Source organism: Acinetobacter sp. TAC-1, assembly GCF_029025845.1.
GTDB classification, from domain to species: domain Bacteria; phylum Pseudomonadota; class Gammaproteobacteria; order Pseudomonadales; family Moraxellaceae; genus Acinetobacter; species Acinetobacter guillouiae.
Map to the genome: position 1 here is coordinate 922,743 of NZ_CP118892.1, position 57,671 is coordinate 980,413.

Annotated in this window: 42 protein-coding genes (2 of these 42 cut by a window edge); 31 read left to right on the plus strand and 11 right to left on the minus strand. The window is 39.2% G+C overall.

Annotated features, from left to right (window positions below; genetic code table 11):
- Window positions 1-1,281: the 3' portion of an OprD family outer membrane porin gene (locus PYV58_RS04350; RefSeq protein WP_034614038.1), read on the plus strand. Its footprint begins 3 nt before the window's first position; the window shows 1,281 of its 1,284 coding nt (coding positions 4-1,284); the start codon falls outside the window, past its left edge; its stop codon occupies window positions 1,279-1,281.
- A gap of 224 nt (window positions 1,282-1,505) precedes the next feature.
- On the opposite strand, the gene dsdC (PYV58_RS04355) is transcribed toward PYV58_RS04350, so the two are convergent.
- Complete coding sequence (gene dsdC / locus PYV58_RS04355) at window positions 1,506-2,429, minus strand: DNA-binding transcriptional regulator DsdC (RefSeq protein ID WP_034614105.1); 924 nt, start codon at window positions 2,427-2,429, stop codon at window positions 1,506-1,508.
- Window positions 2,430-2,799: 370 nt separating this feature from the next.
- Between dsdC (PYV58_RS04355) and PYV58_RS04360 the strand changes: the two genes are divergently transcribed.
- From PYV58_RS04360 to PYV58_RS04380, 5 genes are all read left to right on the plus strand, one after another.
- Window positions 2,800-3,729: an OmpA family protein gene (locus PYV58_RS04360; RefSeq protein ID WP_051671016.1), complete on the plus strand. Its 930-nt coding sequence runs from the start codon at window positions 2,800-2,802 to the stop codon at window positions 3,727-3,729.
- A gap of 74 nt (window positions 3,730-3,803) precedes the next feature.
- Window positions 3,804-9,527, plus strand: coding sequence for an Ig-like domain-containing protein (locus PYV58_RS04365; protein WP_275059712.1), 5,724 nt, complete (start codon window positions 3,804-3,806; stop codon window positions 9,525-9,527).
- A gap of 266 nt (window positions 9,528-9,793) precedes the next feature.
- Window positions 9,794-11,002, plus strand: coding sequence for a TolC family protein (locus tag PYV58_RS04370; RefSeq protein ID WP_051671046.1), 1,209 nt, complete (start codon window positions 9,794-9,796; stop codon window positions 11,000-11,002).
- Between the two features lie 46 nt (window positions 11,003-11,048).
- Window positions 11,049-13,232: a type I secretion system permease/ATPase gene (locus tag PYV58_RS04375; protein ID WP_034615450.1), complete on the plus strand. Its 2,184-nt coding sequence runs from the start codon at window positions 11,049-11,051 to the stop codon at window positions 13,230-13,232.
- Window positions 13,233-13,311: 79 nt separating this feature from the next.
- On the plus strand, window positions 13,312-14,544 hold the full coding sequence (locus PYV58_RS04380; protein WP_051671051.1) for an HlyD family type I secretion periplasmic adaptor subunit: 1,233 nt from the start codon (window positions 13,312-13,314) through the stop codon (window positions 14,542-14,544).
- A 237-nt stretch (window positions 14,545-14,781) separates the two neighbouring features.
- Here the strand turns inward: PYV58_RS04380 and PYV58_RS04385 are convergent, their stop codons facing one another.
- Together PYV58_RS04385 and PYV58_RS04390 are read right to left on the minus strand one after the other, a co-directional pair.
- The gene (locus PYV58_RS04385) at window positions 14,782-15,189 is read right to left on the minus strand and encodes a hypothetical protein (RefSeq protein ID WP_034615453.1); all 408 of its coding nucleotides are present in this window, start codon (window positions 15,187-15,189) and stop codon (window positions 14,782-14,784) included.
- Window positions 15,182-16,522 (minus strand): MFS transporter, encoded by a 1,341-nt coding sequence (locus PYV58_RS04390; protein ID WP_034615455.1) that lies wholly within the window; start codon window positions 16,520-16,522, stop codon window positions 15,182-15,184. The genes PYV58_RS04385 and PYV58_RS04390 overlap by 8 nt, the downstream gene beginning before the upstream one ends.
- 100 nt (window positions 16,523-16,622) lie before the next feature.
- Here PYV58_RS04390 and PYV58_RS04395 point away from each other — a divergent pair, with 100 nt between their 5' ends.
- The 5 genes from PYV58_RS04395 (at window position 16,623) to PYV58_RS04415 (ending at window position 21,614) form a co-directional block, all read left to right on the plus strand.
- Window positions 16,623-17,516, plus strand: coding sequence for a LysR family transcriptional regulator (locus PYV58_RS04395; protein WP_034615457.1), 894 nt, complete (start codon window positions 16,623-16,625; stop codon window positions 17,514-17,516).
- Between the two features lie 241 nt (window positions 17,517-17,757).
- Window positions 17,758-18,399 carry a paraquat-inducible protein A gene (locus tag PYV58_RS04400; RefSeq protein ID WP_051671048.1) on the plus strand — a complete coding sequence of 214 codons (642 nt, stop codon included), beginning with the start codon at window positions 17,758-17,760 and terminating at the stop codon, window positions 18,397-18,399.
- A complete protein-coding gene (locus PYV58_RS04405) occupies window positions 18,396-19,202 on the plus strand; it encodes a paraquat-inducible protein A (protein ID WP_034615461.1) in 807 nt (268 codons plus the stop codon). Before PYV58_RS04400 ends, PYV58_RS04405 begins: the two co-directional genes overlap by 4 nt.
- 11 nt (window positions 19,203-19,213) lie before the next feature.
- Window positions 19,214-20,881 (plus strand): MlaD family protein, encoded by a 1,668-nt coding sequence (locus PYV58_RS04410; RefSeq protein ID WP_167468956.1) that lies wholly within the window; start codon window positions 19,214-19,216, stop codon window positions 20,879-20,881.
- Window positions 20,871-21,614, plus strand: coding sequence for an ABC-type transport auxiliary lipoprotein family protein (locus PYV58_RS04415; RefSeq protein WP_034615463.1), 744 nt, complete (start codon window positions 20,871-20,873; stop codon window positions 21,612-21,614). The genes PYV58_RS04410 and PYV58_RS04415 overlap by 11 nt, the downstream gene beginning before the upstream one ends.
- 107 nt (window positions 21,615-21,721) lie before the next feature.
- Here PYV58_RS04415 and PYV58_RS04420 read toward each other — a convergent pair whose 3' ends face one another.
- A complete protein-coding gene (locus tag PYV58_RS04420; protein WP_034615467.1) occupies window positions 21,722-23,950 on the minus strand; it encodes a phospholipase C, phosphocholine-specific in 2,229 nt (742 codons plus the stop codon).
- A gap of 665 nt (window positions 23,951-24,615) precedes the next feature.
- Between PYV58_RS04420 and PYV58_RS04425 the strand changes: the two genes are divergently transcribed.
- The 5 genes from PYV58_RS04425 (at window position 24,616) to PYV58_RS04445 (ending at window position 28,234) form a co-directional block, all read left to right on the plus strand.
- On the plus strand, window positions 24,616-25,482 hold the full coding sequence (locus tag PYV58_RS04425; protein ID WP_034615470.1) for a metal-dependent hydrolase: 867 nt from the start codon (window positions 24,616-24,618) through the stop codon (window positions 25,480-25,482).
- Window positions 25,483-25,512: 30 nt separating this feature from the next.
- Complete coding sequence (locus PYV58_RS04430; protein ID WP_034615473.1) at window positions 25,513-25,950, plus strand: PaaI family thioesterase; 438 nt, start codon at window positions 25,513-25,515, stop codon at window positions 25,948-25,950.
- A gap of 142 nt (window positions 25,951-26,092) precedes the next feature.
- A complete protein-coding gene (locus PYV58_RS04435; RefSeq protein ID WP_034615476.1) occupies window positions 26,093-26,773 on the plus strand; it encodes a glutathione S-transferase family protein in 681 nt (226 codons plus the stop codon).
- The gene (locus PYV58_RS04440) at window positions 26,770-27,543 is read left to right on the plus strand and encodes an SDR family NAD(P)-dependent oxidoreductase (protein WP_004823500.1); all 774 of its coding nucleotides are present in this window, start codon (window positions 26,770-26,772) and stop codon (window positions 27,541-27,543) included. Before PYV58_RS04435 ends, PYV58_RS04440 begins: the two co-directional genes overlap by 4 nt.
- A 1-nt stretch (window position 27,544) precedes the next feature.
- Window positions 27,545-28,234, plus strand: coding sequence for an oxidoreductase (locus PYV58_RS04445; protein WP_034615479.1), 690 nt, complete (start codon window positions 27,545-27,547; stop codon window positions 28,232-28,234).
- A gap of 66 nt (window positions 28,235-28,300) precedes the next feature.
- On the opposite strand, the gene PYV58_RS04450 is transcribed toward PYV58_RS04445, so the two are convergent.
- Window positions 28,301-29,197 carry a LysR family transcriptional regulator gene (locus PYV58_RS04450; RefSeq protein WP_034615481.1) on the minus strand — a complete coding sequence of 299 codons (897 nt, stop codon included), beginning with the start codon at window positions 29,195-29,197 and terminating at the stop codon, window positions 28,301-28,303.
- A gap of 123 nt (window positions 29,198-29,320) precedes the next feature.
- Here PYV58_RS04450 and PYV58_RS04455 point away from each other — a divergent pair, with 123 nt between their 5' ends.
- On the plus strand, window positions 29,321-30,073 hold the full coding sequence (locus PYV58_RS04455; RefSeq protein ID WP_034615483.1) for an SDR family oxidoreductase: 753 nt from the start codon (window positions 29,321-29,323) through the stop codon (window positions 30,071-30,073).
- A gap of 123 nt (window positions 30,074-30,196) precedes the next feature.
- On the opposite strand, the gene PYV58_RS04460 is transcribed toward PYV58_RS04455, so the two are convergent.
- A complete protein-coding gene (locus tag PYV58_RS04460) occupies window positions 30,197-31,537 on the minus strand; it encodes a D-serine ammonia-lyase (protein WP_034615486.1) in 1,341 nt (446 codons plus the stop codon).
- Between the two features lie 17 nt (window positions 31,538-31,554).
- A complete protein-coding gene (dsdX, locus tag PYV58_RS04465; RefSeq protein ID WP_034615490.1) occupies window positions 31,555-32,892 on the minus strand; it encodes a D-serine transporter DsdX in 1,338 nt (445 codons plus the stop codon).
- A gap of 220 nt (window positions 32,893-33,112) precedes the next feature.
- Here dsdX and dsdC (PYV58_RS04470) point away from each other — a divergent pair, with 220 nt between their 5' ends.
- The 7 genes from dsdC (PYV58_RS04470) (at window position 33,113) to PYV58_RS04500 (ending at window position 41,275) form a co-directional block, all read left to right on the plus strand.
- Complete coding sequence (dsdC, locus tag PYV58_RS04470) at window positions 33,113-34,045, plus strand: DNA-binding transcriptional regulator DsdC (RefSeq protein ID WP_034615533.1); 933 nt, start codon at window positions 33,113-33,115, stop codon at window positions 34,043-34,045.
- Between the two features lie 780 nt (window positions 34,046-34,825).
- Window positions 34,826-35,632: a hypothetical protein gene (locus tag PYV58_RS04475; RefSeq protein WP_034615492.1), complete on the plus strand. Its 807-nt coding sequence runs from the start codon at window positions 34,826-34,828 to the stop codon at window positions 35,630-35,632.
- Between the two features lie 269 nt (window positions 35,633-35,901).
- Window positions 35,902-36,387, plus strand: a complete 486-nt coding sequence (locus PYV58_RS04480) for a sigma-70 family RNA polymerase sigma factor (RefSeq protein ID WP_034615494.1) — start codon at window positions 35,902-35,904, stop codon at window positions 36,385-36,387.
- A gap of 7 nt (window positions 36,388-36,394) precedes the next feature.
- A complete protein-coding gene (locus tag PYV58_RS04485; protein ID WP_034615497.1) occupies window positions 36,395-37,375 on the plus strand; it encodes a FecR family protein in 981 nt (326 codons plus the stop codon).
- A gap of 67 nt (window positions 37,376-37,442) precedes the next feature.
- Window positions 37,443-38,027 carry a biliverdin-producing heme oxygenase gene (locus tag PYV58_RS04490; RefSeq protein WP_034615500.1) on the plus strand — a complete coding sequence of 195 codons (585 nt, stop codon included), beginning with the start codon at window positions 37,443-37,445 and terminating at the stop codon, window positions 38,025-38,027.
- A complete protein-coding gene (locus PYV58_RS04495; protein ID WP_034615503.1) occupies window positions 38,024-38,488 on the plus strand; it encodes a YbaN family protein in 465 nt (154 codons plus the stop codon). Before PYV58_RS04490 ends, PYV58_RS04495 begins: the two co-directional genes overlap by 4 nt.
- Window positions 38,489-38,566: 78 nt before the next feature.
- Window positions 38,567-41,275: a TonB-dependent receptor gene (locus tag PYV58_RS04500; protein ID WP_034615505.1), complete on the plus strand. Its 2,709-nt coding sequence runs from the start codon at window positions 38,567-38,569 to the stop codon at window positions 41,273-41,275.
- Between the two features lie 234 nt (window positions 41,276-41,509).
- Here the strand turns inward: PYV58_RS04500 and PYV58_RS04505 are convergent, their stop codons facing one another.
- The 3 genes from PYV58_RS04505 to PYV58_RS04515 are packed head-to-tail and all read right to left on the minus strand — an operon-like array spanning window position 41,510 to window position 46,140.
- Window positions 41,510-44,599, minus strand: a complete 3,090-nt coding sequence (locus PYV58_RS04505; protein WP_034615508.1) for a MexW/MexI family multidrug efflux RND transporter permease subunit — start codon at window positions 44,597-44,599, stop codon at window positions 41,510-41,512.
- 12 nt (window positions 44,600-44,611) lie between these two features.
- Window positions 44,612-45,715 (minus strand): efflux RND transporter periplasmic adaptor subunit, encoded by a 1,104-nt coding sequence (locus tag PYV58_RS04510; protein WP_034615510.1) that lies wholly within the window; start codon window positions 45,713-45,715, stop codon window positions 44,612-44,614.
- Window positions 45,712-46,140: a DoxX family protein gene (locus PYV58_RS04515; protein ID WP_034615519.1), complete on the minus strand. Its 429-nt coding sequence runs from the start codon at window positions 46,138-46,140 to the stop codon at window positions 45,712-45,714. Before PYV58_RS04515 ends, PYV58_RS04510 begins: the two co-directional genes overlap by 4 nt.
- A gap of 290 nt (window positions 46,141-46,430) precedes the next feature.
- Here PYV58_RS04515 and soxR point away from each other — a divergent pair, with 290 nt between their 5' ends.
- The 7 genes from soxR (at window position 46,431) to PYV58_RS22845 (ending at window position 57,336) form a co-directional block, all read left to right on the plus strand.
- The gene (soxR, locus tag PYV58_RS04520) at window positions 46,431-46,892 is read left to right on the plus strand and encodes a redox-sensitive transcriptional activator SoxR (protein ID WP_004823478.1); all 462 of its coding nucleotides are present in this window, start codon (window positions 46,431-46,433) and stop codon (window positions 46,890-46,892) included.
- Between the two features lie 272 nt (window positions 46,893-47,164).
- Window positions 47,165-50,305, plus strand: coding sequence for a type VI secretion system Vgr family protein (locus PYV58_RS04525; protein ID WP_275059713.1), 3,141 nt, complete (start codon window positions 47,165-47,167; stop codon window positions 50,303-50,305).
- Between the two features lie 12 nt (window positions 50,306-50,317).
- Entirely contained in the window at window positions 50,318-55,276 is a 4,959-nt protein-coding gene (locus PYV58_RS04530) for an RHS repeat-associated core domain-containing protein (RefSeq protein ID WP_081407399.1), read from the plus strand.
- Window positions 55,277-55,289: 13 nt separating this feature from the next.
- Window positions 55,290-55,826 (plus strand): hypothetical protein, encoded by a 537-nt coding sequence (locus PYV58_RS04535; RefSeq protein ID WP_034615820.1) that lies wholly within the window; start codon window positions 55,290-55,292, stop codon window positions 55,824-55,826.
- Between the two features lie 311 nt (window positions 55,827-56,137).
- The gene (locus PYV58_RS04540) at window positions 56,138-56,437 is read left to right on the plus strand and encodes a hypothetical protein (RefSeq protein WP_034615817.1); all 300 of its coding nucleotides are present in this window, start codon (window positions 56,138-56,140) and stop codon (window positions 56,435-56,437) included.
- Window positions 56,438-56,464: 27 nt separating this feature from the next.
- The gene (locus PYV58_RS04545; RefSeq protein WP_034615815.1) at window positions 56,465-57,124 is read left to right on the plus strand and encodes a hypothetical protein; all 660 of its coding nucleotides are present in this window, start codon (window positions 56,465-56,467) and stop codon (window positions 57,122-57,124) included.
- Window positions 57,125-57,261: 137 nt separating this feature from the next.
- On the plus strand, window positions 57,262-57,336 hold the full coding sequence (locus PYV58_RS22845; protein ID WP_342760088.1) for a hypothetical protein: 75 nt from the start codon (window positions 57,262-57,264) through the stop codon (window positions 57,334-57,336).
- A 107-nt stretch (window positions 57,337-57,443) separates the two neighbouring features.
- Here PYV58_RS22845 and PYV58_RS04550 read toward each other — a convergent pair whose 3' ends face one another.
- Window positions 57,444-57,671 carry the 3' portion of a helix-turn-helix domain-containing protein gene (locus PYV58_RS04550; protein WP_004717650.1) on the minus strand. 114 nt of this gene lie beyond the right edge of the window, so only the last 228 of its 342 coding nucleotides appear in the window; its start codon lies beyond the right edge, outside the window; it ends in the stop codon at window positions 57,444-57,446.

Below are 57,671 nucleotides of genomic sequence, written 5' to 3' on the forward strand. Positions count from 1 at the left end.
AAAAAAACATCCTTGTGGGTGTGGGTATACTTTTGCCCATTATTCAGTACTCTGGCGCATGCCAATTTAGTAACAGACAGTAGTGCAGAGCTAACGCTTAGAAATTTTTACTTTGACCGAGACTATAAACAAGATCCATATCCTTATACTGCAGCGCGCGATTGGGCACAAGGTATCATCTTTAATGGTCAATCGGGCTATACCGATGGAACAGTTGGTTTTGGTGTTGATGTATTGGCAATGGCTGGATTTAACTTAATTGGAGATCGAGCCGATGACTATGCACGGAGTAACTTATTACCTGTAAATGCAGATAATTCACGAGATGATTATTATGGGAAAATAGGGCTGACTGCCAAAGCAAAATTTAAGAAAAATGAGCTTTTTGTGGGAGATTTGGTTCCACGATTGCCCACGATTTTTTCTTCACCTGCACGTTTGTTCCCTCAAACTTATCGAGGTGCTCGGTTTGTTTCCAATGAAATTCCAAAGTTACAATTGGAAGGTTTTTATGTAGACCAAGTGCGACAGCGTGATTCGATTCATTATAGTGATGTCGGTACAGACAATATCAATCGCCGTTTTGATCAATCAGCAACAACAGATTACTTCTATAGTTTTGGTGGCGCTTATCAACTCAATGATGCGTATCGAATCCGTGCTTATCAGGCTGAACTGCATGATATCTACCAACAGCAATTTTTAGGTTTCAATGGTAAACAGCCTTTAAATGAACAGTTAACTTTTTTAAGCGATGTGCGATTTTTCAATAGTCAGGAGGCAGGTAGACAAAAAATCGGTCATGTAGATAATCAGCATTTAAGTGGATTATTTGGTTTAAATTATCAAAACCATACCCTGTCTTTGGGTTATATGCAGGCCTTTGGTTCGACAGGCTTACCATTTTTATCGGGAACAGAAAGTCCAGTGGTGCTTGATTTTATGAGCTCGGATTATTCCAATAAAGACGAGAAAGTCTATTCACTGCGTTATGAATATGATTTTAAAAATGTAAAATTAGCTGATATTTCTCTCAATGGGCTGCGTTTTATGACCCGCTATGCCAAAGGACAAGATATTGATTTACTTAGTTATGGCGATAAACGTTTTAAAGAAGAATCGATGGAGCTGGATTTAGCTTATAAAATCCCAGAAGGGAAGTTAAAAGGCTTAGGCATGCGAGCACGTTTTTCTCATTACCGAAATGATATGCCAACCAATATGGTCTTTCACTCAGCCAATGAAACTCGTTTAAATATAGATTATAGCTTTAAGTTCTAAGGGTTCTGTATTACGAAACGGTTCTTTGATTTAAAGAACCGTTTTTTAAATCAGTCTAATGGTGAAGAGAATTTTTATAAAAAATCTATGTTTCGTCAGAGTGGATCAAGGATATCTTTCTGACGATTTTTAAGTATGTGAATATAAACCCATTTAAAAGCAGAAGGTAATCGATTTATAAATGAGTACAGTATTGATTTGATTATGGTTTGTTAACAAGTCATTTAGTTCTGACTCATGGTTTGATTTTTGAGCCATAGACTAAAGGCCTCAATTTTTGGCCAGTGGCGATCTTTCAGTGAAGTGATATAGTAATGTTGCTCACAGAGTAAAAACTGATCGGGGAATGGTGCGATTAGTTCGCCATTTTTAATGGCTTTTTCAACCAATCGTTTTCTCCCCATTGTCACTCCAAGGTTATTTTTGGCAGCAATTGAAGCGAGATCTGATCGGTTGAAGTAAAGCGCTGAAGGGGTATCAATATTGATATTAAAATGTGCGGCCCAACTGTCCCATTCCCCCGTTCCAGTCTTATTGCACCATGCATGGCTGTCATGAAGTAAAGTACACTGGTTTAAATTCTGCCAATTGTCTACAAGGTTGAATTTTTCAGCATACTCAGGACTACATACAGGTAAAATATGTTCATCCATTAAGTATTGATAATTCAATTGCGGGCAGGGTTGGTTATCAAAATAAAGTGCTAAATCTATCCCTTCTCGTTGCAAATTAACATTTTCATTGCCAGTCAAAATGGATAATTCAATAAAAGGATAGCGCTGTATAAAGTCAGACAGTTTGGGAACCAACCAATTTTGTGTAATCGATGGCCTAGCATAAATCGTGAGTGGTCCAGATAAAGTTTGATTTTGGATGGCCTTAATTTCAGTATTGAGATGACCTAAAGAAGACTGCAATGCCCAAAAAATGTGCTTGCCTTCAGCCGTGAGTTCAACTTTACGGTGTAAGCGTAAAAATAGTTTTATATTGAGTTCTTTCTCTAATAAATTGATTTGGTGGCTAACAGCACTTGGCGTTAAACATAACTCTTTTGCCGCTAATGAAAAAGACTCATGCCTTGCAGCTACTTCAAATGTATGAAGTTTAGATAATTGAAAACCTGTTAATGACTTATCTAAGTTCATCACTTTATTGCTCGCTGTCATATATTTTATAATTCATGTGAAATATTAAATAAAAATTTTAAAATAGATACTGCTTTCTAAATCAAAATATATTTAAAGATCAATATTTAACCTTATGTTTTTTCAGGTGAATTATTTTAACCTAAAGGCAAATTTTTATCATTTGACGTATGAATCTTAATTCATTATTTTTGCGTACCTTAAATATTAAACCGTGAAATATGTCACGAAAAAACGTGTTTTTAGGTAGCCTTACTGAAATTTAAAGTATTGGTCTCGCTGTCTAAAAGGTTTTTATGTGCAACCTCTACGAAGCTTAAACGTTTTGTTGTAGAGGTTTTTTACTTTTAAATTCTGTAAGGAACAAATTTTAATGATGGTCACAAATAAAGGCTTGTTGGTCACAACACTACTCCTCAGCTCAATCTTGTCTGGATGTGCTGTGAAAGGTGGTAGTAATGGTACGGCTGTTGAAAAGTGGCATAACTTTGAAAATCAAAAAATTAATGAAAAAGTAAATAAAAATAAAGCAAATGTTGTTTTTGTTCGTGATGAGAAAATTGAGGGAAAAGCGGTAAATATTTTTGTAGGTGGAGAATATTTGGCTTCATTGTTACCCAATGCTTATAAAGAGCTTGAAGTTTGTCCTGATAACCAAAAGTTGGTTGCAATTGAAACGGATGTCAAAGATCGCTATGCAACCAAAGAAAAAGGCGGGCAATACTATAATTTACCTCTCGAAAAAACCACCTACTTACGTGTGAGTCTGGATCAGAATGGGCAGACTTATTTCTTAGCAATGAATGAGGATGAAATAAAAAAAGCTCAGCAGCATTTAAAAGAACAAGTCCATACCTTGCCACGTGTTGATCGCGATTTAAAGTGTAAGCCTACTGTTAAAATGTTGAAGAAATTTACATTACAAGCTGGCGCTTTGTTTCAGTTTGATAAATCAGATGAAGCAAATATGTTAACTCAGGGTAAACAAGAAATTAAGGATGTTGCAGATACCATTCGTAATGAAACAGCCGAGATTAGCCATATAGATGTTATTGGTTATACAGATCCAGACGGTACGGAAAGTTATAACCAAGTGTTGTCAGCACATCGTGCGCAAAGTGTAAAAAATATGATGGTAAATTATGGTTTATCTGCTGATTTAATTGCTGCCGAAGGCCGTGGTAAAACAAATTTATTGATCACAGATTGTTCTGAAAAACACACTCAAAATCGTACTGCGCGTTTGGCATGTAATCAGCCCAATCGTCGAGTTGAGATCCTTCTTTATGGTACTCAGCCGTAATTACGCTTCATTTCAAAACTTAGTATTTTGATTCTATTAATTAATGCTTAATTATTGAAATTAAGGAAATAAACGTGACTGTAAAGAATATTGTTCTCAAAATTAATGCTAAAAAATCAACACTCGATACCTTGAATATTGAAGGGGGTGAGTTTGGTCGTGGTTCTCAAGGGAAACCATTAAAAATTGCTGCAAAAGCAAATGTTCATTATGAGTTTACCGATAAAGAGACTTCATTTGGGCCAGAAAATATTGCGACTAAACGCCATGATAAGGATTTGTGGATTAGTTTCGAAGGTGGGGATGTTGATCAGCCAGATCTGATTATTGAAAACTATTATGCTGCAAATGGTGAGTTGGGCTATTCAGAAGGGGAGTCTAACTTACTGATCGGTCAGCATGAAAATGGTAAATATTACCCTTATGTCCCAGAAAGTGCAGAAAAAAGTGATGCAGTAAGTTTGCTTGCGGATCAAGTTGAAGCTGGTCAGGCTTTAGGTGGTGAAGAAGTTGCAGCATTTTGGGCCTTTAATCCATTATGGTTATTGGCTTTGGTTCCGATAGCGGCAGTGGCTATTGGTCAAGGTCATGATAACAATAAAAAATCTCCTGTAATTGAACATCCTCAGCATGTTCCTATCGCAGAAAAAGACAGTGCTGAAACTAAAGAAAATACACCCGTAATTATTGATGTGACTGCAAATGATAGTGACAAAGATGGTGACTTAGATCCAAGCACTGTGGTGATCACGAAACAGCCTCAGAACGGTACGGTCAACGTTGATCCAATCACAGGTGAAGTGACCTATACCCCAAACAAGGGTTATGTCGGTCCAGACCAGTTTGAATATACAGTCAAAGATAAAGCGGGCAATGTCTCTGATCCTGCAACTGTGGTAATTGATATCACCGCCAATCCTGTTGCAGTTGATGATAGTGCTAACACCAAAGAAGACACCCCGATCATTATTGATGTGACTTCAAATGACACTGACAAAGATGGTGATTTAGATCCAAGCACTGTGGTGATCACAAAACAGCCTCAGAACGGTACGGTCAGCGTTGATCCAATCACTGGTGAAGTGACTTATACCCCAAACAAGGGCTATGTCGGTCCAGATGCATTTGAATATACCGTCAAAGACAAGGCTGGCAATGTCTCTGATCCTGCAACTGTGGTAATTGATATCACCGCCAATCCTGTTGCAGTTGATGATAGTGCTAACACCAAAGAAGACACCCCGATCATTATTGATGTGACTGCAAATGATACCGACAAAGATGGTGACTTAGATCCAAGTACGGTGGTGATCAGCAAACAACCACAGCATGGTACGGTCAGCGTTGATCCAATCACTGGTGAAGTAACTTATATCCCAAACAAGGGTTATGTCGGTCCAGATGCATTTGAATATACAGTCAAAGATAAAGCGGGGAATGTCTCTGATCCTGCAACTGTAGTGGTTGAAGTCAGTGCAAATCCAGTTGCGGTTGATGACAGTGCTAGCACCAAAGAAGATACCCCAATCATTATTGATGTGACTGCAAATGATTCCGACAAAGATGGTGATTTAGATCCAAGCACTGTAGTGATCACAAAACAGCCTCAGAACGGTACGGTCAACGTTGATCCAATCACTGGTGAAGTGACTTATACCCCAAACAAGGGCTATGTTGGTCCAGATGCATTTGAATACACAGTGAAAGATAAAGCTGGCAATGTTTCCGATCCTGCAACTGTAGTGGTTGAAGTCAGTGCAAATCCTGTTGCAGTTGATGACAGTGCTAACACCAAAGAAGATACCCCAATCATTATTGATGTCACTTCAAATGATAGTGACAAAGATGGTGACTTAGATCCAAGTTCAGTGGTAATCACGAAACAACCACAGCATGGTACGGTCAGCGTTGATCCAATCACTGGTGAAGTAACTTATACCCCAAACAAGGGTTATGTCGGTCCTGATGCATTTGAATACACAGTCAAAGATAAGGCTGGGAATGTGTCTGATCCTGCAACTGTGGTAATTGATATCACTGCCAATCCAGTTGCAGTTGATGATAGTGCTAACACCAAAGAAGATACTCCAATCATTATTGATGTGACTGCAAATGATACTGATAAAGATGGTGACTTAGATCCAAGCACTGTGGTGATTAGCAAACAACCACAGCATGGTACTGTCAGCGTTGATCCAATCACTGGTGAAGTAACCTATACTCCAAACAAAGGTTATGTTGGTCCAGACCAGTTTGAATATACCGTCAAAGACAAAGCTGGCAATGTTTCTGATCCTGCGACGGTGGTAATTGATATCACAGCCAATCCAGTTGCGGTTGATGACAGTGCTGAAACTAAAGAAGACACCCCAATCATTATTGATGTGACTGCAAATGACACTGATAAAGATGGTGACTTAGATCCAAGTACGGTGGTGATCACGAAACAGCCTCAGAACGGTACTGTTAGTGTTGATCCAATCACAGGCGAAGTGACCTATACCCCAAACAAGGGTTATGTTGGTCCAGATGCATTTGAATACACAGTTAAAGATAAAGCGGGGAATGTTTCTGATCCTGCGACTGTGGTAATCGATATCACCGCTAATCCAGTTGCAGTTGATGATAGTGCTGAAACCAAAGAAGACACGCCTATCATTATTGATGTGACTGCAAATGATACCGACAAAGATGGTGATTTAGATCCAAGCACTGTAGTGATCACGAAACAACCACAGCATGGTACGGTCAGCGTTGATCCAATCACAGGCGAAGTGACCTATACCCCAAACAAGGGGTATGTCGGTCCAGATGAATTTGAATATACAGTCAAAGATAAAGCTGGGAATGTGTCTGATCCTGCGACTGTAGTGGTTGAAGTCAGTGCCAATCCTGTTGCAGTTGATGATAGTGCTGAAACTAAAGAAGACACCCCAATCATTATTGATGTGACTTCAAATGATACCGACAAAGATGGTGACTTAGATCCAAGTTCAGTGGTAATCACGAAACAACCACAACATGGTACTGTCAGTATTGATCCAATCACAGGTGAAGTGACTTATACGCCAAACAAGGGTTATGTTGGTCCAGACCAGTTTGAATATACCGTCAAAGATAAAGCGGGCAATGTGTCTGATCCTGCAACTGTAGTGGTTGAAGTGAGTGCTAATCCAGTTGCGGTTGATGACAGTGCTGAAACCAAAGAAAACACGCCAATCATTATTGATGTGACTTCGAACGATACCGATAAAGATGGTGACTTAGATCCAAGTACGGTGGTGATCACGAAACAGCCTCAGAACGGTACTGTTAGTGTTGATCCAATCACAGGCGAAGTGACCTATACCCCAAACAAGGGTTATGTTGGTCCAGATGCATTTGAATACACAGTTAAAGATAAAGCGGGGAATGTTTCTGATCCTGCGACTGTGGTAATCGATATCACCGCTAATCCAGTTGCAGTTGATGATAGTGCTGAAACCAAAGAAGACACGCCTATCATTATTGATGTGACTGCAAATGATACCGACAAAGATGGTGATTTAGATCCAAGCACTGTAGTGATCACGAAACAACCACAGCATGGTACGGTCAGCGTTGATCCAATCACTGGTGGAGTAACCTATACTCCAAACAAAGGTTATGTTGGTCCTGATGCATTTGAATATACAGTCAAAGACAAAGCGGGGAATGTGTCTGATCCTGCAACTGTAATGGTTGAAGTGAGTGCAAATCCTGTTGCAGTTGATGACAATGCTGAAACTAAAGAAGACACCCCAATCATTATTGATGTGACTTCAAATGATAGTGACAAAGATGGTGACTTAGATCCAAGCACTGTGGTGATCACGAAACAACCACAGCATGGTACGGTCAGCGTTGATCCAATCACTGGTGAAGTAACCTATACTCCAAACAAAGGTTATGTTGGTTCAGATGCATTTGAATATACCGTCAAAGACAAAGCTGGCAATGTATCGGATCCAGCTCACGTAACTTTAGATATAAGCCCTACAGGTACCTTAACCGAGATACTCAAAGAAGCTGATTTAGGAGATGGTTCAACAGCCGCTGTTGTAAATGGTGAATTGAGTTTAGATAACCCTAGTAATGCTGACATTAGCGATATTTTAATGACATTGCCAACAGTGGATGTCACTTCTGGTGGTGAGACAATAAACTGGACTCAAACAGCAAATGGCGGCTTAGTTGGAACCACACCAAGCGGTCAAGAAGTGATGTCGATTACTTTGGGTACACCAGTGACCAGCAATGGGAAAACCACAATTCCTTATGAAATTGGTCTTAAAGCACCAGTGGATCATGTTGGTGAGAACAGTGAACGTTTAGATCTTGATTTTGGTATCAATACCAATATTGGCGATGCTAACCTCATTATTACTGTGGAAGATGATAAATCAGTAGCAGCGCCAATATCTGTAGTTGCAGATGGTGAGACGACTTTTTATGCGAACGTGATCATTAGTCTGGATCTCTCTAGCAGTATGGGTGCAAGAGATAGCGGTATTCCAGATCCAGTAAATGGTGGCGAGAAAATGCGTATGAACGCAGCTGTCGAAGCGATTGAAACGATGCTAGATAAGTATCAGGAGCAACTTGACAGTGTAGCCCCAGGCAATGGAGACGTGAAAGTGAATATCATTGGCTTCTCAAAATTAGCCAAGCATCTTTCGCTACCTGGTCAAACAGATACATGGGTGTCATTAGACGACGCCAAGAAAATTGTGAAAGGATTATATAATTTTGGCACTCGACCAAAAGATATTGGTGTAGATACCAACTACGATGCGGCTTTACAAGAAGTTATTCATAGTTATTTAAATAATCAAGGTGCAGGTCCAGTTGTCGGTGTGGACGGCGCTAAGGTGAACAATAGTTTGCTCTTTGTCAGTGATGGTATTCCAAACTTTGGTAATGGCACTGATGGAGTACGTGGTATCCAACCAACGTCACCATCAAATTATAAACCAGGCAATCAAAATATCGATATCGGTGAAGATAAGTGGACAGCGTTCTTAAAAGAACAAAACATAAAATCTATTGCGATTGGTATTGGTCCTCAAATGGATGAGGGTGCAGATTTCTTAAAACCAATTGCTTTCGATGGCGAAAAAGGCACCAACAAAGATGGTTCGAGTGACATTATTATTTTGAAAGATATGTCTGATCTCGGCGGTATTATGTCTGAGTTGGTTCCAGAAGCTACTGATACTCAGGGGTCTATCCGTACGGATGATGTGGGCAATATTGTTTCATCTTTCGGTGCCGATGGTGCTGGTCAGTTAATCATTCAGATTGATGGGTATGACTATACTTATGACTATGCAACAAACCAAATCACCAGTAGCAATAGCAATGCGAGTATTTGGCAAGATGCTGGTAATGGTGTACTGATGGTGAAAACAGAGATCGGTGGTAGCTTTAAATTAAATATGTCTGCAGATAAGTTTGGTGACTTTAGCTATAACCCAGCTCCGACTCGTCCTGTAGGTAAAACCCAAGAAGAGTTTACATTTACACTTGTCGATAAAGATGGCGATAAATCTAGTGATAAATTGCTCATTGATATTCAATTAATTCCTGAAGCAAGTGCTAGTAAAACAGCACTGAGCATGAGTAATCAGTTGGATCATTTAGAGGTTTTTAATGCAGTTGGTCATACTTTAGATGGCTTTGCCAATACGCCAAATCCAGCCGAAGTTGTGAATACACACCATATCAATGTCTCACAACATTTAGAGCAACTCAGTGTTGAGCAGCCTAACTTAATTTAAGTCTAATTAAGCCGTACAAAAAGCATTTTCTACATCCTGTAGCGAATGCTTTTTGTATATTTATCTGGGTTTTTTAGTGTGGTTTGGCATGCACGTGATGGTGCTATACCACATTTAAATAATACTTCAATGCAAATTTATTGAAAATACAGTTAAAACAAATGGTTATGTTTATAGCCATTGATTGTATTTCTGGTAGCCGATAGAACTCATCAATGCAAATGAATAGAAAACTGACGCGGTCAATATCTCTGTGTTTTATAGGGATGTTGGCAATACATGGTCCATTGGTACATGCAGCGACGTTAAAAGAGATACTCAAACAAGCGCTGGTCAATGATCCTGTGATACAGGAGGCTCAGGCAAATGTGTCTTTTGCACATAGTACGATGCAGACGACTAAGGCTGAACATTATCCGATTGTCAGTGCTATAGGGACTCAAGTACTCGGTCAACAACATAAATATGAAAGTAATGCGCGAGAAACGCATTTTGCTCCTGGTCTACGCGCGACCGTCAATGTTTATGCTTGGGGTGGGATCGAAGCAGCCGTTGATCGAGATAAGAAAAAGGAAGCTTATTATCAATATACTGCTGAACAAACCAGAGAAGACCTTGGTTATAAAATCAGTACATTGTATTTAACCGCATTAAGGACCAAAGAGTCTTTGGTTGTTGCAGAACGAAATTTAAAACGTCACGATAAAATGCTGCATGATTTAAATATTATTGTGCAACATGATTCAGGTCGGCTCAGTGAGTTGGCCCAAGCTCAGGCACGTCGACTAAAAGTAGAAACAGGTATTGCTGAATTACGACGTACTTTAGGTTTAACTGTGAGTCGATTAGAAGTCTATACGCAAGATTTTTTAGCACCAGATACGATTGTTGATCCTTTTCATGGAATGACATCTCAAGATTTTATTACCCAATACCATCGTGCTGAAGTTGATCAAATACCCAGCTATTTAGCACAAAAAGCAGAACATGAAAGTGCACTTGAAGATATTAAAGTGTCTAAAGCGGCTCAAATGCCGAGTATTAATTTAGAAGGGACGGCAAGTCCAGATAATAAAGAAATCTATTTAAGAATGTCATGGGACATCTTTAACCAAGGTTCAAAGCATAAGATCTCACAGAAAAATCAAACCAAGATCGCTGTAGCGTCGCGTATGCAACAAAGCTTACGCGATACCATTGAGCGTAGTCGAACAGCCATGTTCGATATGTCTCAAAATGAACAACGCGTTAAATTAGTGAATCAATATATTGATGTTCAACAAAAAGTCGTTTGGGCTTATGAACAACAGTTCAAAATCTCTCGTCGAACATTAATTGATGTACTCGATGCTTATAACGAGCTTGCAAATATTGAAGCAACAGAAGTGGAAGCTCGTAATGATTTTAGAGCTGCGACTTTAGAGTATTTATTGGCTCAAGCCAAAATCAGTCAGTGGGCTGGTGTCACAAACTAACTTGGTTTCCCGATTATTTTCAAAGTATTTATTTAAGTAGAACAACATGAAATCTATTATTTCACATATCGCATTAACGACTAAATTATTAGGTAGTCCGATTAGTGAAGCTGCTTTATTGGCACGGGTTGGGCGTGATCAAGATTTAAAGATTGATTATGGCACGCTCACAGAAGTTTTACGGAGTTATGGTTTTGATAACCAATTGTCGAAGCGATCTTTACAAGATATTCCAACACTTGCTTTACCTGCCACGATCTTATTAAAAAATGAAGAAGCTGCGGTGATTACCGAAGTTACATATCATGCTGACGAACGAACTTATCATTTATTGCAAACAGATGGGATGACTAAAGTCATCACTGCAATGCAGTTGGAACAATTGTACTTAGGATTTTGTTGGTTTATTAAGCCAAAAGTTCAATCAGACTTACGTTCTGATTTACCTGAATATCATTTGCCTAAAGCTTGGTTTTGGAAGGTGATTTGGCGATTTAGAAAATATTATTATCAAGTTGTATTGGCAACACTGATGATTAATTTTTTAGCTTTATTAAGTTCACTATACGTTATGAATGTATATGACCGTGTTATTCCAAACCAAGCTTTTGAAACATTATGGGTGTTAAGTATTGGTGTGATCATCGCGATTAGTTTTGAGTTTATTTCTAAATTAATTCGTTCTTATTTAACTGATATTGCCGGTAAAAAAGCAGATTTAATTATTAGCTCAGCACTCTTTAGACGCGTTATGCAGTTACGTTTGGTCGATCGTCCAAGTTCGGCTGGGGCCTATGCCAATAATCTACGTGAGTTTGAAGCGATTCGCGAGTTTATGACCAGTGCGAGTTTACTGACCATTGTTGATTTGCCTTTTTTATTTTTATTTATCAGTGTGATTGGATTAGTCGGTGGCAAGCTGGCCTTTGTGCCCTTGGCCTTAATCCCAATTATGATTGCAGTGGGCTTCTTTGTGCAAAGACCATTGGCTCGCTATATCAATGAGTCTATGAAGGAGTCATCTCAAAGACAAGGCTTGGCAGTTGAAGCAATTGATGGAATCGAGACGTTAAAAACCAATAATGCCACAAATTGGGCGCAGCAACGTTGGGATAATTTCACTGCAAAAACTTCTGTATCTTCGATTAAAGTTCGAAATTTAAGTAATTTGGTGGTGAATTTTGCCGCAAGTATGCAGCAGATAAATACTGTCTTCTTGGTGGTATTCGGAACTTATTTAATTCACAGCAGTAATCCCGATTATAAAATTACCATGGGGGCATTGATTGCTTCGGTGATTTTATCTGGTCGAGCACTTGCGCCATTATCCCAAATAGCCAGTTTAGCGATTAAATTTCAGTCAGCTAAATTGGCCTTACAAGGGATTAATAATATTGTTGCAAGACCTATTGAACGCGATCCTAGCCGTCAATATATCAGTTTAGCATCGGTCGAAGGCCAGATCGCTTTTGAGCATATCCAATTTCAATATCAACGAGATGCAGCACCAGCAGTCAAAGACATAACCCTAAATATTAACTCAGGTGAAAAAGTTGCCATTTTGGGACATATTGGCAGTGGAAAAAGTACTTTATTAAAACTCGCAAGTGGTCTTTATGAGGCCAATGCAGGTCATGTTACTTTAGACAATATTGATATACGTCAAATCGACCCAAATGATTTACGAAGCAAAGTCAGTTTGCTTAGCCAAAGTCCTCGCTTATTTTTGGGTACGCTTAGGGACAATCTCGAATTGGCAAGAACTGATCATTTTTCAACTGATCAACAGTTAATGCATGTCTTACATCAGTTTGGTCTCGATAAGGTGATCAATCAGCATCCGCAAGGCTTAGACATGCAACTCGGTGAAAACGGCTTAGGGTTATCTGGCGGGCAAAAGCAACTCATTGCTTTAGCAAGATTAACCTTACGAGATCCACAAGTTGTACTGCTTGATGAACCCACCACTGGACTAGATCAAGAAACAGAATTATCTGCCTTAGATGCGCTTCAAAACTGGGCAAAACAAAGAACATTATTGGTGGTTACCCATCGTCCCCAAGTCCTTGCATTGGTTGACCGTATTATTGTGATGGAAAATGGTGCCATTACGATGGATGGTCCTAAAGCAGAGATTCTTGCCAAATTAGTTCAACAACAGCCGCAAAATATTCCTTCTGTAAAACCCAAAGTTCATCGAGTGAGTGTCAGTGCTCGGATCCGTAAATAACCTGATGTTTTAAACGTCAAAATTTGGTCGGATGAGAAACGATGTTGTTATGATTATGCAGATTAAGTAAGTGAAAGAAATGAAAAAACAAACTAAACAGCCCCCAATCAGCCAATCTGATTTGAAGCTGTTAAATGATTTGAATGGCGCTTTACAGCAAGAAAAACACTATGGCTATTTCGCGGTAATTGTTTTGCTATTCGTGTTAATCGTCGTATTTTTAATTTGGGCGTATAACAGTACCTTAGAAGAGGTGACGCGAGGTCAAGGAAGTATTATCTCTAGTAGTCGTGAGCAAATTATTCAAAGCTTAGACCCTGGGATTATCATGGAAATGAGAGTGAAAGAAGGGGATGTTGTTGAAAAAAATCAAATTCTACTCAAACTGGATGATACTCGCAGTTCTGCTATTTTAAGAGAGAGCGAGGCTAAGGTTGAAAATTTAACCGCAATTGCAGCACGACTGAAAGCGGAAACTACAGAGACGAAGCCTATATTTCCTCAAGAGATTTCAAGTGAATTAAAGCAAAGAGAATATCAGGCTTATACGGTAAGACGACAATCGATGGTCGATGCGATCGAAGCATTAAAAGCCAGTAAAAGTTTCTTGGATCATGAGATTTCGATTACCCAACCGCTGGCACAGCAGGGATTGGTTTCAAATGTGGAAGTATTGCGTATGCAACGACAATCCGCAGATCTGGGTGCGCAAATTTTAGATCGGAAAAATCGCTATTTAACCGATGCGAATAATGAGTTGGTAAAAACAGAAGCTGAATTGGCACAGGCGCGAGAAAATATGGCGATGCGTGCCGATCCTGTTGACCGTTCATTTATTAAAGCACCACTTCGCGGTATTGTGAAAAATATTAAAATTAATACAGTGGGCGGTGTGGTCAATGCAGGACAAGATATTTTAGAAATTGTTCCTTTAGATGACAAACTTTTGGTTGAAGCTTATATACGCCCACAGGATGTGGCTTTTCTTCGTCCCGGATTGCCTGCTGTCGTTAAAATAAGTGCCTATGATTATTCGATTTATGGCGGTTTAGAGGGGGTGGTGACACTGATTAGTCCAGATACCCTGAGTAATGATAAACGTAATAGTGAATTGAAATTAAACCAGAATGAAGTCTACTATCGTATCTTGGTCAAAACCGATGCAAATAGTTTAGTGGATAAACAAGGGAAAAAGCTTCCGATTATTCCCGGCATGGTGACCACTGTTGATGTAAAGACCGGTGAGAAGACCGTATTTCAATACTTGATTAAACCGATTACGCGGATGAAACAAGCTTTACAAGAGAGATAAAGCCACTTACTTAAACGGTTAAGTTAGAGTCATTTCATGTTTTATCTATCCCCCAAATATGACCTTGTCGTTGATAGGTCAAGATTGGGGGAGGTGATTTTTGCTGAAATGAAAACTTCTTTAAACAATAGAATAGTTCATTGTTTAATGCTGAGTTATCGCGTTCAAATAGCCTCAATCTTGTATAAGTTTATTCAATAACATTATTTCGAGCTAAACCAATAGCGGTTAATTCAGCTAACTCGATGAGGCTAAATTGACCAATGTTTCATGTAGATAAACCCAATAACATTGACCAGATTCAACTTTGATACAAGCCGTCGATATGCGTAATGTATCAGGTTCATGGCTTTGTTGATGTTCTTGGTATTGAATCCAGCAGTGGTTGTTTGCTTCAAATAAAGCACGTGTATTCAAGATTTTAATTTTTAACGCAGGTTTATTACCTACATTTTGGCTAAACAAGGCATTTATTTCGGGTAAACCAATGACATTGCCTTGTGTCGTAATCATTTTAAAATTTGGGTCAAAACTGGCTAAGAGTTGATTCAAGCTTTCTTTTGCATTTTGACCTGTAAATACGTTTTCAATCAAAATATGTAAATCGATGACATGTTGTAATGCATTGTCCATAGGATTAGACATGGGTTTTCTCCTTAAAAATGGAAATTAATGATAAGAGGCACAGCACAGCTGCAAGCAAAAAAGTATGCTGATAACGTAGTAAGTCATTTGCAGCAGGCAATAGACTAAAGATTGAAATAAGGACAACTGTACCTAAACTAAAAGCGACTTGTCGATTAATGTTCCACAGCACACTGCCTTGTAATAAGTCTTGGCCGTTAAAATCGATGAGGGCACTGATTTGGGCAGTATTGGCACTTAGACCACCACCCATTCCCATCAGTAGATAAGCAACAATTAAGGTACTTAAATCATTGGCATTTGAAACCCAGAACAACAGTGAAATTCCTAAACTATGTAGCGTAATACCGATTATAAAAAGCTGCTTTTTACTGAGATGACGATAGAGAAGCCCACCACTGGTCATCGATACCAATGCACCCACTGCATAGAGCAGCATAAATAAGCCAGTCTGTTTTGCATTAAACCCAAGGTTACGTTGTAAATTAAAGATATTCAGTAAATTCACACCAGTAAAAATACCGGGTACTGCGTAATAAACGATAAATGCATTGCGTAAATTATAATTTTTTAACAATTGCAAATTAAGGATTGGATGAGCAGATCCTTTCGCGTATTTGAGATAAATCAGAAGCATTGTGACGGAAAGTAGAAAGCTACTGATCGCGAGTACAACACTATGGTAATCATTAAATAATGAGAAAGAGAGTAACAAACACAACAGGCTGACATTGACCATAAACAGTCCTAAAAAGTCAGGTTTCCCAGACGTTTTAGCTTGAGTTTCTTTGATCCATCGCCATGCTAAAAAAGCAGTGATCATGGTAAAGGGGATATTGGCAAAAAACACCCAACGCCAAGATAAAGCATCAATAATTATGCCGCCAATCGTTGGTGAAAAGGCGGGTGCAATTAATGCGATTGCCATGATCATTGTGGAGATACGTTGCCGTTCATGGTTTGGAAACAGTGCAAATACCAATGCTTGACCGACAGGGATTAATAATCCGCCAGCAACACCTTGAACAAATCTCCAAAAAATTAAACTATGGATTGATTCACTCATGCCAATCAACCAAACGCTGACGGAAAAGAGCAGCATTGAATAACACAGCAATTTCCGATCACCCAATACGCTTGCTAACCATAAGCTCATGGGCATGATTAAAACCAAACCTAAAATATAAGCATTGCTTACCCATGCAACCATCGATGGGCTGACTGAGAAAGCTGTTGCTATATCGGGTAAGGCAATTGCTGACATGAAAATATTGATGCAATCAATAAAGAACCCAAGTAAAAACACTGCTGCTATTTTATAGCGATATGACATAGCGACCTCCAAGATGCAGGAGGGTACGATTCAGCCCTTTTATTGTCGATGCATGCGAAGTAAAATCATTGTTTAATAATTTCAAACAATCAGTGTGATTATGCAAAAAAACCTAAAACAGATTATCAGTTTTCTGCAAGTGGTTGATTCAGGATCATTTACCAAGGCAGCGGAGATTTTGGGTTTAAGTCGATCGATGGTGAGTATTGATATCAAGCATTTAGAACAGCATTTAAATGTGAGTTTGTTGATTCGTAATACGCGCAATATCGCACTGACTGAAATAGGTAAAAGCTTTTATGAGGATTTCAAACACATTCAATTGCAAATCGAAGAAGCTTTTGAGCGCAGTCAAAACTTAGCCACAAGTATCACAGGGATATTGCGTTTTTCATCAACCAATGAATTTGGACGAAAATTCATCTTACCTTTGCTGGGTGAGTTTTGCCGCCAATATCCTCAATTACAACTACAATATTCATTTAATTCTTCCTTAGATGATTTAGTCACTGAAAAATTAGATTTGGTCATTCGGTTGGGAAACTTAAAAGACTCATCAATGCGGACACGAAAAATTGCTGAATATCCGATTTATTTGGTTGCCAGCCCTGAATTTTTACAACGTTATCCAATCAATAGCATTGCTGATTTAGCACATGTTCCTTGGATTGGTCATCGCTTATTGAATTGGCAGGATGCGCAATATGTTTTACAAAATGATCAAGGTGAAAAACATACATTGCCTTTTGTTAGAAGTCAGTATGAATCTAATTCGGCAGAAGCGATACATCAGATGACACTTGCTTCATTGGGCGTTGCGATATCGCCAGCTTGGTTGGTCGATGAAGATATTCAGCAAAATCGTTTAATTCGGGTGTTAGCTGATTTTGATTTACCTGTACAAAATGTCCAATTGCTCTATCCGAATACGGGAACCTTGCCAGCAAAAACCCGTGTCTTTATCGATTTTTTGGTGCAACGACTGTGTCTTTAATCATGTCAAAATAGGCATTTGCTATTGCAAACAGATAAAATGCATGGTCAATTGTTAGACTAGATTTCGCCAGATCAATTGTTTATATAAAACCAACAGGATATCATCAAAAAATATCACAACTCATCTGTATACAGCTCAGTAAAATATAGCAAGATGAGCTTCGGTCTAAAAAGAATTTATAAAATGGTGTTGATGTTCTATGCGTGAACCGTCCTCCTGTCCGCCAGTTTCTACCCCTATGAATCAGCAAGCATTGATTCAAAAGGCTGATATTGCAACGCAAACGCTGGTTGCCTGTGAGGAATGTGACACGCTCTATCATCGAATTCAGCTGACCCAAGGTGAGCGTGCTTATTGTCTCTGTTGTGGTGCTGAGCTTTATCGGCAAAGCAAGCCATTTAGTGTCTTACTGGCAATGGTAACAACAGCGCTGATCGTATTTGTGATTGCCAATAGTTTTCCGATTGTTAAGGTGGAATTGCAGGGGAATGATTCCCAGACAACATTACTGGGTGCAGCATGGGCAATGTTTCATGCCGGGCAAGGGCCAGTAGGTGTGTTGATTCTTATCACGACTTTCGTGGTGCCTCTATTGGATTTATTACTGCTGTTCTATGTACTTTCATCAGTTCATTTTTTTAAAGTTCGGCCTCGTTATTTAGTTGCAGCATTTCGTACTCTGTTTTTATTTAGAACATGGGGAATGGTTGAAGTATTTTTGATTGGGGTATTGGTCACCTTGGTTAAACTGGTCGGGATGGTTGTGGTGATTCCAGGTGTTGCATTATGGGGATTCTCCATACTGAGTGTGTTGCTGGTTTATATTGCCTCAGTAAAAGTCAAAGATCTTTGGGATGAGATCGACAGGAGACTCTCATGAAAACTGAACAGTCTCAGGCTAATTTTTCAAAATACTCAGCGCATATCGACAGTAAAAATTCGCTGCAATACCCAAGAGCCAAAGATTTGTCTTTGGTGCTTTGTCATTGCTGTGGAACACTCAATAAACAGCTTTCAGAGGTTGAAGAAAAACATGCTTCACATTGCTTGAAATGTCATAGTGTGCTGCATCAACGTAAACCAAAGAGCTTAGACAGAACCCTTGCTTTGGTGATTGCGGCGAGTATTTTATATATTCCAGCCAATGTACTTCCGATGACCGTCACAGATTCTTTGTTAGGCAGTCAGCAAGATACGATCATGAGTGGTGTGATCTATTTTTGGCAGAATGGGGATTATTTGGTATCTGCTGTTATTTTTATGGCCAGTATCTTTATTCCCATGTTAAAACTTTTAATTCTGTGTTTTCTGTTGATTGCAGTAAAAATGCAGTCTTCTAAACGTTTGCATTTTTCACCTGAGCATTGCTCAATGCTTTATCGGATTGTCGAGTTTATCGGTCGATGGTCGATGATTGATGTTTTTGTGGTGGCTTTATTGACCGCCCTGATTCAGATTCAATCACTGGCAACTATTCTCGCTGGGCCGGGCGCGGTTGCTTTTGGTGCAGTCGTGGTTTTAACCATGTTTGCTTCACTGAGTTTTGACCCGCGTATTATTTGGGATAATTATTCTGCTGCCCAGAATACGCGCAACAAGAACGGGCTTTCCCTGCAAGGCTCAGATGTGATTCACGTGGATCATGCTCCCTTGAATCATGATTTATCCAATTCCAGTCAATAAAACAATGATGGGTGTGTATGTCTGAAAATAAAACCAATAACGAAAGCTCAGATCATCAGGATCCTCATGCTGTAGATGAAACGCAGCAGATTTTGCCTGAACCTGAGAAAAATAAAGGACGCTGGCGACCATCGTTGATCTGGCTGATTCCGTTTATTGCCTTGCTGATAGGACTGTCGTTGGCAGTCAAAGCGGTATTAGATACTGGTCCGACCATTAATGTTGCTTTTAGAACGGCTGAAGGGCTGGTTGCAGGTAAGACGACTGTTCGTTTTAAACAAGTGGATATCGGTCTTGTTCGCCAAATTGATCTTGCCGATGATCATTCACATGTCATTGCCAAAATTGAACTGCGTAAGGATGCCAGTAATTTTGCTGCAAAAGACTCACGCTTCTGGGTGGTTCGCCCACGCATTGGTGCCAGTGGCGTCTCAGGAATTGATACCTTATTGTCGGGTGCTTATATTGAGGTCGATGGTGGTAAGGCAGAACAAAAACAGGATGAGTTCACTGGCTTAGAAGTTCCTCCAGTCATCTCATCAGATGTACCAGGTAAAATCTTTTTCCTCAAAGCCAATAACCTAGGCTCATTGGATATCGGTTCTCCTATTTATTATCGTCAGATCAATGTGGGGCAAATCACGGCTTATCAGTTGGCCAAAGATGGTAAGAGTGTTGAGTTACAGACCTTTATTCAAGCACCTTATGATAAGTTTGTGACCACAGATGCGCGTTTCTGGCAGGCCAGTGGTGTCGATGTCAGCTTAAGTGCATCAGGATTTAAACTAGATACCCAGTCTCTGGTGAGTATTATCGCTGGCGGGATTGCTTTCGGTTATCCTGAGAATTCACATGCTGCTGTTGCTTCGGATCAAAGTCGTTTTAATTTATGGGATTCTCGTACTGAAGCTTTGAAAGAGCCAGATGGAAATCCACATCGTATCATCATGTATTTTGATCAGTCTTTACGTGGCTTGTCAGCAGGTGCACCGATTGACTTTATGGGGATTGAAATTGGTAATATTCAGTCGATTAATGCGGAGTTTGATGCAAATTATACTCAGATTCGGATGCGCGCTGAGGGGGTCATTTATCCATCTCGTTTAGCCAATGGCAAAGAACTTGATCCTGATGGTGTGATTTTTAAACGCTTTATCGAAAGAGGCTGGCGTGCTCAGATGCGCACTGGAAATCTACTGACAGGGCAGAACTATATCGCCTTTGATCTATTCCCTAAAGCAAAACCAGCAAACTTAATCATCAGATCAAATGGTGTGATTGAGGTTCCAACCACACCAACCGAGTTGAAGGGATTACAAGCACAAGTATCGCAAATTGCGGATAAACTGAATAAATTCCCATTGGTGGAAATTGGGCAGGATGTACGTAAAACCCTCAATAATATGAATTCAGCGATTAGCTCTACAGATAAACTGGTGAAGCAGTTAGATGGGAAAGTCGCACCAGGACTACAGGCGACTTTGGATGATGTACGTAAAACCATGCGCTCTACTGAAACCATTCTATCCAGTGATGCGCCAATGCAACAGGATGTACGCCGTGCTTTACAGCAAATGACACGTGCTGCCGCATCTTTACAGTTAATGGCTGACTATATTGAACAACACCCAGAATCACTCATTCGTGGGAAAACGCCTGAGGTTAAGAATGCTAAATAAAAAAAATAGCTCACATTTTCTGTCCTATTTGCCGCAGTCTAGTCGAGCAGGTTGTGGTCTGTTACTGGCCATTGTGGGTTTAGCTGGCTGTTCCAGTTCGCCTACACCAAACTACTATAGTTTGACGCCAACGGTTAAACCGTTGGTGAGTTCAAATGTACGGGTGATTGAAGTCCTGCCAGTGGGATTACCCGACCGTTTAAACAGGGCGCCTTTGGTCTTACAGGACAGCAGTGGTAAATCTAATGTATTGGATAACGAACGCTGGACGTCCACGTTGGGGGCAGAGTTACGTGATGGTTTGTCTGCGGGTTTGCAACAGAAATTAGGTGCTGTGGATCGTTACAGCAGTGGTATGACGGGTGGCAAAGTCTCTTACCGTATTGCAACCGACTTTTCTCGGTTTGATATTATCGAACACTCCAACACACGTTCGTTAATGGGTGCAATGAATCGGGATATTGAGGTGGCAGTTGCTTGGATTATTAAACGTGATGATCCAGCCAGACCCTTAAATCAGCCAACAGGTGTACAAAATGCAGTTTTGCCGAACCGACAACTCAGTTGTCGAATGGCATTTACCGATGCAGTTGGTGCAGATGGCAATAAAATTGTTGATATTGTCAGTGTTTCACGGCAGTCATTGAGTAAGGTGGTTGAAGCGATTGCCGCTTCTGTTGTTGCGACAGAAGCCAATAAAGCTGTAGTGATGGAAGGGGTGACTTGTTCCTAAGCAAGCACTATAAAAAAGCACCCCAGTTTTAAATAAATCTGGGGTGCTGTTAAATTTGATTCAGTGTTAACAATCTAAAAAACTGAATATTTAAAATTCTTTAAATATTAAACCATCGCTGGATCACTGACAGAATCTGCACCTGTTTCAACGCGTCCTGCAAAGCGTCGATAAAACTTAGTATCCTGAGTACAGGTTACGGCAAAATCATACCATTGCCATGTATCTTTCAATTCCCAATGTCGCGTTGATGTTTGACTTGCTTTTACAGTGATTTTTAACGCTGCATCACTACGATAGACGACTGGGCTAATGACCAATTCAACATCTTTTATGCCCATGTTGGTTAGGTCTAAATAAACATTACCATTGGCAATATCATAACACACTCGAATTTCAGGATTGATTTGCAGGCTTTGATTACGATTTAAATCACCTTTGAAATGGCGATGAAAACCATTTGGTCCCATTACCCAAAGATCATACAAACCTTGATTATCCTTTTTCACATTCCAAACATCATCCAGTGTTTTACCCGCTTCTACAATGTAACGACGTGGGACACGGCTGAGATTTAACTTATCATAGACATGAAAAACTGCACCTTGAGTCCCTGTATTCGAGAACAAGAGTTTGACTGTTCCATCATTTTGACAACGTGCACTGGTATGTAATTCATAAGGCAATGCTTTAGATGGGCGAATACCACTGGCTTGAATTGGAAGTTGTAAATTGGTTGGAATCGGAACATTTGGTAATTTCTGCTGAGCTGAACGAAGTTGATCTGCTTGCTCACGGGTTTGTTTACCATTTAATTCTGGCAGTACATCTTCATTTGGGGTTTTAAAATTAAATGCTGAGGTTAAATCACCACAAATCGCACGACGATAAGGACTGATATTCGTTTCTTTTACCCCAAAGCGTTGTTCTAAAAACATTAATACTGACGTATGATCAAACACTTGAGAGTTAACCACACCACCACGACTCCATGGTGAAATTACAAAGAGTGGTACCCGTGGGCCTGGTCCATAAACACCATTGTCTTTTTTAGGCTGGCTGCTGCTGCCTAGTGGCGCGTCATGTAGATAATATTCATGCTGCATATCAGCTTGGCTAAGTGTGGATTTACCTGCATAAGTATTGTCTGCTTGTAAGGTCGGTGCTGATGGAGAAGGAACATGGTCAAAATAACCATCATTTTCATCAAAATTGATCAAGAAAACGGTTTTACTCCAAACCTCTGGCACTGCTGTTAAAGCATCTAAGATTTCTTGAATAAACCAAGAACCTTGTACTGGGCTGGATGGACCTGGATGTTCACAATAGATAGAAGGTGCATTGATCCAAGACACTTGGGGAAGTTTGCCTGTTTTGATATCATTTTTAAAAGCATCTAAAAATTCTTCGGGTTTATTGCCGGGCAGGGTGTTTGCAATACCTTTATACAGTGGATTTTTAGCATTATCGGTTGTGGCATCATAAGCTTTATAAGGTAACGGTTGCGCTGCTTTATTGTATGGACTATTTGGCGCACCACCACTTGAAACTGGATAGCCTGAAGCAATATTGGCTTTTTTAAAGGTACGGAATGCACCGAGCATGTTATCGCCCCATTCATCCGGCATATTTTGATAGCAAATCCAGTTAACACCTGCCTCTTCTAAACGTTCAGCATAGGTTTTCCATGTGTAGCCGATATCTACATTTTGGGGATCGCCATCAATCCAGTCCCATTCATTATTCACAAACGCAGTACTGGTCGGTACTGCGCCATTGGTGCCGGTTAAATGAAATGAACGATTGGCATCTGTACCTGTGTGCATTGAACAGTGATACGCATCGCAAATGGTAAAAGCATTGGCTAAAGCGAACTGATAAGGGATTTCCTGCTCTTTAAAATAACCCATTGCATAATCAGTTTTATGGGTTGGCCAATTTGACATACGGCCGTTGTCCCAAGCTTTTTGGCTATCCACCCAAGTATGATTTGTACCGGGTGCACGTTGTGCATTATTACTCGATCCATCTAAATGAAAAGGGGTTAATAAGGTACCGTTACTTCGTTGTTGTTGCCATACAGTACGATCATTTTGCAAAGGAATGGTTAAGCGGTCGGCAAAACCACGAACGCCTTTTAATGTACCAAAATAATGGTCAAATGAACGGTTTTCCTGCATCAGGATCACCACATGTTCGACATCCTGAATGGTTCCTGTTTTATTATTTGCAGGAATAGCCAATGCTTTTTGAATGCTGGCTGGAAATGTAGATAAGGCAGCAGCACCAAAACTTGTTTTAAGTGTATTTGCTAAAAATTGACGACGATTAATCACAATATTTCCCTTTAGTATTTTTATGTTTATGGTGCACAACGCATTAATGGTTTTTTAGATCCATCAGGCTGTGTGCTGGTCTTATCATCATTTGAATCATTACAAGCTGTGAGTGCCAGTAAAATGGGGAAAATATAAATGTAGGATAGCCATTGTTTTGATTTTCTTAACATGTGTTTCATCCATTATAAAGATGCCCACACATTAGACAGCACTTGTGACAGCAAGGTGTCACCTTTATGACAAATCATTGACATGGCAATAGCGCTAGAAATTGAGACAGAAATCCAGATAGAAATAGAAAATAAAACTGGAAAAGCTTAATCAGTTTTGATGGAGAGATTAGAGGGAGATGTTTAATTTTAATTTGAACTTTTGTTGAGATCTAAGATATTTATTCAGTATTTTCTTTTAAGTAATTAATTTTATTAGTTATATTTTATAGGGTGAATAATCATGCATCAGGTCAAAATACGATGGGTGAAAACAGCTTTTAAGTTTTTGGCTTAGATCGATTGTCTTTATAGGAATGATACTGTCATTTAAGGACAACCTGAAGCTTTAACGTATTCACATCATTGACAAGATCAACGTGGACCATTATTTTAATTTTACAAGTTCTTTTTTGGAACTTATTATTTTAAGATAAATTCTTGAGGTGAACCATGTCTATATCAGCGGTGAAAGAAAAATCAAAGCAAAAAACACCTGCATCATTTCCAGTACGTCGTATGGATTATGAATTTCAGGATATGCCCAAGTATTGGTGTAATGACGAACCAACCTTTACTCATTACTTCACAGGTCTATCGACGCTTTTTCCTGAAGGTGAATCGTACTTTGTCCGTTCAGTACGCGCCTTACGTGGAAAAATTAAAAACAACCCACAATTAGACCGTGATATTGGTGCCTTTATTGGACAAGAAGCCATGCACTCTAAAGAACACCATGCTTTTCATGTCAGTGCACAACAATATGGTTTAGATCCTGAATCTTTAGAAAAAGCCACGGGGATTATATTAAAAGCGGTAGAACGTGCCTTTCCTAAAAAATGGAATCTCTTGGTCACAGTGGGTTTGGAACATTACACCGCAGTGTTGGTGGTGGAGATGATGAAAAATGTCAATGAGTTAATGACCGATACCACCATTCGTAATTTATGGTTATGGCACAGTGTTGAAGAAACCGAACATAAGGCTGTGGCTTATGACATGTATGAATACTTATATGGTAAGGGCTTAGATGCCTACATTCCTCGCGTGGCGATTTTTACATTTAGTCTTGTGCTGATCACGCTATTTTCTAATGTATATCAAGTGGTGTTAATGTCGAGAGATAAACAATTATTAAACCTTAAGTCTTGGACTAAGTTTGCTGGGTTTACAGTGCAAGCCTATCGTAAGCTGGTACCGCAATTTTTCTCTTATTATCAGTTTGATTTTCATCCGAATAATACCGATGAATCCGAAATTGTCGCACAAACTAAAGTAAAAATTGGCTTATCTCCTGAACAATCAACCCTTCTCCAATAAGTATTTTATTTATCAAAATAGGAAATAGTGATGAATCCACTCAATATGACTGGTCTGGAAATTATGCAAGCATTCCAAAAAGGACTGGTGCCAGCGCCTGGTATTGCAAAAACCATGGGGATGGAGGAAGTAGGAGACGTTGAATATGGTCGCATTGTATTTATGGCCATTGCGGATGAACGTCATAGCAATCCATTGGGTGGGGTACATGGTGGTTTTGCCGCAACGATATTGGATTCAGTGACAGGGTGTGCCACACATACCGTCTTGACTGCGGGTGAGGGCTATGGAACTACTGATCTTGCGATAAAAATGTGCCGTCCAATGCCGTTTAATAAAAAGTTAATTGCTGAAGGTAAAGTCATCAACGTAGGGAAAAACTTAGTCATTTCAGAAGGCTATCTTCGAGATGAAGAAGGAAAATTGTATGCACATGCAACAGCAACCAATATGATCATCCGTCGTTGAAAGATTCTATTTCTGCATCATGGTTTTGAACTTGAATTTTTGGATCATGGCTTTAAAAGCAGGCCTTTGAAGTATTAAGTGCTGATCCTGTGATGTAGTTTATCGAATATCAATCGACCCAACGTTAAGCTGAGAATATAAAATGAATTCAGTTGTATTACATCAATGGGAAATCTCACCTTTTTGCCAAAAAGTTGCCAGGATGTTGCAATTTAAAGGGATTGCTTATCAGACTGTGGATTATAACGGTGTACTGGGTGCAAAAGTGCCAATGCTCAGTAAAGCAGGCAAGGTTCCTGTTCTAGATATTGATGGTCAACGTATTCAGGACAGTACCCGTATTGCACGTTATCTTGATGATGCTTACCCAGACTTACCACGATTATATCCTGCTGATCCTTTGCAAAAGGCCTATGTTGAACTTTGGGAAGATTGGTCAGACGAGTTGTTATATTTTTATGAGGTGCACTTTCGTGTCAGTGATGCTGATGCCTTAGATCATGCGGTTGAAATGAGTGCAAAAGGTCGCCCCAAACATGAAATATATCTGTTAAAACCCTTGCTCAAAGCAACATTAAACCTGCAACTTAAAATGCAGGGGACAGGTCGCATGGCCAAGCAGGATATTGAGGCGGAATTTATTCGTCATTTAGAGCGTATCGAATTGGTGTTGGCGCAAACAGGGTGGTTGGTTGGCGAGGGTAAAACACTGGCTGATATTGCGGTTGGTTCGCAGCTTTTAGAGATTGTCCGCACCAGTAAAATTTGGGGCACTAAAATTAAAGCTTATCCTTCTATTGCTCAATGGATAGACTTGCTATGAATACGCAGAATGCAACATCTCAAAATATAGCAACACTTCCATGTGTGGTTGTTATGGGCGTAGGTGCTGAACAAGGAATTGGAGCAGCAGTTTGTCGTCGTTTTGCTCAAGAAAAATTAAAAGTACATGTTGTGGGGCGTACTTTAGCGAAAGTGCAAGCTGTGGCTGATTCAATCAATGCGCAAGGTGGACACGCCGTAGCACATGCTTTGGATGCTGAAAATGAACAACAAGTGCAGACTTTTTTTGCGGAGAGGAATGCGCAAAAGGAGCATCTCGTCGCTGTTATTCATAATGTGGGGGGCAATATTCCCTCAATTTTTTTAAAGACCTCTCTTCAATTTTTTACTCAAATGTGGCGTTCTACTTTTTTATCGGCTTTTTTAGTGTCACAACATGCCTTAAAAATATTTGAACAACAGCAATATGGCACACTGATTTTTACCGGGGCAAGTGCATCTCTTCGTGGTAAACCTTTTTTTGCGGCATTTACCATGGGCAAATCCGCATTACGTAATTACGTACTGCATCTCGCCCAGATATATAAGCCTCAAAACATCCATGTTGCACATATTATTGTTGATGGCATGGTCGATGGTGATCGTGTTAATAAAGCTGTATTTGGTTTAGGACGCTTACTGAGACTTACACGAGGCACAGGTGGGTTAAATATCGAAGCGATTGCTGAGAATTATTGGATGCTTTATCAACAAAATCGTGATTTATGGACCCATGAGCTGGATTTACGTCCTTATCAGGAGAAATTCTAATATGTACAATTTAATTCCCCCATTGCTGAGAAAAAAATCCAAACTACAGGGCTGTATTGTTGTTATTGGCAATGAAACCCACTCGCTCAGCCAGCTTTTTGTGGATCAAGCACACAACAGCACAATGCTTGTATATCAAGTTCAGCATGATCCTACCCAAACCAATCTAAAGATTGAGCAACAAGATTCAGGACTAAAGCGGGTTCGTTTGAATCTGATCAATCCGACTGCTTTAAAAAATTTAGTTGGCTATATTCAACGAGCAGGGCATTCAATTGAACTGTGTATTTTCCAAGCTGATTTTTCAAAATCATTGTCGAATTCCGATGCTTCAGCCCAACAGGTCGAACAGCTTTGGCAAAATACTGGTTTGGCTGCGGTAAATATTGCCCAAGCGATTATTCGACAGATGTTGATAAAGTCACAAGGAACTTTAATCTTTCTAGGAACACAGCCCAACCTGATCGCTGAAAATAATGGCTTAACTCAGAGTATGTTTGCCAGTATTCGGGCATTGGCACAATCTTTGGCAAGAGAGTTTCATCCTAAAGGCATCCATATCACTTATTGTATGTTGGAAAGTTGGCATAGTCAGAATGTTGTCTTGATGGATTCGGTTAAAAATATGTGTTGGCATCTTTATCAACAACCTGATTCAACTTGGAGTCAGGAATTGAGTTTTGGTGTATAAATGCTATGGGGATCAATGCGAGAGAGCGCTAGTTAATCATATCCATCAAGCAGCGTGATTTAAACTTCAAAGCAATGGATTATCCTGAAACAATCGTACAATCCATTCGATAAAAACTTTTTGTCGTGGTGAAACCAGTGTTTTTGATGGATAAAGTAAAGAAATAGGCAGGGATGGAACAGGATAGTCAGTTAAAATTTGACAAAGTGTGCCTTGCTCTAGCTCAGATAAATAACCATAACGCGGTGCTTGGATGATCCCCAAATGCTGTTTGGCTGCTGCTGCATAGGTATTTGCACCATTGACTTGAATCTTTAACGGCAACTCAAAAAACTGTGTTTTCTTCCCTGTCAGAAACTCAAGCGGCAGTGGCTTTTGTCGAGCAGAAGAATAAAATCCGACCATAAAATGTGATTGCAGATCGTCTAAGCGTTGTGGTGTGCCATATTTTTCTAAGTATTTTGGACTGGCTAATGTCACTTGTTGAATATCGCCCAGATGCCTAACAATTAATTCACTATTATTGAGCTGACCTATACGAATGACACAATCAATGCCTTCTTTTATCAGATCTACATAACGATCGCTTTCAGTGAGTTGCAACTGTATCTGTGGAAACTCAGTTAAAAAATCATCTAATTTTGGCAGAATAAAATGCGCAGCAAAAATACCATGAACTGCGATTTTTAAAGGTCCTTGAGGTTTTGCATCAAGAAAATCATGATCAGACTCATTGATATAACCCAAGATATATTTGCAGCGCTCATAATAAATATGGCCTTCATCGGTTGCTTTTACCTGACGAGTGGTACGCAACAATAAGCGCGTATTGAGTTGGAATTCTAATTGTTTAATTGCATCGGTCAGCGTTGAGCGTGGCAGATTTAAGATCTGCGCAGCTTTGGTAAAACTTTGTTGTTCAACCACATTGACGAAAGCAGACATTGCATTGAGTTTATCCATACGCCATTCCAATTGTTCGATTTATTCGGATAAAGATGTCAGGTTTAACTAGATTATCTGGTTTTATCTGAACAGTATCATAGAAGCGATTAGAGGTATATTTTATTCCATGAGGTCATCACGATGCATACAACAGATCAAACACAGCAAGAAAAAGTGATTTTAATTACAGGCGCTTCTCGCGGGATTGGTGCATTTACTGCCAGCTTATTGGCACAACAAGGCCATAAAATCATTATCAATTATGCCAGTAACGATAAAGAGGCGGAGCATGTCTTGAGTAGTATTCAAGCGTTAGGTGGAACAGCGAGTCTCTTTAAAGCCAACATCAGCCATTCTAATGAAGTGACTGCATTATTTGATTATGCAATTCAAACCTATGGTCGATTGGATGTGCTGATCAATAATGCAGGGATTTTGAAATTAAGTAAGATTGTACAATTAGACGATGAAAGTATTGATCAAGTTTTAGCAATTAATATTAAAGGCCCTTTATATACCATGCGTGAAGCTGCTAAGCGACTGCAAAAGGGCGGTAAAATTATTAATTTATCCAGTAGTGTGGTGGGGATGAAACTCGAAACTTATGGTGTTTATACTGCATCAAAAGCTGCCATAGAATCCTTAACGGCAATTTTAGCCAAAGAGTTAAGAGGAAAAAATATTACGGTAAATGCAATTGCACCTGGGCCTACGGCAACTGAACTTTTTCTTGAAGGCAAAAGTGATGAATTGATTGCTCAGTTAAGCAAAGCTGCACCTTTAGAGCGTTTAGGCACTGTAGAAGATATTGCCGCAGTGTTGGATTTCGCAGTAAATGAAGCGAGTAATTGGGTCAATGCCCAAGTCCTTCGGGTCAATGGTGGGATCGTTTAATTCCATAGGGAAAATCCTGACCCAAGTCTTTAATTGGGGCGATAGAGGATAATCACTTTATTTATCTGCTACCGCCCCAGATTCTGATGAGATCAAGACCTGTGCGAATCAAGTCTATACAGATTATTTTTTATAGGCTTTCGCTTGGGTTAAGTATTTTTCCATTTCTTCATCTGGAACCATTCCTCCTCCAGTCCCCCAGACAATGTGATTGGCATTTTCCAATTGCTGTTGGCTAAAGTGATGTAGTGCAGCATAGTCTTGATGTTGATTGGTCAAAATTGGCCCAAGCATACCCGCCAGCGCAGAAGGTTCTAATTTAAGCTGTTCTGTATCATTGAGCATGCCCAAGAGTACATACATGGTTTCATCCGTTAATGTATAAAAACCGTCTAATAATCTTTGCATTGCTCGACCCACAAAGCCAGATGCTCGCCCAACAGCGAGGCCATCAGCAGCGGTGATATTGTCTATACCCAGATCTTGAACTGAAATTTCATCATGTAAACCCGTTGCAACACCGAGTAACATACACGGTGAATGAGTCGGCTCGGCAAAAATACAATGTACATGATCACCAAAGGCCATTTTTAAGCCAAATGCAACGCCACCGGGACCTCCGCCAACACCACAAGGTAAATAAACAAATAAAGGATGTTGTTGATCAACCAAAATATTTTTTTGTTCTAATTGTTGTTTTAAACGCTGCCCAGCAACTGCATAACCTAAGAATAAGGTTTGTGAGTTTTCATCATCGATAAAAAAGCAGTTTGGATTTTCTAATGCTGCCTTTCTGCCTTGTTCTACGGCAACACCATAATCTTCAGCATATTCAACTACTGTGACATTGTGCGCACGTAACTTATCTTTTTTCCATTGACGTGCATCTGCTGACATATGCACAGTCACATCAAAGCCTAATTTTGCACTCATAATGCCAATAGAAAGGCCTAAATTTCCGGTAGAACCGACCGCAATACTGTATTGACTAAAAAACTGTTTAAACTCTGGACTATCCAGTTTTGCATAATCATCTTCAATGTTTAGGCGTTGTGCTTGAATCGCAAGCTTTTCAGCATGACAAAGTACCTCATAGATGCCACCACGGGCTTTAATTGAACCCGATATAGGAAGATGACTGTCTTTTTTAAGCCATAACTGACCCTGGATCGATTGTCCAAAATACTGTTCTAACTGTTGCTGCATTTGAGGAATTGCTGCCAGTTCGGACTCTATAATACCTTGAGATGCCGCTGTTTCTGGAAAGGCTTTCATCAAATAAGGTGCAAAGCGTGTCAAACGTGCACTGGCATCATCAATATCTTTTTGGTCCAACCCGACATAGGGCAGCCCTTCTACCAGTGAGGTAAAATTGGGATTAAACCACGCCACTTCTTTGAGTGCGATAAGGTCTTTAACAATCGGATATTGGGCAATCAGCTGATTAATCTGTTGAGCGTTCATAAAATACTCCTAAAGGCTTAAATAAAATGAGAAAGCAGGAAGGTGCAGCCCAATGCGGTGAGGGAGGCAAGGAAAGTTGCAGAGGTATAGTATTTAAAGGTTTCGTTTAATGTAGCACCACAGTATTGTTTGACTAACCAAAATAGAGAGTCGGTCACAATGGTAAAACCGATGGCACCTGAACCAATCGCAATCGCCATGATTTCAGGACTAATATCCGGATAGAGCGGTAACATTGGCGCAACGATTGCAGTTGCACCCATCATTGCAACAGTGGCAGAGCCTACAGCTGCATGTAAAATCAGCGCAACCAACCAAGCAAGTAAAATTGGATGCATATGCAAGTGGGAAAGCGTAACAGCCATTGAGTCAGCTAAACCACTGGCTTTTAAAATACTGTTAAATGCACCACCAGCCCCAATGATGAATAAGATGTTGGCAATTGAAGAAAATGAGTCTTCTGTAGCTTTTAATAAGCTTCCCATCTGCATATTACGACGTAGACCAAGGGTGTAGTAGGCAACAAATACCGCAATAAACATGGCGGTGATCGGATTGCCGATAAAGCCTAAAATGTGTGAAAGCTGAGTGGATGTATGGGGATTTAATTCAGCCACTGTTTTGATTAACATTAATCCAATTGGAAGAAATACCGTAAATAAGGTGATTTTTAAAGAGGGTAAGCTATGTTCTTCTTTCAGGGCGAGCTTTGAAAACTCGACAGGTACTGCTTTAAACGGTAAACGTTGACCAACTAATTTTAAAAACAGTGGGCCACCAACCAGTGCGGCTGCTAAACCCACCATTAAGCCAAAAATAATCACGGTACCGACATCAGCCCCTAGTTTATTGGTGACATAAAGTGCGGCAGGGTGTGGCGGTACCACACAATGTACAGCCATTAATGCTGTGCATAATGGAATCGCCAATTTAAACAATGAGATTTTGGTATGCTGCGCTATAGAAAAAGCCAAGGGAATTAATAACACCACACCAACTTCTACAAATAAAGTGATGCCACAAAATAGCCCAATCAGCACCATGACCACATCACTGGATATCCAGTGATACCGTTGCAAAGACAGGGCGATACGTTCAGCAGCGCCAGAAATTTCCATCATTTTGCCGAGAATGGTACCCAGTGCAATGACTGTGGCAAGGAAACCCAAGGTGCTTCCAATCCCATTTTCAATTGCATTGACCATATCCAGTAATGGCATTTTCATTGCTACACCGACAAAGAAGCTTGCCAGAAGCAAAGCTAAAAAGGGATGCAGTTTAAATTTTAAAATAGTGAAAATTATTAACCCGATACTGGTTAATAATATACCGACATCCACGAAATTGGTTTCCATACCATATATCTCTGTGACAAAAGTTGTTCTTTGTCTATTGAAGTTAAACCAGAGAAATCCGTCAAACGATGATATTTGATCTACGGGTTAAAATAATTCACTTGAAAAATAAATCCTAAATAAATTTTGATTTTTAAATGATTTATACGTTATTTATATGGGCATAGGACAGCAAGAAGCATGTGATCAATCATTTTGTTTCAGCAAAAAGGAAAAAGGCATGACCAACGCACATAAAAATCTAACCGGTTTTCAACTCTCAAAACTGTATACATTTGAAGTTGCGGCTAGACATGAGTCTTTTGCACTTGCTGCTGAAGAATTGTCTTTAACCCCAAGTGCGGTAAGTCACCAAATTAATTTGTTAGAAAAAGAACTTAATATCAAACTGTTTTTACGTTTGCATCGTAAAGTAAAGTTAACCACTGAGGGACAGCGGATTTTAGCTGCTTTACAATTTTCATTAGACTCGTTAAACGTTGAAATTAAGGCACTGCAAAATCAGCAACTTGTTGGCTCACTCACGATTTATGCAAGACCATCGATTGCTCAGTGTTGGTTAGTGCCTCAATTGCCTGATTTCATCCAACGCTATCCATTGATCCAACTTTCAGTTTTAACGGGTAATGAGGATGTAAATTTTCAACGTAGCGGAATTGATATTGCGCTTTATTTTGACAATCAACCGTCTTTTCAGTTGAATTATCAGTATTTAATGGACGAATATATTATCCCGGTATGTAGTCCTGCATATGCGGAAAAATTTAACCTCTACGATCATCTAGACAGCTTAAAAAACTGCACATTGCTCCATGACTGCCAAGCATGGAGTAACGGCACAGGCGCAGATGAATGGAACAGTTGGACGCAGCATTTTAATGTAAATATGGATCATTCTTCAGAGATGAGTTTTGACCGATCTGATCTGGCTTTGATTGCTGCTAAAAATCACTTGGGTATTACCATGGGACGTAAAAAACTAGTAGAAAAAGACTTAGAAAGTGGTGAGCTAGTAATGCCATTTAAAAACATGTATTTAAAATGTGATCAGCACTACTATATTACATCATTGAAAAATAATGAATTACCTAAAGTTAAAGCATTTAGTGACTGGATAAAAGCACGAGCAAACTCAGAAATAGGGCATCAATGAAAAACTCTAAACCCTAGAAAAAGCCGAGCAAGCCTTAAATAAAAAATCACGAAATCAATTTTATGCTAAAACCTAAAAATTAATATTTTTTGCTGTTAGAATTTTTATAATACTTGATTATTATGGTGAATATTTGAGTGTTTATATTTTAATAACGCCAATCAGAATAAAAAATAAACAAACCTAAATATAACGAGAAATTAAAGAGAAATAAAAAGGAAAGATGTAATAAGTTTTTATATTAACAATAGGATGATTGAGGTGGAAAAGCTAAATTGAAAATGACATTTTAAAATATAAACAACAACAAAATATACGAATTTTAAGACAGTAAGATCATCCAAAAATACAGATTCTCCCTCTAAAGTCATGTTCAAATTTTTATAAAAAAGTGAAGTTTAATTATAAATATTTATTATTTTTCAATATCTTGATGGATTTTATTGAATGTTGAAAAGCAGATCTAGCAACATTGTTATTGTAAATAAAATTGTAATTGATTATTATTCTCATTTGTTGATTATGTGTGTATATTTGTAATCCATATTTTTACTTCTGATTTGAAGATACTGGATGACCTGAAATATACACATTTAATGATGATTAATATCATTGAATAAGATTTCTCCCTCATCAATCTAAACCCTGTTGAGCTATATGAATAGGGGCATGATGAGGGTAATCTATATAACAAGTATCGAATTTAAATATTGATTTTTTAAATAGCAAAATGGAAAGAATTTTTTAATTCAACAAATATTCACCTCCAAGGAAACGAACATGAAAAAATTGGCGCTATGGATGACCAGTTTAACTGCAATGGCAACTGCTGGATCAGCGATTGCTGCTACAGTCGATCAATCCAATGCTTATCAACAGGCATATGCATTATATGTGCTTTACCATCCTAATAATAAAGAGCAGAACAGTAGCACTTTAATTAAGCAATATACTCAGGACTATGCCGAATTGTTTAAGGCGAATAAAAAAGTCAATCAAGTGCAGTTTGTTCAATTCGAGCAAGCACGTTTAGAGCCATTACTTAAACAGCGCCGTGAAATGTCAGAAAAACAGGCGCATGTACGTTATGGCATTCTCGATAATAATAAAGACCAGAAACTGACTTTAAAGGAATTTCAGGAGACAGGTTTAAAAACCTTTAATGAGTTTGATAAAAACTTGGATGGTTTAGTAAATGCAGAAGATGCCAAATTAGCGGGCAATAGTAATGCAACGCATGATGGATTCCGTGTGAAACTACCAATTTCGATGCCGATGCCAAGTAACATCAACGAATTTATTAGCCAATATGGTCAAGGGAAAAACTATGTAACGCTTGGAGATTATCTAACAGCGCGTGACAAACAATATTTTGCAACCGATGTGAATGGTGATCATATTGTCACTGAGAAGGAATATGTGGATGAGTTTATGCAACGTTTTGATGCCAATATTGCAACAGGTAAAGTCAAAATGCAGGAAACGGCAGCACAACAATTTCAAGTGATTGGCAAAGGTAAAACAACAATTCAAGCCAGTGATATTCAACAATTTGCTAAAAATATGGATCAAGCGATCAGTCAATAAATTATAGTCAATACGTAATAAACAGTTTCTCGGCCATCTTGAGGATGATCGAGAAATTTGTTATTTAAAAGCGATAAACTTTTGATAAAAGTATAATAATTTTAAATTAAATGTTCTTTTAGAATTACCATATATCCCATTCGAGTATGTTGCGTAGTCTTATAAATGAGTTGGATAAATTAAAAAATTCAATTAAAAGGGCAAACTGAGCTCTCATTTTCTTTATTTTTTTGCTAAGATATTGCTAATAATTCTCATTCTCTTTAAGTATGTCTGATCCTATTAGCACACTATATCGTCATCACCATTCTTGGTTATATCAATGGTTAAAACGTCGCCTCAACCATAGTGAAGATGCCGCTGATTTAGCCCATGATACTTTTCTGCGTATCTTAAAGCGTAAAGATGAATTGTATTTTGATCAGCCGCGTGCAATTTTGACCACAGTTGCCAAGGGAATCTTGATTAATTGGTATCAACGTAAATCGATTGAAAAAGCCTATTTAGAGGCGCTTTCAAACAGACCTGAATATGATGAAATTACACCTGAGCAAAAAATATCGGCAATTGAATCTTTATGTTTGATTAATCAATTACTCAATCAATTGCCTGAGCGCCAGCAACAGGTCTTTATTTGGTCACAATTAGAAGGGTTGACTCAACAGGAAATTGCAACACGTTTAAATATTTCTACCCGAACCGTGATGCGTGATCTGGTTTCAGTACTGAGTCAATGTTTAGCTGTTATGGATTAATGCCTGCATGTTGCATGATCAAATTTATCAAGAAACAGCGCAATGGATCATTAAAATCCAACACGCACCATTGAATGAAACTGAACAGCTTGAATTTGAACAATGGAAACAGCAAAGTTCCCAACACCAAGCTGCATGGTCTAAAGCCGAACGCTTATTGTATAGCCTTGAGAAATTTCCCGAAGATGGGCAGCAGCTGATTCAGCAAGGCAAGAAAAATGCCCAATTTAATTTAAACAAACAACTGGTGCTTGCCTGTTTACTGTGTTTTGGCAGTGTCATGCTATGGAACTCGGATTATCGCTATATATGGTTATCGGATTATCGTACTGCGGTGGGTCAGCAGAAACAGGTTGAGCTGGAAGATGGGACACAACTTCAATTAAATACCCATACGGCTTTGGACGTGCGTTATACAGCGCAACAACGTATTGTAAAATTACATTATGGCGAAATACAAATACGTACGGCCAAAGAAAAAAATCATGCTTATCGCCCATTCTTGGTCGAAACTAAATCGGCAAATCTGCAAGCGCTTGGCACTGTATTTAATGTTCAGTATTTCAACAACAGTGAAAAGCAAACCTGTCTAGGCGTCATAGAAAGCGCAGTGAAAGTCAGTTTGAACCAGTCCAAACACACTAAAATTGTCCATGCTGGTGAGCAGCTCTGCTTTGATGATCGCAATTTTAAAGTATTACAAAGTTTAGATCCAAATATATTGGCGTGGAAAAACCATATGGTCATGGCTTTTGAAATGCCGTTGGAAAAATTGCTTCAAGAGATTGGGCGCTATCAACACCAATATATAGACATTGACCCTCAATTGAAGTCGTTAAAAGTTTCAGGTTCATATCCAGTCAATGACTTTGGCACCTTACAAACAGCATTGCAATTCAGCTATCCAATCAAAGTAGAACGTTATTTTGGGGATCGTGTGTTGAGCATTCAGCCGAAAGCTGAAAATCAGAAAAGTAAAAATAATTAAGAAATGATGTCAGTTTTTACAGACAAGGCGGGTAATACAGTTAAACCAAACAAACTGGAGAAAATTGATGAGCACGTCATTCACACTCAACCGCCTTGCATCTCGTTTAAAAACAGAGACAGCCAGTCAACATGAATATATGCATCAATTAATGGAAAAAGCCCAAGTATTTAAAGATGTCGCACATTATGCAAAATTTACTTTGTCACAGTATTATTTTCAAAAAAATGTCGAATATTTATTTCAACATCCCAAGGTTGCAGCCTTGATTTCAGATTTAGATATTCGTGGGCGTTCACAAGCGGCTTACTTAGATCTACAGGATCTTCAGATCGAACCAGAGTCGTTGGCCTTGGTTACTGAAACTGTCGGCTTTCCTGAAGCGCTGGGTTGGGTCTATGTATCAGAAGGTTCTACGATGGGTGCAGCATTCTTATTTAAACAAGCGCAACAAAGTTTGGGGTTTTCCGCAGATTTTGCTGCGAGAAATTTGGCTGCTTATCCAGAAGGGCGGGCCAAAGTCTGGAAACACTTTATTGAGGAACTTGATCAGGCTGACTTTACTCAAGATGAGCAAGATCGTGTCATTTACGCTGCTCAACAAGCATTTGATTATTTTGGCGCATTATTAAAAGACATTCATTCAACATGAAGAAAGCGTCTTCTGTCAGCAATCACACACAAGGCAAAGACTTAACGCTGTTAGCGTCTTTGCCAGTAACGCCATCCGCAAATTTACATTCATCCTCAGTGGTGCGTGTGATCTGCATCATCTTGGCAATTTTGTGTCTTGTTCTCGCTGTGGTGGGCATTGTATTGCCAGGGATTCCAACTTTTGATTTTCTCTTTTTGGCAACAATTTTTGCCTCAAAAGGTTCAGCACGCTTGCATCGTTGGTTACATCAAAATCGTTATATTGCAATGTTGCTCGCACAATATCATGGCGGTTTTAAACAGATTTCGCGTTCACGTAAATGGATGATGACATTGAGTATTTTATTCGGTACGACAATGTTAATGGTGTCTTCACTGCATCTGCACTTAAAACTTAGTCTGTTGGTCATTTTGCTGATTGGGTTGATCTGGATTTGGACCAGACCAGAAAAAATATAAATTTTCATGTCATGTTTTAACAATTCACTGGGTAATGATTATTGAAAATGAAAATCATTCACAAGTGTGGGCGTTCCTATGAAGTTTAAAAAACAAACTCTGGCCATGTTAATACAGTGCTTTTGCATCAGTGGTGTTTATGCACAAATTACTCCCAATGTTTCGATGGCAGCGAAAAAAGCGCCAGAAAAATATTATCAAATTTCAGAGAACCAATTGGGCTATGTGCTATCAAGTTTTGCAGCACAGTCGGGTATTGCCTTAAGTTATGATGCAAATATTTTAAAAGGGTTAAAAAGTAAAGGAATTACCGGGCATTATAGTGTAAAGCAAGGCTTCGATTATTTGCTTACAGATCACCCTTTTCGGGTAGAGCAGCAAGGTTCGACTTATGTCTTAATTGCTAAATCTGGCTCAGCTAAACCGAATACAGAGAAAAACACTGCGATTGCAAATACAAGCACTCCGTTAAATAACCCTTCACTTTTCAATAATACGGACAGTGACGTTGTTACGCTTCCTCAGATTAAAGTCAATGCTGTACAACAAAAACAAAAGGTCAATACAACACAGCTGAATCGTGAACACATTAGCCGATTTAGAGGCACGGGGAATGGTGATGTGTTTTCTGATATCGCTGGTGTACAAGTCAATAGCCTGCGTAACGAAGCGGGTGCAATTGATATTGGCATCCGTGGAGTACAAGGTGAGGGGCGTGTTCCTGTAATTATTGATGGTAGCCTACAATCCAGCCATACCTTTCGAGGCTATCAAGGAGAGAGTGACCGAACTTATATCGATATGGATTTGATTAGTCAGATTGAAGTCGAAAAAGGCGCATCGCGAGCGAAATTTAGTGTGGGCGGTATTGGCGGAATCGTGAAAATGCGTACACTCAGTGCAAACGATATTTTGCTGCCTAATCGTCAATCAGGTGTCATGCTAAAAGGCAGTTTTTATAACAATAACAAAGCACCACAGACCTCAGATAATGAGCGTGAGCAGATGTCTTATCTGCTTCGTAATAAACTGTCCTCGAATAATTTTCAAAATGGCGCTGGCACAATCGCTGCTGCTTATCGGAATGATGTATTCGATCTGGTGGCTGCTTATAGTAAACGCGAAGTCGGTAATTACTATGCTGGAAAACATGGCATTGATTATTATGAAGCGCGAGATATTGTTGATGTTGGACCCGGTCAAGAGGTGGTAAACACCAGTTATAAAAGTGATTCAGGCATCATCAAAGCGGGTATGAATATTACAGACGAACATCGTGTTGAAGTGAATATGCGCCGCCATATACAAAAAGCGGGTGAGGTCATGGCTTTTTATTGGAATAGATCGCAAGTGATTGATCCCAACTCTCCACCTTGGGGATACATCGATGGTGATTATGTTCTACCCAAATATATAGAGGGTGCATATACCATGCCACAATGGTCCCTTGGAACCGCAGCGATTAATGCATTCAGTGCCAACTATACCTATAAGGCCAAGAATAATCAGTGGTTTGATTTAGAGTTAGGGGTTTGGCATACCAATGCCAAATATCGCCAGCACAATGGCATGCTTGGCATAGCCAATTCTTATTATGGCGACCAATACTGGGGAAGTTTTCAGGACTATCGTAGTGGGATTAATTTAGAAAACACCAGTAAAATTGATGCTTTAACCTTGAATTATGGTCTGACATATGACGAGCAACGGATGAAGCCACAAAATCTTATTGATACTGAAATCGCACGTGATGGATTACGTCAAGAATCCTCTTTATTTCTCAATGGCGATTATATCTTTAAAGATTTTACCCTGAGTTTAGGCAGTAAATGGCATAAGGCAAAAGTTAAGGATTATGGAGACCAGTATGTCGCAATGAGACCGGTCGCCAATTCCGATTTAAATGACAAAGGCTATGCGCTTCGAGATTATGACGGAAAGATCGACTGGATGGCGCAGCTGAATTATCAGTTGCTGAATGGTATTGATGTCTATGCAAAACTCTCCAATATGTACCGCAGTCCAAGTTTGTTTGAATCGACAGTTTCCAAACAAACCTTTAGTTATGATCCAGATCTGCCGATTAAATCAGAGAATTCTCGTCTTGTTGAGTTTGGCTTTATTGGGCACAACGATAACGTATTCACTGAAGCAGATCAGTTAAAATTCAATATCAATTATTTCCGTAATCAAACCCAAAATTTCCTGACCCAAGGGGTCCAACGTAAAGATATTGTTAATGAGATTACGCCTGATTTTATTTTGCCTTATACCACCTCATATACTTTCCTAAATTATGAGCAAGTTGTATTGAAAGGTTTAGAGTTTAATCTTGCTTATCAGCATCCAAGTTTCTTTGTGAACATGAATGGAACTTTATATCAAGCACCGAAAGTATGCCCAGCGACGAAAGATGATTGTAATGAGGTCGGAGATTCTTGGAGTCTGATTTCAACACGCTTGCCACCACGTAAACTATTTAATATTAGTTTAGGCAAGAGTTTGTTTGAAAATAAACTGAATGTGGGGGTACGTGCTAGATATCATTCTGAAAAGAAAAATCCTAAAGGTTGGTTACAGGGTACAGGGGTGAGTGGGCGTGCGGTGACTGAAATTTCTTCGGAAACCTTAGTTGATATTTTTGCGAGCTATAAACTGAATCCAAATCTAAATCTCTCGTTTAATGTTGATAACTTAACCAATCGTTATAACTTTGACCCTGGTACAGTGATCGGTATGCCGATTCCCGGCCGTACCATCAAAGCAGGGTTCGAAATGAGATTCTAGAATCATAAAACAATCAAATCGGCAAAACCTAACTGTAAAAATATGAGTGAACAAAGTAGTGAAAAATCAGTCGCTCTAAATCATTAGCTCTAAATCAGTGGTTAGAATCACGCATTAAAAAATTGATAAAGTTCTATAGATATAGAACTTTATCAATAAAAAATTATATTCAAGCGATCTGATCATACACAGAAGCTTAGACAGCAGCATGCTAGTTGTTCAGCCCACTCAACGTCATGATTTTTGCTCATGTTGGTCAATCTGTTGTAGCTCTCGTAAACGGCTAGAGTGAAGGTCTTGATTGTGTTGACGAGCCAACAGACTGTAAATTGTAGGTAAGACAAAAAGCGTAAAGAAGGTCCCGATCAACATACCACAGACAATTACAAGCCCTAGACCAAAGCGACTATGTGCGCCAGCGCCTGTGGCAAAAAGGAGAGGAATCAGCCCAAACACCATTGCCGCCGTGGTCATCAGAATTGGACGTAAACGAATTTGAGCAGCTTTTAGAATGGCCGCTCGCCGATCTAAACCTTCATGAACTTGTAATTCATTGGCAAACTCAACCATTAAAATACCATGCTTACTAATCAGTCCAATCAGTGTGACTAAACCAATCTGAGTGTAGATATTGACTGTGGCAAGTCCAAAAGCCAAGGGGATTAATGCGCCACAGATCGACAGCGGAACCGTAATTAAAATAATAAATGGATCCATTAGGCTTTCATATTGAGCGGCTAAAACCAGATAAATCACAATCAGCGCGGCTAAAAATGCAAACATCAAAGCGTTACCTTCCTGTACATACTGACGTGCATCGGCTTGCCAGTCATAACTAAATCCAGTCGGTAACTCAGATGCAGCCTGTTCCAGAAAACTTAAAGCTTGACCTAAGGAAACCCCAGCGGCGGGGATTGCCTGAAAAGTTGCAGCATTTTGTTGATTAAATTGAGTGAGTTTATTGGGTTCTACCTGTTCACTTAGACTGACCACAGTCGATAAGGGAATCAGTGTGCCTTGGTCCGTACGAATAAACTGTCGTGTCAGTGCTTGAGCTGTCAAACGTTGTGTATTGATGCTTTGAGGAATCACATCATAGGCACGACCTTGCATACTAAAACGATTGATATAATTCTCACCAACCAATGTCGCCAAGGCTTCACCGATATCTTGCATACGAATACCCAGACTATTGGCTTTGGCCCGATCAACCTCAATTCGAATCACGGGGTTATTAAAGTCAAGATCACTGTCGACCACCACAAAAAGGCCACTTTCACGGGCTTTTTGCTTGATGTTCTGCATCGCCTGATAAATGGTTGAATAGTCTTGTGCACTACGCAACACCATTTGTAAGGGTAATCCACCTGTTGAACTGGGAAGCGCAGGATTTTGGAATACAAAAATACTGCTGCCTTCTACATCACCGACTTTGGCTTGAAGTTGCTGTTGAATTTCATCCGCAGAATGCACTCGCTCAGACCATGTCGAAAGGGTTGTTCCACCAAAACTTGATGCAGGCCCATCTGTACCATTAATAATCCACGTGGTACTGGTTTCGGGGAAAGTCCAGAAGATTTCATCGAGTTTTTGATTAAAGTGCTCAGCATAATTCAGATTGGCATGTTGTGGTGCTTTGATGGCTGCCAATACACTGGCTTGATCTTCATTGGGCGCCAATTCTTTTTGAGGAAGTTGGTAAAGCAATGGAAGGCTAATAAAAATAGCGATCGCAAAAACCACTGTGATCCAACGATGATGTAATGAAAAATTGAGCAATTTACTGTAAAGCTGAGTCAAATGTTCAAAGAACCATTCGGCTGCTTTTGCCATTTTACCTTCCTGCTGTTTGGATTGAAGCAGAAATGAACTCATAACAGGAGATAGGGTTAAGGCAATAATCCCTGAAACCAAAACTGCGCCTGCTAAAGTAAAAGCAAATTCTTTGAATAAGGAACCAGTTAATCCACCCATTAAACCAATCGGAGCATACACTGCGGCCAGTGTAATGGTCATTGCAATTACAGGGCCTGCGACTTCTCGTGCCCCGATCAGAGCTGCTGCAACAGGGGATGCACCTTCTTCAATATGTCGATGGACATTTTCAACCACCACGATTGCATCATCTACAACCAAGCCGATGGCGAGTACCATGGCTAAAAGCGTGAGTAAATTGATGCTAAAGCCACATAACAGCATTAAACCCAAGGCACCTAACATTGACAGTGGAATTGTCACTACAGGGATCAAGACACTACGTAAAGAACCTAAACACAGATAGATCACCGTAATAACAATAATCAGCGCTTCGATAAAAGTATGTAAAACTTCATCAATAGAGGCATCAATAAAACGGGCTGTTTCATAGGCAAGATTGACTGTAACCCCCGGCGGTAAGGTTTTTTGGATCTCAGGCAATTTATCTTTAATTCCCTGTACGATCACCAGGGGATTACCTGTAGGCGTCGCTTGTAGACCGACAAAAATTGCAGGTTTACCATCCATAGAGGCACTTGTTTCTGTCGAAGCAGCGCCAACTTCAACTGTTGCCACATCTTGTAGACGAATTAGATTTTGAGCATCATTGCGTATCACCAGATTTTTAAAGTCCTGAATACTGGTGAGATCTGTGGAAACATTGACATTTGAAACCACCAATTCGCCTTTGACCTGACCCGGTGCGGCTTGATAGTTATTTTGACGGATCGCATTGGCGACATCGGCGGCAGTTACACCACGACTGGCCAAACGATCGGCATCCAACCAAATCCGCATAGCCAAACGCTGACTGCCATAGGTCTGTACCTTAGCAACGCCATCAATTGTAGACAGCATGGGCTCTACCACCCTAGACAAATAATCTGTTAATTCAGCCAAGGACAGTTGTTCGCTGGAAAATCCGATATAGGCGACATCGGTAGATTCACCTGAAGAACGTTCAATGACTGGATCAAATGCCTGTTCTGGTAGTTTGTAACGGACTTGATTAACCTTTGCCATCACCTCTGTTAACGCTTGGGTTGAGTCACGATTTAATTGCATACGTAACGTTACAGCACTGCGACCCTGTACAGTAGAAGAACTGAGATAGTCGATGCCTTCCACCGAAGATACTGCTTGAGCAATGGGTTGCGTGACAAAACCTTGCATAAGCTCAGCAGATGCACCGGGATATTCTGTATTGATACTTATCGTTGAGGTTTCAAGTAAAGGATACTGTCGGATAGGCAGTTTATTCAGGGAAAACAAGCCCGCCAGCAAGATCAAGGTGCTGACAACCAAGGCCAATACTGGGCGTTTTACAAAAAGGTCAGTAAATTTCATTCGCTTATCTCCCTAGACTTTGGGCTTGATCGAGGAAGATTGGGGATGCTCAAGTGTATTTACGGTCGGCTCAACTTGCATACCATCACTTAATTTAAGTTGTCCTGATACAACAACTTGATCACCTGCTTTGAGCCCAGATTTGACTACAACTTTGGCTTGATGGCGCTCACCGAGCACTACCGCCACACGTTGCACAATCAGCTTTTTATGGTCTTGTTTTGCAAGGAAGACAGTATTGCCATAAGCCGTATAGGTAATTGCAGTTTCAGGAACGACCAAGCTTGGGCGTTCAGATTCTTGGATGTCTAATTTGGCATACATGCCCGGTTTTAACTGTTGGTCATGGTTATTTAAAATTGCTTGCCCCTGTACAGTTCGCGATGTTGTAATCAGCGGTTCGATTGCACTTACCACAGCTGTAAAGGACTTTTCAGGAAATGCATCAATTTTGAGTTGTACAGATTGTCCGATTTTTAATCTTGATGCCAATTGTTCATCCAATGTGAAATTGGCAAGAATTTGTCGAAAGTCGACCAGATTAGCAATACCAGTGCCTGCCTCTAAATATTGTCCTTGATGTACTTGGCGTATTCCCATGACACCAGAAAAGGGTGCGCGAATCGCTTTTTGTTTTATGCTGGCTTGTAGCTGTTGGATTTCTGCACGCGTCATATCTCGATCAGCCAATGCTGTATCCATTTCTGCCTTTGAAATCGCATGACTATCAATCAGGAGTTTGCTGCGGTGATAGGCCATTTCGGCTTGTTTCAATTTGGCTTGCAAGCGACCTAATTGAGCTTGTTCAACATCGGTATTGAGTTGAACCAGTATTTGACCTTGTTGAACAGCTTGTCCAGATTGGAAATAAATCTGTTTGATCATACCTGTTGTTTCTGTTGACACTTTGACTTGTCGGATTGCTTCCAACTCACCAATACTGGAAAGCACTTGTGGAATATCTTGTTCGACCACTGTATTCAAAGCTACTTTGACTGGAGGATAAGTGCCAGATTGATGCGTTTCACTTGAACGAGAATTTAAATAAAAATAGATTGCGACACCCACGAGAATTAAAGTGATCGCGATTAGAAAAAGCCATTTGTTGTTTTTCATGCGACAACTCCAAGGTTGCGGAGTTGTTGTCGAAAATGACTGGCAATGGTCAGCGCTAAAAGACCGCCAATCACTGAAATATGTTCAAGTGCAAAGTAAAAGGCAATATTGGCCTGTATACCAGTCATGTTCCAAAAGTGATGCACAATCACAATTGTCAGTGCTAAAAATACGGAAAGAATCAGTGTGCCAAACCACATATGCCGCTCAAATAAAATACAATAGGCGCCCACAAGCAGAATCAACGCAGAAGCATAATTAAATAACCACGCAGGCTCTAGACCAGCAGCCTGCATTTCCAAAAATCCTGTTTCAACAGCAAGAATTTTACTAAGTCCTGAACTTAGAAATAGAAGCGCAAGACAACATCTGCTGATGGCCCACAGCCATTGGCTTTCTAAACTTAATTTAATGAAATATGGCATGAGAATATTTCCTGAAGAAATAAGACTGGATAATTAAAACCTTTAAAATGAATAGCTTGTTGTTATTCATAACAGCTGTGGCAAGCAGTCTAAAACCTCAAGTTATATTTAGGTCAATGGGCTTTGATCAGAAAATTTGTGGAGAGATAAGATTTTTACAATGGCTTAAATTGGCGATAGCGTTTTTTGTATTTTGAGTTGTAATGATGAAAAGCCATGGCAACTAAGATCAATTGACAAATGTACTTTGCTGAATTATAAAACCTCAAGTAATGTTGAGAAATATCAAAATGCAGGCAGAAGAAAAAATTGATTTTAATCGAATGATGACAGTCGGAGAGGTGGCTAAACGGAGTGGTGTAGCCGTTTCAACCTTGCATTTTTATGAGTCAAAAGGGCTAATTAAAAGTATTAGAACAAATGGAAATCAGCGTCGTTTTCCATCAATTGTCTTACGTTATATTGGAATTATTAAGGTTGCACAAAAAGTCGGAATTTCTCTGGAGGAAATTAAAAATGCATTAAGTGTTTATCCTATGGGAAGCAAATTAACCGCAGAACAATGGTCAGTGTTATCATCGCATTGGCGTAAGGATTTAGATGAGCGTATTCAAAAACTAACACGTTTAAGAGATGAAATGGATTGGTGTATCGGTTGTGGTTGTTTATCTCTAAAACAATGTCCTTTACGTAATCCAGAAGATGTATTGAGACACGAAGGATCTGGTCCCCGTATTTTAGAGCGTGAATAAGAACCCAATATTAATATTGGATACGTTTGATATTTTAGCTTTTTATCTTGGGCTGTTGATCACTTATGTTTGGTGAAAAAACTGTAAGTGCACTTTCAAGTTTTTAATCAGTGCAAATGACCATTATCAATAATGATATTGAGCTAAAAAGGGCATATTCAAAACCTAGTCAGTGTTGTGTAAATAACCAGTAATAAATAGACAGGTCTGTATAGACAGTCCGCCTAACTTTTTAGTAGAATACATCACAATTTAAAATTAAATAATAATGCATGTCTAACAATATTTACGCTGCTTTGGAGCAGCTTGGCTTATCAGCACAAAAACGTGCGATTCACGTACAATTTTCTAATTCGGCGTTGAGCCAGCAAGTATTCCTACAACGTATCGATGGAACACATCAAATCAATGAGGGTGTTCGGCTCCAACTCATCTGTCTTGCAACGTCAGCAAGTATTCCTTTAAAAAGCTTTATTGGAACTCAAGCTGCGATTGATATCGTCACAGATAAATCCGAGTTAACCCGTATTTCAGGAATTGTGACCCAAGCCGATATTGGCGCATCTGATGGTTCTCTTACCATCTATCGTTTGACTGTAGAAGACCCAACAGCACTTTGGAAACACCGTAGAAACTCTCGAGTATTTATGAATAAGTCGGTTGTGGATGTGATCCAGACCGTATTCCAAGAATGGGCACAACGCAGTCCACTGTTTGCTTCAAGTCTGACATTGGACAAGAGTGGTTTAAGCAAAGACTATGATGTACGCCCATTCATTATGCAGGCATCTGAAAGCGACTTTGACTTCCTGACCCGTTTGATGAGAAGTGAAGGGATTAACTGGCTGATCGATGAAGCACAACTTAAAGTGTCGAGTTCAACAGAACAAATCCAAGCACAAAAGCTTCGTTTAATTGATGATAATTCGCAATTTAGTGCCTTAGAACGCCGTAATATTCGCTTCCATAGAAGCAGCGCCGTAGAAAAAACTGATTCAATTACCAATTTTATTGGTCAGCGTTCCATTCAACCGACTTCGGTACATATCCAGCGTTGGCAAGCTGATGTATTGGATATTGATGAAGGCGCTGGCAGTGTCCAAAGTAAACACAGCCATAGTGAAAATTATGACAATGCCAGTCTAGCTTTAGAACAAGCATGGCACTTTAGCCCTGCATGGATTCAAGACTTGAATGGTGAAGATGGCGCAACGCCATCGGGCAACAGTCAGATTGAAAAATTTAACCAAAACCTCAGCAACTACTACGATTCACAAGCCAAACAATTTACAGCAACGTCAACAGTGCGCGATGCACATGTTGGCTATTGGTTTGAACTAAATGAACACCCTGAGATAGATCAACACTCAGGTGCAGACAAAGAATTTTTAATCACGGCTAAAAGCTTTTATAACCAAAATAACTTACCCAAAGATCTCACTGATCAAGTCACCGCTTTAGTCCAACAAAGCAATTGGCAAGCGACCCAAATCAGCAGCAACACGAGTGATGAACGTCAAGCCAGCAATTTAACCATTCAACGTCGTAATATCAGCACGGTTCCAGCCTATAACCCATTACAACACCGACCGATTGCATCACCACAACGGGCCAAAGTAGTGGGGCCAAGTGGAGAAGAAATCCATGTTGATGAATGGGGACGTATTAAAGTCCGCTTCCTGTTTAGCCGTAATGAAGACAATACCCATGATGGCGGTGCGGGTTCTAATGACAACGATACAGATTCAGCTTGGGTCGATGTTCTAACTCCATGGGCAGGTGAAGGCTATGGGGCGCGATTCTTACCGAGAATAGGAGAGATTGTTGTTATTGATTTCTTTGATGGCAACATTGACCGTCCATTTGTGGTTGGGCGCATCCATGAAGCACAACGTCATCCAAGCAAGTTTGATGACAAAGGTAAACTGCCTGACACCAAGAAGCTGGCAGGAATAAAAAGTCGAGAGTATCAAGGCAGTGGTTACAATCAACTGAGGTTTGACGATACTACTGGCCAAATCAGCAGCCAGTTACAAAGTAGTCATGCCGCCAGCCAACTTAACTTGGGCAAACTGAGTCATCCTAAAGACAAAGCGGAAAGTGATGATCGTGGTGAAGGCTTTGAGCTGAGAACTGACCAATGGGGAGCACTTCGCGCAGGGCAAGGTTTACTGCTTTCGACCTATAAACAAGACCAAGCCAAAGGTGACCACCTTGATTCAGAGCTTGCCAAAAAGCAACTTGAAGGTAGCCAGACCAACAGTAAAGCCTTAAGCGATATTGCCAAGAATCAAAAGACGGATGAAATAGAATCGATTGAGCAACTCAAAGAATTTACAGAACAGCTCGAGCAAAAAATTGCTAAATTTAATAAAGCCTTGCTTTTATTAAGCTCACAAGATGGGATTGCCCTAAGTACTCCTGAAGACATTCATATCTCCGCAGATTCGCAGATCAATCAAATTGCAGGCGATAGCATCAACTTGAGTACGCAAAAGAATTTGATTGCACATGCGCAAAACAAACTCAGTTTATTTGCTGCTCAAGGTGGCATTAAAGCCATTGCAGCGCAAAGTAAAGTTGAAATTCAAGCACAGTCCGATGCTTTAGATGTATTTGCCAAGCTGGGGATTAACATTTCATCTACTGATGACAAAGTTGTGATTAGTAGTCCTAAAGAGGTTGTGATTACAGGTGGTTCATCGCAAATTGCATTGAATAATTCAGGAATTTTCCCAAAAACAGGTGGAAAGTTTGAAGTGAATGCTGGGCAGCATGTGTTTCAGGGTGGGGCAAGTGTTAGTGCTAAGTCTAGCCTACCACCACCACCGAAACGTGCTTCAGGCGTTTTGGAGTTATTACATGATTATTCGCATGGTGAATTTGTTAAAGGGGCAGGCTATACCGTCACAGACACATTAGGCAAAGTGGTAAAAGGTAAATTAGATGATAAGGGTTTTGCCAGAGTTTCAGGTTTAGCGACTGGTTCAGTCAAAGTTTTATTTGAGCCTGATCCTCGTGATCCATGGGATGAATCGAGTGATTTTAAACGTAAAGTAGATTGGCCAAATAAAAATGATAAAGAAGGGAATATTGGTATTCAATCTGGCACTAAAGGTTTAACGGATACTTTGAAAGATGGTTTTAAGCAATTGAGCCAGCTTGCGAGTAATGTTAAATCGGTACAACAAAAAATTGAATCTGTTAAAAAGTTGAAAGACCAAGGTGCGAAAGCTTTATTACCAATGGTGATGCAACAGTTGCCAGATATAAATAATATAACCAATTTAGGGCAAACTTTAGAGGGTAATGGTTTTGTTGCATCTAATAACTCATTACGTGAATTGACTAAAAATAGTTCAAATAATTTAACAAGCAACAACATTCAATCCCCTTTTAAAACATTTTTATAATTAGAGAAAAATATGGCTCAAAGTACTTCGAACGGTGTAGTTGCACCCTTAAACACTTTTAGTGTGAAAGATATTAATGCGTCTAAACAACATATTGATAAATGGCTAAGAAAACAAACACATGATGTTGTAACAATAGATCGTTTAGAGATGATTGGCCGAAGTATCCCAGTTATGGGAAGTGTGTTTGCGATAGCAGATATTATTTCAGATATTATTGCTATTATAGATAAAGGCACTGCAAATGCTGATTTTTTTGATTGGGTGAATTTAGGAATTGATGCTATAGGACTTGTACCTATAGGTGGTGTAGGACCAGCAGTTAGAACTACAGCAAGACCTGCTCTATCATTTGTTAAACAAGAAGTTAAAAAAATAACTCAAGCAGAAATCAAGAAAATAGGTAGACAATTATCTAAAACGGAGTTGCAAACTGCATTAAAACGGGGACTAAAAACAGCAGCAATTGATGTTTTAGAAACAATGCTTACAGAAGAGTTAGCAGGTGGGATTGAAAAATTCGCAAAAACTGGAATGCAAAAACTCAATCAAATTCTTGCCGAAATCGGGAATTGGATTGTAAAAGCAACAGTCACGATTGATCAAGGTTTAAAACAAGCTGTAAACGGTACACAACTTAATGCTGGTGCAAATTTCAAACGAGCGGGTGAACAATACGTCGGTTATATAAAAGGTGTGTTTACTTTAGACGTAGGTAGAACATTTGAAAATGCAAAAGGCGTTTATAAAAATGTCGCTTTTGGTGCAGGGAAAAGTGTAATTAACACAAATACTCAAGTAATCAGTTGGGTGGTGCCTGATGAGTATAAAAATGAAGTACTTGCAGTCGGTAAAAAATTCATTGAATTAGGCAAGACCGCACAGCAGAAAATAAGTGGGTTAGCTGATCCTGAAACAATGATGTCAATTGGATGGCTATTCAGTATCCTACTTCTCAGTGTAAACAAATTTAGAAAAAAACAAGCACAAATTAAAGCACAACAAACAGCTAAAGCGAAGGCTCAACATCCTACAGGTAAAACTGAAAAAATAAATAAACAAGCTCCTGCGGATAAAAATGCGAATCAATGTAAAAACTGTATGGGGAGCACTAGTGGTGCAATTACCTTTGCAATGGGAACAGAATTTTTTACTCATTTTGATGCTCAGATTGGTAGCATAATTCAAGACAGTATTAATCGTACCTATGCTTCAAACCTGTATCAAATGGATGACTCTATTTTTGGAGCACGTTGGATTACACCATTCACCACTAAAATCTCACGTAAATTCAAATATGATCCTAAAAATAAAGAGCAAAAAGACTACCAAAAAGGCTTGGAATATATCGGTTTGGATGGACGACCAATTGATCTGCCTGAGTTAAAGAAAGGTCAAAGTATTTATGATCCAGTCGAACAGCACACTTATACGGTACTGTCAGATCAATTACATCTCATCGCTTATGGTGATGATGAAAAGCGATTCTATGAAAAATATGGTGAAGACTATCGCCTATCTTATATAGAACGTAAACATGGATTTAAAGTTGCACTACGCTATGACCATGTCAATGCAGAGAAGAAATCTATTCTTTCGGACATTCTATTCAAACAGGACGACCGTGAACTGGCACATCTCGCTCTACAGCTCACTCCACAAGGCTTAGTTTCTGATATTTGGGTAGTTAAAAAAGGTCAGTTAGATCGTGTATTAGCCAGCTACGATTATGATGAGCGCGGTGACTTAATCAAAGCCACCAATGAATTTGCTGCATCCTACCATTACCAATATAAGCACCACCTTATCACTCGATATACTGATTTGACCCAACGTGGTATGAATCTGAAATGGGATGGTATTTTACCGACATCTAAAGCCATTGAAGAATGGGCAGACAATGCCAGTCGTGCTGCAAAAATTGAGTGGGATCAAAACATTCGTAAAACCTATGTGATGGATGTTGAAGGTAATATCACTGAACATTTTTACGATATCGATGGTTATACCTACCGTATTGTCTATCCCGATAATTTTCAGGAATGGTTCTTTAGAGACAATGCCAAAAACATCACTTTGCATATCGCTAAAGATGGCTCAAAAACCTCTTATACTTACGATGAGCGTGGTAATGTCTTAACCAATACCCAAGACAATGGTGCAACCAGTTATTTTGAATATGATGACAAAGATAATCTGATTGGGATGGTTGATGCAGAACAAGGTCGTTGGTTTAAGCAATACGATAGTTCAGGCAATCTGATCAAAGAGATTGATCCACTGAAACATGAAACTGCTTATGCTTACAATGGCATGGGTTTAGTGACTTCAATCACCGATGCCAAAGGTGGCTCTAAAGCCCTGAAATACGATGATCAAGGTAACTTACTTAGCTATACCGATTGTTCAGGCAAAGAAACAAAATGGCAATACGATGAACGTGGCCGTGTTAAAAATATTGAAAATGCTCTAAAACAAAAAGTTGAATATTTCTATACTGAGCTGACCACTGAAAAAAGAGAACCAATCATCAAAGGCTTACCTTTAAATGCCTTTGGTCAACTGGAAAAAATCCAACATGCTGATGGCGCAGTAGAACACTTTGTTCATGATGCTGAAGGACGCTTACTGGTTCATATTGATCCAAAACAACATCAAACACGCTATGAATACGACGAAGCAGGTTTAATCCTGTCACGTACCGATGCACTGAACCATAAACTGAAATACACGTGGGATCGCCTTGGACGTTTGACCCGATTGATTAATGAGAACGGTGCAAGTTACCAATTCTTCTACGATCTTGGTGGACGCTTAATCAAAGAAATTGACTTCGATGATAAAGAAACTGTTTATCACTATGATGAAGGCACAGGACAACTTGCGACCAGTATCGAAGTTGCTTCAGCACATGGGCAAGACTTCAAAGACCGCGCTGCCCCAAAAGATCGAATTCAACAATTCATCTTTGACAGTATGGGGCGTTTGGAACAACGAACAGCAGGCTATGGTCACTACGGCTTAGAACTTGAAGCCAAACAGACTGAAGAATTTGCCTACGATTACATGGGGCGTATTTTGCATGCCAAGAATGCAGAGACTAACCTACAATGGTTCTACGATGCTGTGGGCAATGTGGTCAAAGAACACCAACAGGATTACAAGAGTAACAAAACAGCAGTATGGAAACACAGCTACGATGAAATCAATGATCGAATCAAAACCATACGCCCTGATGGACAAAACATTGATTGGCTAACTTATGGTACAGGGCATGTACAAAGCCTGATTGTCAATGGACAAGACCTTGTCAGTTTTGAACGAGATGACCTACACCGTGAAATTGTACGTCACTACGCCAATGGCATCAGTCAAGAACAACAGTTTGACCTTGCTGGACGCTTACACAGCCAAATCATGCTGAATGAACATGACAATGGCTACCAAAACCAATACTCAGCGCAAAACCAAACAAAAAATAATGCACTGCAACATACCAGTCAATTGGTACAAAGACTGTATCAATACGATAAAACAGGTGAACTAACAGGCATTAAAGATACCCGTCGTGGCAACATTGCCTACAAATACGATCCTGTAGGCCGCTTACTTGAAGCAAGCAGTAAACTCGGTAAAGAAACCTTTAAATTTGACCCTGCCAGTAACATCATAGATCGCTACAATGATGACAAAGCGCAAAATCATGAGCTAAGCCATCAACAAACAGCAGAAGAAAAAGGCTATGGCTACAATCGTCTAGTCAATAACGTGGTCAAAGAATACCTAGACCAACAATACCAATATGATGCATACGGACAATTGGTTCGACAAAAATCAACGCAAGGAGATTTAAATCTTGAGTGGGATGTTTATGGTCGAATGATTAAAAGCCGTAACAGCCAATACACAGCAGAATATCGCTATGACGCTTTAGGACGAAGAATACAAAAACGTAGTAAGCACCACCATACAGGTGATGAGTACAACATCATCTATGGATGGGATGGTGACACATTGGCTTATGAGTCAACAGAACAAGCCACTAAACACTATATCTACGAAAAAGATAGTTTTGTGCCGATGCTGCAAGCCGTCTATCAAAGCCCTATAGAACTACACCAAACACCTGATCGGTCAGACAAGCCGTATAGTGTACATCGTGACCCATTGTGGAAAACTACCAAACAAAGCAAAGGCTTTGATGATGTATGGTTCTATCATTGTGACCACTTAGGTACGCCACAGGAAATGACAGACCACTCAGGGGCAATCATCTGGAAAGCACAATATAAGGCTTGGGGTGAATGTCAAACAGAGAAAGCGAAGTCTAATTTCTTTGAAAATTCAGAAATCATCAGCAATAATATTCGTTTCCAAGGTCAGTATTTCGATTTAGAGACGGGTTTACACTACAACCGCTACCGTTATTACTCGCCTTATATAGGTAGGTTTGTTAGTCGGGATCCGATCAAAATATTAGGAAGCTATAATATTTATCAATACGCCCCTAATCCAATAGAATTTGTAGATCCAATGGGGCTAGAGTATCGTGAGTATTTTTGGAAGCATGTAGGTGATGGTCATCGTGATAAATATCAAGTCCATCATATTATTCCTCAGAATATTTTTAATAATAAAAAATATAGCAAAATGCTGGCATGTGCAGGAATGGAAAAAGATGGGGCAGATAATTTAATTGGCTTGCCAAGAAAACAAGAGAATGCTGGATTAAGGACAGGGCGATATTTTGGACAAGTTCAACATAATAGTTCTCATGGTGGTTATGATGATGCTATTGCATTTTCGTTGGATGCAATTGGCAAAATTAAAGATTGCAAATTACGTAAAGCGGCACTTCATGGAATGCAAGAAACATTGAGATCAGCCTTAAGACGAAAGCAAAATACATTGATGCCTAAACTTGGAGCTACTGCTGACCAATGGAAAGAAATTTTAACTAAGTTTAAATAAAAGGAGCTAGAAGATGAGTGAACTTGAAATATTCACCAAGATGGACAAAGTAGTTTCTGATTTAATTAATCTAATTCAATCAGAAAATTTTCTTGATGGTATGTATATTGATTCAAAAAGTATTATTATTAACGATACTGAGGATGCTATTACGTTTGCTACAGATCAGGATGTAGACTATGTTAAAGGAAAAGATTATCAATATTGGACTCATATTATTGAAATGCAAGGAGATGGTGCTTATTTACATGATTTTGAATTAGAGTTACCACAAGATGTTTATGAAAAATATCAAGATAAGCGTTCACAATCATATGAAAGAATAAACAAAGTATTATTTGAAATAGCTGATAATAAAAAAATTGATGAAGATCTCCAAAATTGTTTAAGCGGAGAATTTTTCTATTTATTCAAATATCTTGTTTTTGTAGATGCTTTACCAGAATTTTGGGAAAATATACTCAATATATTGAAGAAAGGGGGGATGCCATGTGGATGGAAAGGCGAGTTTCCAAAAGGTCAAATGATTGTTTATAACCATAAAGATTAAGCTTTATACATATAATTAAACCCAGTCAAAAACTGGGTTTTTATATTTTATTATTGTAAAAACACAGTATATTTCTACATCTAGAACATATGCACAAGCAGTAGCAAATTCAGCTAAATATGGTACTGCTAAAGAACGGATTATAAGTACTGATTTAAGTCAAGTTAAAGATTCAACGGACTTAAATGGTCCATGTAATCCATTGAAAGGAAATACTGCAATTAATAGAGCAAAAGCTTCTGGTGAAATATTAATTATTGGACATATCCCTGCATCGGCTATTAAAATTGTCAGACCATAAAGGAGTCAATATGAACACAAACGGTGCAATTAAACTATTTATACAAAAATATTTAGATTTTGATTTACTGATAAGAGAAAAAAAAGGGTTTGATGATGCTTCATTAAATGAGTTAATTACTTTATTAATTAAAATAAAAGAAAACTTAATTCACAGTTATAGCATTCCAAAAGAATTAGCAGAAATTTTTTTGGATGTGTGGGGAGCTTTGACGAGTAGTGCGGATTTGTATGAAGAATCTAAAAAGAATCAAATCTATGAAGCTGCGGATTTGCTTTGTTATCATGCTAGAAATATATGTACAAGTTAAATTTGATGAGCACAAGTTGAGTTTTATATGGCTAATAGACCAGTATTTATACCGAAGCAAGATGGTAAACAGTTAGTTGAGGTTAAATATATAGATTTTGAATGGTTTGCTGGACTGCACTATTCCCAGAAACAAAAATCTATTCGTTCCTTACATGATGCTTTTTTAAAAGAAAGTCCTTGCGCTCAAATTTTAGAGGTTTCAAGTAAGTCAGAAAACACACTAGGCATTGATCTCAGTGCTTTCAATTTAATTTACAATTCTCAAAATAATAAAGATATAAGTGTTGAAGCCATTTTCCAATCTTCTAAAGTCTTTTCAAAAGGAGCTCCATATAAGGACATATTAGAAAAAAACTCTAAAGATGCTAAAAGGGATGAAAGGCTTAGAACTTCAGGAGCATTAATTTCATTCGAATGTGATAGTGTAAATTGGGAACTGGAACCTAAAACTGCATTTTATGATTGGATTTATCTGAATGCTTTAGATAAAAATAGCCACCTTAAAAAACAAGTTTTAGTATACGATGCTTTTACTGATATTGAATTTAATCCTAAAAAATCCATAAATTGCCAAGCTTATTCATTAGCATTATATGTCTCTTTAGTAAAAAGGAATTTGGATGTAACAAAAATTATTTCTGAAAAGAAAAGTTATTTATCTTTAATAGAAAGCTTTGAAATTTAAGCATCTTTGAAAACTCTGAAATTATCAGCAATAACATTTGTTTCCAGGGGCAATATTTCGATCTAGAAACAGGACTTTATTATAACCGTTATCGTTAGTATTCGTATAATGTTGGGCGATATATAAGTAAAGATCCAATTGGATTGTTTGGTGGATTGAACAAATATCAATATACACCAAATTCTACACAATGGTTGATGTACTTGGTTTAAATAAGTATTTCATTGGCAGTATGGACCAAATGCCTTTTAAAGCTTCTGCGTTAAAACCATTAGTGCCACACTCTAAAGAATGGATGGAAACTTATAACAATTCCAAGTTAATTTTCATTTTGTTCAATCCATTGAACCAAATCATAAATTTTTTCAGCGACTTCAACTCCTTTATTTTCAGATAAAGAATATTCTACATGTGGCGGAATAATTGGATATTCCTTACGAATCACAAAACCATCATTTTCCAAATCACGTAAAGTTTGAGTCAACATTTTTTCACTGATACCATCAATTCTACGTCTTAACTCACTAAAACGATGTGTTCCTCGTCT

Coding starts and splice junctions, on each gene's coding strand:
- PYV58_RS04545 (WP_034615815.1), top strand. CDS start 56,465: ATGGCTAATAGACCAGTATTTATACCGAAGCAAGATGGTAAACAGTTA.
- PYV58_RS04475 (WP_034615492.1), top strand. CDS start 34,826: ATGAAAAAATTGGCGCTATGGATGACCAGTTTAACTGCAATGGCAACT.
- PYV58_RS04380 (WP_051671051.1), top strand. CDS start 13,312: ATGAAAAAACAAACTAAACAGCCCCCAATCAGCCAATCTGATTTGAAG.
- PYV58_RS04525 (WP_275059713.1), top strand. CDS start 47,165: ATGTCTAACAATATTTACGCTGCTTTGGAGCAGCTTGGCTTATCAGCA.
- dsdX (WP_034615490.1), bottom strand. CDS start 32,892: ATGGAAACCAATTTCGTGGATGTCGGTATATTATTAACCAGTATCGGG.
- PYV58_RS04490 (WP_034615500.1), top strand. CDS start 37,443: ATGAGCACGTCATTCACACTCAACCGCCTTGCATCTCGTTTAAAAACA.
- PYV58_RS04415 (WP_034615463.1), top strand. CDS start 20,871: ATGCTAAATAAAAAAAATAGCTCACATTTTCTGTCCTATTTGCCGCAG.
- PYV58_RS04400 (WP_051671048.1), top strand. CDS start 17,758: ATGAATCAGCAAGCATTGATTCAAAAGGCTGATATTGCAACGCAAACG.
- soxR (WP_004823478.1), top strand. CDS start 46,431: ATGCAGGCAGAAGAAAAAATTGATTTTAATCGAATGATGACAGTCGGA.
- PYV58_RS04480 (WP_034615494.1), top strand. CDS start 35,902: ATGTCTGATCCTATTAGCACACTATATCGTCATCACCATTCTTGGTTA.
- PYV58_RS04485 (WP_034615497.1), top strand. CDS start 36,395: ATGTTGCATGATCAAATTTATCAAGAAACAGCGCAATGGATCATTAAA.
- PYV58_RS04495 (WP_034615503.1), top strand. CDS start 38,024: ATGAAGAAAGCGTCTTCTGTCAGCAATCACACACAAGGCAAAGACTTA.
- PYV58_RS04535 (WP_034615820.1), top strand. CDS start 55,290: ATGAGTGAACTTGAAATATTCACCAAGATGGACAAAGTAGTTTCTGAT.
- PYV58_RS04390 (WP_034615455.1), bottom strand. CDS start 16,522: ATGTCATATCGCTATAAAATAGCAGCAGTGTTTTTACTTGGGTTCTTT.
- PYV58_RS04435 (WP_034615476.1), top strand. CDS start 26,093: ATGAATTCAGTTGTATTACATCAATGGGAAATCTCACCTTTTTGCCAA.
- PYV58_RS04375 (WP_034615450.1), top strand. CDS start 11,049: ATGAAATCTATTATTTCACATATCGCATTAACGACTAAATTATTAGGT.
- PYV58_RS04445 (WP_034615479.1), top strand. CDS start 27,545: ATGTACAATTTAATTCCCCCATTGCTGAGAAAAAAATCCAAACTACAG.
- PYV58_RS04515 (WP_034615519.1), bottom strand. CDS start 46,140: ATGCCATATTTCATTAAATTAAGTTTAGAAAGCCAATGGCTGTGGGCC.
- dsdC (WP_034615533.1), top strand. CDS start 33,113: ATGACCAACGCACATAAAAATCTAACCGGTTTTCAACTCTCAAAACTG.
- PYV58_RS04395 (WP_034615457.1), top strand. CDS start 16,623: ATGCAAAAAAACCTAAAACAGATTATCAGTTTTCTGCAAGTGGTTGAT.
- PYV58_RS04500 (WP_034615505.1), top strand. CDS start 38,567: ATGAAGTTTAAAAAACAAACTCTGGCCATGTTAATACAGTGCTTTTGC.
- PYV58_RS04370 (WP_051671046.1), top strand. CDS start 9,794: ATGTTGGCAATACATGGTCCATTGGTACATGCAGCGACGTTAAAAGAG.
- PYV58_RS04430 (WP_034615473.1), top strand. CDS start 25,513: ATGAATCCACTCAATATGACTGGTCTGGAAATTATGCAAGCATTCCAA.
- PYV58_RS04385 (WP_034615453.1), bottom strand. CDS start 15,189: ATGTCTAATCCTATGGACAATGCATTACAACATGTCATCGATTTACAT.
- PYV58_RS04530 (WP_081407399.1), top strand. CDS start 50,318: ATGGCTCAAAGTACTTCGAACGGTGTAGTTGCACCCTTAAACACTTTT.
- PYV58_RS04425 (WP_034615470.1), top strand. CDS start 24,616: ATGTCTATATCAGCGGTGAAAGAAAAATCAAAGCAAAAAACACCTGCA.
- PYV58_RS04510 (WP_034615510.1), bottom strand. CDS start 45,715: ATGAAAAACAACAAATGGCTTTTTCTAATCGCGATCACTTTAATTCTC.
- PYV58_RS04440 (WP_004823500.1), top strand. CDS start 26,770: ATGAATACGCAGAATGCAACATCTCAAAATATAGCAACACTTCCATGT.
- PYV58_RS04540 (WP_034615817.1), top strand. CDS start 56,138: ATGAACACAAACGGTGCAATTAAACTATTTATACAAAAATATTTAGAT.
- PYV58_RS04360 (WP_051671016.1), top strand. CDS start 2,800: ATGATGGTCACAAATAAAGGCTTGTTGGTCACAACACTACTCCTCAGC.
- PYV58_RS04460 (WP_034615486.1), bottom strand. CDS start 31,537: ATGAACGCTCAACAGATTAATCAGCTGATTGCCCAATATCCGATTGTT.
- PYV58_RS04450 (WP_034615481.1), bottom strand. CDS start 29,197: ATGGATAAACTCAATGCAATGTCTGCTTTCGTCAATGTGGTTGAACAA.
- PYV58_RS04405 (WP_034615461.1), top strand. CDS start 18,396: ATGAAAACTGAACAGTCTCAGGCTAATTTTTCAAAATACTCAGCGCAT.
- PYV58_RS04505 (WP_034615508.1), bottom strand. CDS start 44,599: ATGAAATTTACTGACCTTTTTGTAAAACGCCCAGTATTGGCCTTGGTT.
- PYV58_RS04455 (WP_034615483.1), top strand. CDS start 29,321: ATGCATACAACAGATCAAACACAGCAAGAAAAAGTGATTTTAATTACA.